This is a genomic window from Petrotoga sp. 9PW.55.5.1 (assembly GCF_003265365.1).
Classification (GTDB): domain Bacteria; phylum Thermotogota; class Thermotogae; order Petrotogales; family Petrotogaceae; genus Petrotoga.
On record NZ_AUPM01000010.1, the window covers coordinates 1 to 57,671 of the forward strand.

Genomic DNA, 57,671 nt, shown 5'->3' on the forward strand with positions numbered 1-57,671 from the left:
TGAAAGTATAGTCTTATTAAAAAACAAAGATAACGTACTACCAATAAAAAAAGAAGGAACCATAGCGGTAATAGGAGGATTTGCGAAAAATCCAAGATACCAAGGTGGAGGAAGTTCGCACGTTAACCCAACAAAATTAGACAACGCATTAGAAGAAATAAAAAAGATAGTACAAGGAAAAGCAAAGATTTTATACGAAGAAGGGTATAACACAGACAACGATGAAATAAACAACGAACTAATAGAAAAAGCAAAAAAAGCTGCAAAAGAATCAGAAATAGCAGTAATATTTGCAGGATTACCAGAAAGATACGAATCAGAAGGATACGACAGAGAACACATGAAAATGCCAGAAAACCACAACAAACTAATAGAAGAAGTAAGCAAAGTACAACCAAATACTATAGTAGTACTAAGCAACGGATCACCGGTAGAAATGCCCTGGGTAGACAAAGTAAAAGGGATAATAGAAAGTTACTTAGGGGGGCAAGCAGGTGGTGGAGCAGTAGCAGACGTACTATTTGGAGAAATAAACCCAAGTGGGAAACTAGCAGAAACATTTCCCAAAAAATTAAATCATAACCCATCACACCTCAACTTTCCAGGAGAAGGAAACAAAGTAGAATACAAAGAAGGGGTATTCGTAGGATACAGATACTACGACAAAAAAGAAATAGAACCACTATTCCCGTTTGGTTACGGATTAAGTTATACAAACTTTGAATACTCAGATATAACCATTGACAAAAAAGAAATAACAGATCAAGAAACAATAAAAGTAAAAGTGAAAGTAAAAAATACGGGGAAAGTAAAAGGCAAAGAAATAGTTCAGTTATACATAAAAGATGTAGAAAGCACATTAAACAGACCAGAAAAAGAGTTAAAAGGATTTGAAAAAATAGAATTAGAACCAAACGAAGAAAAGATAGTAACGTTCACTTTAGACAAAAGGGCATTTGCATATTACAATCCAGAAATAAAAGACTGGCATGTAGAAAGTGGAGAGTTTGAAATACTAATAGGGAAATCATCAAAAGAGATAGTATTGAAAGAAAAAGTAAAAGTAAACTCAACGGTTAAAATAAAAAAGAAATTTCACAGAAACTCAACGGTTGGAGATTTAATGGAAGATCCAGTAGGTGTTCAAATAATGAATGAACTTATTCAAAAACTAAGTAAAGTTGGAGGAATGTTCTCAGAAGATGACCACAAAAGTAATGACATGGTACTAGCAATGATGAAATATATGCCTTTAAGAGGTCTAATTAACTTTGGAAAAGGCGAGTTCACAGAAGAGATGTTGAAAGAGATTCTAGAAAAGGTAAATGAAGAAAGATAAAACTAATAATCATGGCATGAGGCGCTCTTTAGAGCGACTTGTGCCATATTTAATTTGCAAAAAATTGGAGGTTTACTTATAAATATATTAATTCAAATTTATCAGACTAAAATGAGGGGTGATTAAGTAAACGAAGAAGCAAAAGAGTTGAGTGAAATATCAACAGAGTTAAAAGGATTAGTTGAGAGTTTTAAGATTTGATTGTTAAAATAAAAAATAAATGAAATTTCAAAAACAAAAAACATAAAAAACCAGTGAGGAATAATAAATTGCAAATATCTTTAAATGGAAAATGGCAAGTATATGACAATGAAAAAGAGTTTGAATTTGAAGGAAATGTACCAGGAACAGTTCAAGGCGACCTTGTGGATTTGAAACTTATGCCTCACCCTTATATAGGGAAAAATGAAGGACTTTTTAAAAGGCTTGAATGGAAAGATTGGGTCTATGAAAAAAGTTTTAATATCGATGATATAGATCAAGGAAAAAGATATGATCTGGTTTTAGAGGGTGTAGACACACTAGCAAATATATATATAAATGATCAGTATGTAGGAAAAACAGAAGATATGTTCATTGAATACAGATTTAATGTAAAAAAATATCTAAAAGTTGGAGAAAATTCTATAAAAGTAGAAATACTATCACCTATCGACTTTCCAAAAAGATTGGAAAAAAATTATGGGAAACTTCATGCTGGTGAAGAAACAGCAAGAGTGTATATAAGAAAAGCGCAGTATTCATACGGTTGGGATTGGGGAGCAAGAATAGCTACAAGTGGAATATATAGAAATATATATATAGATAGTTATAAAGACGGGAGAATATTTGGCTCTACTGCATATTTAGAAGATTTAAATGGGAAAGTTACTTTTACTGGTTATGCTGATATCGATACTGATAAGCTAGAAGATTATCATGTTGAAGTAAGTTTAAATGATTCGTTGACTTTTTCTTTACCAGTTTTTAGAAGTAATGAAGGATTTAAATTTAAGGAAACAAAAACTATAGAAGATATTAAGCTATGGTATCCTCATGATTTAGGAGAAAGCTATCTTTACAAAGTCGGATTCAAACTTAAGAGAAATAACGAAGAAATTTATTCAGAAGAGAAGAAAATAGGATTTAGAATAGTAAGGGTTATAAGAGAAAATGATGGAGAAGGAGAAAGTTTTATATTTGAAATAAACGGAAAAAAGATCTTTGCTAAGGGAGCTAATTGGATACCTGCTGAAAATATTTTAAGTTGGCTTAAAGGCAGCGATTATGAAAAACTAATACAAATGGCGAAAGATGCCAATATGAATATGCTACGAGTTTGGGGTGGGGGACTCTACGAAGATCCTACTTTTTATAATATATGTAATGAAGTCGGTATTTTAGTTTGGCAAGATTTTATGTTTGCGTGTGCGGAATATCCTGACCATATTGAATGGTTTAGGAAATTAGCTAATGAAGAAGTAAAACAGAATGTAATAAAATTGAGACATCATCCAAGTATAGTACTTTGGTGTGGTAATAATGAAAATAACTGGGGCTTTGAAGAATGGGATTATAAGATAAAAGTTGATGGAAAAAATTTAGGTAATAGATTGTATTTAGAAGATTTCCCAAAAATATGTAGCGATGAAGATCCTTCAAGATTATATTGGCCATCAAGTCCGTATGGAGGAATTAAGGCAAACTCTAATCAAGCAGGAGATAGACATGTTTGGGAAATATGGTCCGGTTGGCAAGATTTTAAACATTACCCAAAAGATACATCTAAATTTGTGAGTGAATTTGGATTTCAAGCTGCACCAGATCCTCAAACTATAGATTATTTTGCATTAGCCAAAGAAATGGATATATTTTCTAAGGTCATGTTAAATCACAACAAACAGGTAGAAGGACCTGAAAGACTTTTAAAATTCATAAATAATCATTATGGTTTAGTTAATAACTTTGACTCTATAATATATCTCACCCAGTTAAATCAAGCTGAAGCTATTAAAACTGGTGTTGAGCATTGGAGAAGTAGAAAATACAAAACAGCTGGAACTCTTTATTGGCAAATTAACGATTCTTGGCCTGTTTTTAGTTGGGCTTCGATAGATTATTTTAAAAGACCAAAAGGGCTATATTTCTACACCAAGAGGTTTTATAACCCCGTATTACCTATCGCAAAAATCAAAGATGATAAAATTGTTGTTTCAATAATTAACGATGGAAATTCCTTGAAAGCTGATTTAGAATTTCAACTTTGGTCTCTTGATGGAAATTTAATAGACAAGAAGAGTTATGCAGAACTGTATATTTCTGAAGATACAGTAATTACTATTGACAATATATGTGCAAAAGATTTCGAGATAAATAATACAATCGCCTTTCTAAGGATAAAACAAAATGGAAAAACTATAATTGAAAACCACGAACTGTTTGCAGATCTTAGAATAAATAGATTAAATGATCCTGAAATATTCTACAAAAAAGATGGAGACAGTCTAATACTTGAATGTAAAAAACCAGCTCTAGGAGTTAATATTAGAGTTGATGGAGAAAATTTTACGGAAGACAACTTTTTTGCACTTTTTCCAAATAATTCAAGAATTTTGAAAAACGTTGTGGGAGAAATAAGTATAAAAAGCGCATATGATTTTATTTGAGGAGATGAATGACATGAATTTTAATTTTGATCATTTGGCAATTACCGTTTCAGATCTAGAAAGATCTATAAAATTTTACAGAGATATTCTTGGTTTTAAAGTTTTAGGGAAATTAGTTCAGGATAATGGTAATTTCATCATAGTTTATATAGATATGGGAGACAAAGTTTTAGAATTATTCTATTTTACAGAAAAAGGGGAAAATACTTTTTCTTTAAAAGAAAAAGATATTGGAATAAAACATTTTGCTTTTAAAGTAGAAAGTGTAGATAAGACTTTTAATTATTTAAAAGAAAAAGGGATAGAATTCACTATGGAACCTACGAATGCAGAAGGCGGGGTTAGAATTGCTTTCTTCAAAGATCCTGATGATATTTTAATAGAAATAATTGAAGGAAAGCTAACTTTGGAAAATTATTAACGTTGTTTGAGGGGAGAGATATGACAACTATTAGAGATATTGCAAAGGCTTCTGGTTTTTCTATTGCAACAGTTTCACGAGTTCTTAACGGAAGTGATAAAGTTACAGAAGAAACAAGGAACAAAATTTTAAGAGTAATAAAAGAAATGGAATATAGAAGAAGCGAGAGTATAAAAGGAAGTTTATTTAGAGCAGTTGGAGTATTAGTTCCAGATTTAAAAGCTGATTATTATGGAATGATAGCCGAAGGAATCGAAGAAGCCTTGTTACGAAACAATTATGAAATGTTTCTTTCGACTTACAGGCATTCCTTAAACAAGGAAAAGCAGGCTTTAGAGGAATTTTTTGCAAGAAAAGTTGATGGAGTTATCTTATGTACTACTTATGATGATGAAGAATGTTTAGAAAAGTTTCTAGAAGCCGGAATACCTATAGTCGCTATAGATAGAGAAAATTCTGATCTAAAAATTGATATTGTTACAATAGATAATTACTCTGCTTCTTTTGAAGTTGTAAAATATCTTTATAAAATGGGTCATAGAAAAATTCTATATGTTCAAGGGCTCATGGAAGTATATTCGGCAAGAGAAAGAAAAAAAGCTTTTGAAGATTTTTCAATAAAAAATAAAGATCTAGAAGTCACATTCGTTTCTGCAGGGTTTGATCCTGAAGAAGGGTATAATGCTGTGAAGAAACATCTTGATACTTATGGGAAAACTTTTACTGCTATTGCCTTTTCTAATGACTGGGTCGCTTTAAGTGGAATCAAGGCTATGAAAGAAAAAGGAATAGATTATCCCAACGATGTTTCCATTATTGGTTTTGATGATGCAACTTTCGCCAAATATCTTCATCCATCTTTGACTACTGTTAGGCAACCAACTTATGAAATGGGTTTGAATGCAGCAAAATTATTGATAGAAAAGCTAGAAAGGAAAAGGGAAAGTAGGGTAAAAAGGCGGATGATTCTTCCAACAGAGTTAATAATAAGAGATTCCGTGAAAGATATTAATCCAGTTTTTTAGAAATACTTCAAAATCTTTTCTAAAAATATCTAAAGCTTCTGTTATAATATTTATTAAAAAAAAGAAAAAAATGAGGTGATTTCTATAAAAGTCTATATTTCTTTCGACTTTGAAGGACTGGGGGGTATAACTCAATGGAGTGATGTCACCAAAAAAGATAAAGAATACAAACAAGATTATGCCATCAGGCAATTAAGAGCACTTTTGGAACCATTAAAAAATCATGAAGTAACTTTATCTGATTCACATGCTGAAGGCGATAACATCCCTTGGACATTAACTGATGATTTTTCTAATATAAAATTGATTAGTGGTGGAATTAGAAAGTATTATATGATGAATGGGATAGATGAATCTTTTGATAGAGCAATATTTTTTGGATATCATTCCGGTGTAGGGGAAAGGTATTCTACGATGGATCATACTTATTCAAGTTCTTCTATTCATAATATTTGGATCAATAATATTGAAATGAATGAAACTTTGATAAATGCCGCATATGCAGGAATATTTGATGTTCCTTTAACCTTAGTTGTAGGAGATGACAAGTTAAAAAAACAGATAAAGCCTTATTTTAAAAATCTTTATTATGTTGAAACTAAAAGATCTTTAGGTAAATATTCTGCAGAACATAAACCTATGAAACTTTTATTAGAAGAAATAAAAAACACAACTGAAAATATGCTGAGTAAAGGGAAAGAGCAATTTGATGTTTTTAAATTTAATTCTCCTGTTGAGATGAAAATAGAGTTTTCCGATACTTCAAAAGCAGACATGGTCGAATCTATGCCGTTAGTTGAAAGACTAGACGGAAGAAGAGTAAGAATTACAAATACTGATTACAAAGTAATCTTTGAAGCTCTTTTAGCAATGACTTATATTTGTGAATCCTAAAAGTAACAAAAGAAGAGGTGATTAAATAATGACTGAAAAAGCGATTTTTGCTGCTGGTTGTTTTTGGGGTGTGGAACATTTGTTTAAAAAGGTTGAAGGAGTGATAAGTGTAACAAGCGGTTACACTGGAGGGACTGTAGAAAATCCGAGCTATGAACAAGTTTGCAGCGGAAATACTGGTCATGCAGAAGCGGTTCTGGTAGTTTATGATCCAAATAAGGTTAATTATGAAACATTGGTAAGATATTTTTTTGAAATACATGATTTCACACAAGAAAACGGTCAAGGGCCAGATATTGGGGAACAGTATAGAAGTGAAATATTTTATCTTGATGAAGAACAAAAAAGGATTGCTGATAAAGTAAAGAAAGAGCTTTTGGATAGGAATTTGAAGGTAGTTACAAAAATAACAAAAGCAACAGAGTTTTATAATGCAGAAGATTATCATCAACATTACTATGAAAAGACAGGTAAAAAACCTTACTGCCATTTTAGAAGGAAAATTTTTAAAGATGATTACGTAAAAATTCTGTTTTAATGATTATTAATTATGATATAATTATCTGCGTTAGTTATTGTCTAAAAAATAAAGTTTAGTTTTTTTCAAGTAGAGATTATCGTGTTAATCTGGAGGATTTTTAATGAAAGTTTTTCTAAGCGATTTACATATTGGCCTTGGTAATGAAGCAGACGATTTTATTTATGATGAACAAATGATTAAGTTGCTGGATGAATTAGAAGAAGAAAGATCAGAACTTTTTATAGTTGGCGATTTTTTAGAATTAACAAATTTAGTAAATGATGGTCAGTTAATGGATACCGCTAATGAGTATGCTGATAGTTTTGATCTTTCTCTTATAGATGAAATTTTTAGAAGTCATAAAAAACTTTTAGAGAGATTCCAAAACTTCTCAAAGAAAAATAAAATGTATTACATAGTGGGAAACCACGATTACTATATACTTTTAAATAGTAAATTAAAAGAAAAAATAAAAGAATATTTTCATAATTGTGAAATTTTACCCTATTATTATGATCCTAAGATTAAGTTATTTGCTATACATGGCAATCAGTTTGATATCGTCAATAGATTGAGCAAAGACGAGGAAGGAAATCTTCTTCCTCCCTTTTCAGATTATATGAATAAGTATATGAATTTTTACTTTGGTAAGGTAGCAAGCGAAATCTTACCCTCTGAACTCTTTTCTGATTATCAAAATATTTATCCCCAGTTGGATGTTTTTAAGTGGCTTGAAAATATTAAAGAGAAATATGGAATAAAATATAATTTAAAAAACAATTGGATAGAGAATTTCACTAAATTAATTAAGACACCTCAGGTGAAAAAATGGCTGAAGTCTAACTTTCCTGGTGTAAATGTGCTTTCTAATATATTTGTCAACAATATTGGAGGTTTAAAGTTAGGCGAAGGCATAGTAAGAGTGGGGATGTTTTTTAGAAGCGTTCGTAATTCTAACTCTTTATTAATGAAGTCAGAAAAACTTTTAAATGAAGAATTTTATATTCCTGAAAGGTATCTCTTGGGTTACACCGATCATGATCTTTCTTTTGCTGAAGGCGAAATAAAAACAATAATAATGGGACACAATCATAGAGCCTCTTTTAACATTATATCAAACAATGGATCAAAAAAATATTATGTAAACACTGGTACATGGAAGTTTATGGTAAATAGAAATTATGGAATCGACAACAATGAGTTTATTAAAAAGAAATTAATTTCCTATCTATTAGTAAATGATTCAAAAATAGAACCTACTTATAAATTAGTGAGGGAAGAAGCGGTGTAGTTCCGCTTTAAAATTGTTTATTAAATTTTACTGAAATGAGAAAAAGAAAAAAAGTTTTTAAAATATAATATAAAAAGTGCTTTTTTGATTTTATTAAGAAATTTATATTTAATAGCAAAATTAAATTAGTTTAGGAGGGGAAAAAATGGCAAAAAAATATGTTTATGTATGGAACAAGAATAGAGTAGAAGGTAACTCTAAAATGAAAAACTTATTGGGTGGAAAAGGCGCCAACTTAGCTGAAATGGCTTCGCTTGGTTTACCAGTTCCTCCAGGTTTTACTATTTCTACGGAAGTATGTAAGTATTATTGGGAACATGACAAAAACTTTCCTGAAGATCTTAAACCAGCAGTAGAAGAAGCAATTAAAGAATTAGAAAATGTGTCAGGAAAGAAATTTGGTGACAAAAATAACCCTTTACTAGTTTCTGTTAGATCTGGGGCTGCAATATCTATGCCTGGTATGATGGATACCATATTAAACTTAGGTCTTAATGATGTATCTGTTGAAGGTATGGCAAAGTTAACTAACAATGAAAGATTTGCGTGGGATTCCTACAGGAGATTCATTCAGATGTTTGGGGACGTTGCACTTGGTATTCCGCACGAAAAATTCGAAGAAGCCTTAGCTGAAGTAAAGAGCGAAAAAGGTGTAAAGCAAGATATAGAATTAGATGCTGATGACTTCAAAAAGGTTGTAGAGTTATATAAAAAATTATATAAAGAAGAGGGGAAAGAATTCCCCCAAGATCCCATGGAACAATTATGGATTTCTATAGAAGCCGTTTTTGGTAGCTGGAATAATCCTAGAGCTATAAAATATAGGCAAATTAATGAAATGGACAAAGAAGGTTTGCTTGGTACTGCTGTAAACGTAGTTGCAATGGTATTTGGAAATATGGGAGAAGACAGTGGAACAGGTGTTGCTTTCACACGTGACCCAAATACTGGAGAAAAGAAATTCTACGGAGAATTTCTTACCAACGCACAAGGTGAAGACGTTGTTGCAGGTATAAGAACTCCAAAAAGTTTAGATGAGTTGAGAAATATCAACCCTAAGGTATATAACCAATTGTTGGAATTGATGGATAAATTAGAAAAACACTTTAGGGACATGCAAGATGTTGAATTCACCGTAGAAAGAGGCCAGTTGTTCTTATTACAGACAAGGAGCGGGAAAAGAACAGCGGCGGCGGCCGTAAAGATAGCGGTAGATATGGAAAAAGAAGGATTAATTGATAAAAAAGAAGCTGTAATGAGAGTTAAACCAAGCGATATAGAAAAATTGTTACATCCTTTATTTGATGCAGAAGAATTGAAGAAAGCTCAATACATTGGAAAGGGGTTACCGGCTTCTCCTGGCGCGGCAACAGGGAAAATAGTTTTTAGTGCCGATGATGCAGAAAGTGAAGCAAAAAATGGTGAAAAAGTAATATTAGCAAGGCCAGAAACCTCGCCAGAAGATGTTGGTGGTATGAACGTTGCTGAAGGTATATTGACATCCCGTGGCGGAATGACTTCTCATGCCGCAGTTGTAGCTAGAGGTATGGGGAAAACCGCTGTTGTAGGAGCAGAAGATATCGTTATTGACCTGAAAAATAAAGTAATAAGATCCAATGGAGTTGAATTAAAAGAAGGAGATTGGATCTCCATTGACGGTAATGAAGGTAAAGTTTATGCTGGAAAGGTTAAGACAGTAAGACCTGAAGGATTAGCTGGAGATATTTCTACGCTGCTTGAATATGCTGACGAAGTGTCAGATTTAGGTGTGAGAGCAAATGCAGATATTCCAAGAGATGCGAAGGTAGCAAGAGAATTTGGAGCACAAGGTATAGGGTTATGTAGAACAGAACATATGTTCTTTGGTCCTGAAAGAATAACCAAGATGAGAAGAATGATTGTTTCTAAAACTGAAGAGCAACGAAGAGCCGCGTTAGAAGAATTATTGCCTTTCCAAAGATCGGATTTCAAAGGATTATTTGAAGAAATGGAAGGCTTCTCTGTTACGATAAGGCTTTTAGATCCACCACTTCACGAATTTGTTCCTGAAACTGATGAACAAATTAAAGAGGTTGTAAAAACATTAGGTGTAAGTGAAGATGAGCTGAGGCAAACCGTTAAAGATTTAGAAGAGTTCAACCCAATGATGGGTCATAGAGGTGTTAGGTTAGCTATTACCTATCCTGAAATTGCTGAAATGCAGACAAAAGCGATAATTTTAGCAGCTATTGATATGATTAAAGAAGGTAAAAAAGTTAAACCAGAAATTATGATTCCGTTGGTTGGAAATGTAAAAGAACTCACAATACTTAAAGATTCAATAAAAGAAATAGCTGATGAATTAATAAAAGAAAATGGAGTAGATTTAGAATACAAAATTGGTACAATGATAGAAGTTCCTAGAGCATGTGTTGTAGCAGATCAAATAGGTGCTGAAGCAGATTTCTTTAGTTTTGGTACAAATGATCTTACTCAGCTTGGTTTAGGTTTCTCAAGAGATGATTATGGGAAATTTGTAGGTGATTATATAGAAAAAGGAGTTTATGAAAAGGATCCATTCCAACAAATAGATAGAGAAGGGGTAGGAAGGTTAATAAAGCTCGCCCTTGATGGAGGGAGATCAGTTAATCCACAATTAAAAGTTGGGATTTGTGGAGAACATGGAGGAGATCCTTACTCCATAGAGTTTGCTCATTTAGTTGGATTAGATTATGTCAGCTGTTCTCCATATAGAGTTCCTGTTGCACGGTTAGCTGCTGCTCAGGCTGCAGTAACGTACAAAAGAGGAAAAAGTGTAAATTATTAGATATATCCACAAATTATAAGGGGATTTTACATCCCCTTTTTCTTTTTGAAATTTACCAAAAATTTGGTAAAATTGTGACTAAATAGTTGTTATCTTTATTTCCGGGGTGATAAAATTTGAAAATAATTGATTTTATATGTCAATCTGAAAAACCTATTTTATCATTTGAAATCATTCCTCCTCAGGTTGGTGAGAGCATTGATTCAATATTTAAAGCAATTGACAATTTGATTGAATTTTCACCGAAATTTATTAATGTAACAAAACATGCGGATGAGATCGAATATTTGGAAGAAAACGATAAAATAGTGAAAATAATCAAAAAGAAAAGGCCTGGCACAGTTGGAATAAGTGCATCTATAAAACATAGGTATAATATAGAAGTTGTACCCCATCTAATATGTACAGGAATTAACAAATATCAATTAGAGGAAATATTGGTCGATCTAAATTATCTGAAGATAGATAATGTCCTTGTATTAAGAGGAGATAAAAAGAAATACACATGGAGAGAAGACGGAGAATACGATCATGCTTATCAATTGGTAAAACAGATATCAGACATGAATAAGGGTATATATACAACTCCAACAAAAGAACATAATCCTACTAATTTTTGCATTGGAGTTGCAGGATATCCTGAAAAACATTTTGAATCACCAAACTTTGAAAAAGACCTTGAATATTTAAAATTAAAAGTTGATATGGGCGCAGAGTTTATTATAACTCAAATGTTTTTTGATGTAGAATATTATTTAAATTTTGTTCAAAAGGTAAGAAATTTTGGAATAGAAGTACCAATAATTCCAGGCATAAAACCAGTAGCTAGTAAGAAATCGTTGTATAATATTCCACAAAATTTTCATGTAAATATACCGAAAAACATGGTTGAAGATTTTGATAATGCAGTTACTGCTCAAGACGAATTCAGTGTAGGGGTTAAACATACCGTCGATTTAATAGCAAAATTATTAGAATTAGGGGTACCAGGAATACATCTTTTTACAATGGGGAAAGGGAAGATAATTAAAGCAGTTTTAAAAGAATTCAGGGAAGTATTTTAGTAATAAACAGATAAAATAAAAACTGGTAATTAGCCAGTTTTTATTTTGCTTTCATGAATTTAATTTTTGAGGAGGCAAAAGGATAGAAGTTATGGCACGCCCGGAGGGACTTGAACCCCCAGCCTGCGGTTTTGGAGACCGCCGCTCTACCAATTGAGCTACAGGCGTATCGCTATGTAATTATAGCACAAAAAAATAAATACTTCAAGAGTATTTTTCTTTAAATTAAAGTGAATTGATTTGTTAACATTGTTTTGGTATGCTTATTAATAAAGAAAAACAACCTATCGGTTGAAAAAAAGATAAGTATTTTTATATTATAAAAATATTAACATAATAGTAACCTTAAATTATAGCAGAACTTTTACTTTTTTCATACTTTTTACCAAATATCTTTTTTTTTATAGTATACTAAGAAAGGATTTGTTTTGGCATTAAAAATAAAAAGAAAATTCCTAATAATTCACCACTTATGAGGTGATCAATGGTGTTTGACAGTTTACAAAAAAAACTCTCGGGAGTTTTTAAGAGTTTATCAGGAAAAGGGAAATTAACCGAAAAGAATATAAAAGATGCTATGAGAGAAGTAAAGCTTTCTCTTTTAGAAGCTGATGTTCATTATAAAGTGGTAAAAGAATTGATAGATAAAGTTAAAGAAGAAGCTCTGGGAGAAAAAGTATTGGAAAGTTTAACTCCCGATCAAGAGTTTATAAGAATAGTTAGAGACGATCTGATTGAATTAATGGGTGGAAAAGAGAATAACAAAATTACGGTATCTCGAAACCCAGGTTTTATAATGTTAACGGGGTTACAAGGAAGTGGAAAAACAACAACAGCCGCTAAATTAGCTAATTTCTACAAAAAGAAAGGCAAGAATCCATTACTTGTTGCAGCAGATACTTACCGTCCTGCAGCGATAGATCAATTAATTCAATTAGGAGAAGATATTGGAATACCTGTTTTTACAGGCGATAAGTATAATGCTGTTAAAATTGTTGAAGAAAGCAAAAAATACGCTGAAAAACTTTTACACGATATAGTTATTGTCGATACGGCTGGAAGATTGCATATAGATGAAAAGATGATGGAAGAGCTTGAAAAGATAAAGGAAATAATAAGTCCTGATGAAATACTGATGGTAGTAGATTCTATGGTAGGGCAAGATGCTGTTAACTCTGCTAAAGATTTCAATGATAGACTAGATTTATCAGGATTCATCGTAACAAAATTAGATGGTGACTCCCGTGGCGGTGTGATTATTTCTATAAGGTATATAACAGGGAAACCTGTGAAAATGGTGGGAATTGGAGAAAAGATAGAAGATTTAGAAGAGTTTTTTCCTGATAGATACGTGGGAAGAATATTAGGAATGGGGGATGTGCTCTCCTTTATCGAAAAGGTTGAAAAAGATATAGATAAAAAGAAAGCAGAAGAAGATGCAGAGAGGTTTTTGGAGGGAAAATTTGATTTAATGGATTTTTTAGAGCAAATTAGACAAATAAAAAAAATGGGTCCTTTAAGTAATTTATTAGAGATGGTACCCGGTGTTCCCAAAGGTCAAGTTGATGTTAGCAAAGGAGAAAATGAATTAAGAAAGTTTGAGGCCATAATCAATTCTATGACTTTAAAAGAGAGAAAAAGTCCACGTATTCTCACATATTCTAGGAAACAGAGAATAGCGAAAGGAAGTGGAACAACACTTCAAGATATCAATAGGTTATTAAAATCATACGATCAGCTAAAAAAAACAATGAAACAAATGAGGAAATTTAAAGGGAAAAAATTGATGAAAAATCTACCTTTTTAAAGCAAATATTATTTTTTAAAATAAATGTGGAGGTGTATCAATGGTAAAAATTAGATTGAACAGGATGGGTAGGAGACATCAACCATTTTATCGTATAGTTATAGTTGATTCTAGGAATAAAAGAAGTGGAAAGTATATAGAGTCCATTGGATATTATGACCCCTTAAACGAATCAAATCAATACAAAGTTGACGAAGATAAAGCTTTAGATTGGCTTTTAAAAGGTGCTCAGCCAACAGATACAGCAAGAAGAATCTTAAGGAAGATGGGGGTTATGAAAAGGTTTGATGAGATTAAATATAAATCAACAAAAGAAAAGAAATTGAATAAAACCGAAGTATCCCTAGAAAATGAAGGAGAAACCGTTGAATGAAGCACTTAATATCAGAAATAATAAACAAAATAGTTAAGCATCCAGAAGATGTAAAAATAAATGAGATTGAAGAAGAGGGTACTATAATTTTTGAAATATTCGTTAATCCAGAAGATGTTGGGCAAATAATAGGAAAAGATGGAAGAACAATAAAATCTATAAACATACTATTAAACGCAGCAAAAAAAGATTCCGAAAGGAAATTTATTTTAAGAGTAATTAGGTGAGTAATTTGAATAGTTTAAAAAATCTTTTGGACAACAAGATATCTGTGGGTAAGATCGTAAACAGTCACGGTGTGAAAGGCGAAGTCAAGATATTACCTTTCACTAATTTAAAATCCTTAATTAGAGAATTAGATCATGTTATATTATTTAATCCCTCTAATAAAAGCTTCTTCTTTAGTAAAGTTTTGAAAGTAAAGGATTTAAATAGATTTTATGTGTTAGCTCTACAAGGTGTCACAAATATTGATGAAGCAAAAAAGATGATGGGATACGAAATTTACACAGATATGAAAAATCTTCCATATCTTGAAGAAGATGAATATTATTGGTTTGAAATTTTAGAGTCAAAAGTTTATTATGAAGATGGAGAATATATAGGACAAGTTCAAGAAATCATAGAAACTGGAGCAAATGATGTTATTTCAGTTGTCAAAGAAGAACCAAACGGAGAAACAAAAGAAACACTAATACCTATGACGGATTATTACATAGTTGATTTGAAAAAAAATGAAAAGACGATCATAACAAAAAAGATGGATTGGTACAATGAAGGAAAAGAAGATGCCGATTGAAATAAAAGTTCTTTCCATTTTTCCAGATATGTTTGATATTATAAAAAAATATGGGGTTATAAAAAGAGCTTTAGATAAAAATCTGGTAAATATAGACTTAGTAAACATAAGAGATTATACAAGAGACAAACATAAAGTAACGGATAAGCCCGGTTATGGTGGAAATAACGGCATGGTTATGTTAGCTGAACCCTTTTATAGATTTTATGATGAGTATCTTTCTTTGAAAGGCCATAAACCTTATGTAGTATTACCTTCCCCTCAAGGAAGTATTTTTAATAACGATATAGCTTTCGAGTTATCGCAAAAAGAAGAATTGATATTTTTTTGTGGAAGATATGAAGGAATAGATGAAAGAGTCAAAAATATTATAGATATAGAGATTTCAATTGGTGATTATGTTCTAACTGGTGGAGAAATTCCCACAATGGTTATGATTGACTCCCTACTTAGGTTCATTCCAGGAGTTGTTGGAAAAAAAGAAAGTGTTGAGAATGATTCTTTTTTTAATGGACTTTTAGATCATTCACATTATACTAAACCCGCAGATTTCAAAGGTATGAAGGTTCCAGACGTTCTTTTAAGTGGGGATCACGGAAAAATTGAATCTTATAGGAAAAAAGATAGTTTGCTTAAAACGATAATAAAGAGGCCAGATCTTTTTATAAAAAAAGAGCTTGATTTCGAAGAAAAAGAATTATTAGTAGAAATTATTAAAGAAATGATCAACAAAAACACAAAATACTTTGAGAGGTCTTGAAATGCTTGATAAAGTTTATGTGGCCCTGATACATTATCCTATACTCAAAAAAGACGGGACAATAGTATCAACAGCTGTTACAAATTTTGATGTTCATGATATATCAAGAAGTTGTAAAACATACAATATTAAAAAATATTTCTTAGTAAGTAATTTGCCTGCACAAAGAAAAATAGTTGAAAGAGTTATTGATTATTGGGTCTATGGCCATGGCGGAGAATTTAACCCAAACAGAAAGCAAGCGCTAGAAATATTTGAAATGGAGCATTATTTGGAAGACGTTATTGAAAGAATAGAAGAAATCGAAGGAGAAAAACCTAAAATAGTCTTTACATCAGCTAAGGCAAGAAAAAATGTTGTTACTCATGAAAAGTTAAAAGATATTATCAGAACATGTAAAGATCCAATCTTAATACTATTTGGTACTGGATGGGGAATGCCGGAAGAGATTAGAGAAATATCTGATTATGATTTGGAACCAATCAAAGCAAATTCAGAATTTAACCACCTTTCTGTTAGAGCTGCTGTAGCTATAACATTAGATAGATTGATAGGTGAAAATTAAAAATTAAATAAATTGATTTTGGGAGGTTTTTAAAATGGATAAATTGATAAATGCTGTAGAAACAAATTATAAAAAAGAAGAAATTCCTGAAATTAGGCCAGGAGATACGGTCAGGGTTAATGTAAGAGTTGTAGAAGGTGAAGGAGAAAGGAAAAGAGAAAGAATTCAACCATTTGAAGGAATTGTTTTAAAAATAAGAGGGTCCGGATTAGGTAAATCATTTACCGTTAGAAAAATAGGGGCAGATAGGGTAGGAGTGGAAAGAATATTTCCATTTCATTCACCATCAATCAGCAGTGTAGAAGTTTTGAGGAAAGGTAAAGCAAGAAGAGCAAAATTATACTATTTAAGAGATGTAAAAGGTAAGATAAGGATTAAAGAGAGAAAGGATTGAGCCTTTTGAAAGAGGCTACTAAGAAAAAGATAAGAGATGAAACTTTGGATTGGATATATGCAATTATATATGCTGTAATTTTTGGAACCATCATCAGATTATTTGTATTTGAAACGATGATGGTTCCTACACCATCTATGGTACCCACCATTCAAGTTTATGATAGATTGTTCGTTGAAAAGGTTACTTACGAATTTTCAGAACCACAAAGAGGTTCTATCGTTGTTTTTTGGACACCTTTTGTAGATATACGCGCCCAACAACAATTAAGAGCTTTCGACAGATTTATGGATTTCTTTGCACCGTCTGAATTTGATGGACATGTAAAATATGTAAAAAGGTTAGTTGGTAAACCTGGTGATACAATAAGGTTAGTGCCTGTTGAAGATGTATTTTGGCAAGATCTAAAAAGTGGAAATATTTCTGATTTTCCTGAATGGTTAGAATTCATTATCGAATATTATGAAACAGTAGATTACATTCCTTCACAAATAAAAAATAAGGTTTCAAGATTAGAGATAAATGGGGAAATATTTCCTGGGTTTGAAAATATATACTACTTGCGAGATGCTATCTTTGAGGACCCAAAATTTTATGATTACATAGCCTATCCAGAAAGATATAGCTACGAGATAGTAACCTCCGATCTTTTTTTTATGTACAAAGATAACTTCACAGGTAGATTAATTCCAGCTAAACCGACTATTGAATGGTATAAACAGATGCGAGACACCCTTTTATTTACAGATTTTTATGAAAACGAACTATCTAGATTGAACTTAAATTCTTTAATATACAAAGATGAAGACGGACTTGTGAATATAAAAGTTCCTGAAGGTTATTATTTCTTCATGGGAGATAATACATTAGAAAGTCAAGATAGTAGATTTTTTGGTTTTGTGCCAATAGAAAATGTTATAGGAACAACGTTTTTGAGAATATATCCATTCGACAGATTTGGAAAGATATAAAAAACAAACCGCCATAAAGGCGGTTTTTTAAATAATATGGCGGAGACGGTGGGACTCGAACCCACACGGGGTGTAACCCCATCGGTTTTCAAGACCGACGCCTTAGCCAATTAGGCTACGTCTCCAATTATAAAATTATTTAAGCTGAATAATCCATAAGAATTCTATCATAAAAGGGGTACTTTGTCAATGAATAGTTCTGAAGATAAGGTAAAAAAATTGACTAAATATGTTAGCTTATTAGTAAATTATCCTGTAAATTTAACTGCTTACAAAGATGAAAAAGAAGCTTTTGATAACCTTGTATTGGATAGTTTGACTCCATTAGAAAAGGAAGACATTTTAGATGGAGTAAAGAGCGTTGCTGATATTGGAACTGGAGGAGGAATCCCCGGTTTAGTTTGGGCTATATATTTTCCGGAAAAAGAGTTTTATCTTGTTGATAGTATATATAAAAAAGTAGATGCTCTTCAATTTTTTATTAATAAACTGGATTTAAAAAATGTTCATGTTTTTTGTGAAAGAGCAGAAAATTTTGCAAAAAACTACAGAGAGTATTTTGATTTTGCTACCTGCAAAGCGTTAGCAAGAAGTGATATTGCACTTGAGTATTTAGCCCCTTTGGTGAAGGTTGGAGGGTATATTTCTCTTTTTAAAGGTCCTTTTTATTTTAAAGATGAATTATTATACACAAAAAATGTTTTGAATAAATTGAAGATAATAGAATATAAGAACATAGAATACGAAACCGGTAAGGAAAAGAAAAAGAGATATTTCATTTTGTTTAAAAAAACTGATTACACTCCTAAAAACTTTCCAAGACAAACAGGTATTCCTAAAAAACATCCATTAGGTGAAATACTATGATAAGACTAGTTGTTGATGATGCACGTGAAGGTTCTTTAAATATGGCGATAGATTTAGCTGTTGCAGAACTATCAAACGTAAAAAAAGTTCCAACTCTTCGGATTTATGAGTGGAGTAAACCAACCTTATCGTTGGGTAGAAACCAGAAAACTAAAAATCTTAATTGGAGTTTTATAGAAAAAAAAGGTATTGATGTCGTTAGGAGGCCTTCGGGAGGAAGAGGAGTTCTACATAACAAAGAGATAACTTACTCTTTTTCAATATCTAAATCTAGTAATTTATTACCTAACTCACTTATGGATAGTTACATGAAAATCTCAAGAGCTCTTATAGAATCATTTCTTCAATTGGGAATAGAATCTCATATGGAACCTTCTAAGAGTAAAGGTTTAACAAAAGACTTTTGTTATGATGCTTCTTCTTTTTATGAAGTGAAAGTAAACGGGAAAAAACTTATTGGTAGCGCCCAATATAGAAACCCATATTTTATTCTTCAACATGGCTCAATCCCTATAAAATTTGATTATGAATCCTATATAAATTCCTTTAACTATGCTAATTCCGAAAAAATAAAAAGCCATTTGTTAAATTCAACTATTGATATAGAAAATATCTTAAAAAGGCCTTTATCAAAAAAAGAATTAGCTGACGCTTTTAAAATAGGTTTTGAAAAAGTTTTTAATGATGATTTATTTATAGATTCAATAGATCGCTTAGAGTTAGAATATGCCCAGAAAATTAAAGATAGATTCATCGTTGTGGAGGGAAACTACTGATAATCTGATCCACCAAAGGAGTTAAACTTTTTTGAGTTAACATATTTGCATATTCCACATTTATCCATTCCTTGAACCATTTTTCAGTGTTTGATTCAGGAATTAATTTATTTTCTTTAAAAAGTTCGCTATCTTGAGCAGAATTAAGTATCTTTGCAAATATATCAGATACAAAGGCTTCAGTTGCATCTCTAACATCCATTTTATTAACATTCATTGAATTCACATTGAAGGCAGGACCTATAGGATTTGATGACATCGATGACATTTCTACATCACCACCAATTCGGCATATAAATAAGGCTGTGCACTTTGAATAATGGCAATAATATCTTGAGGAGTCGCTCCAGCTGCTTTTAATGCGGTAATAAGATTGGCTACAGTGGCGGGTTTTCCGCTTATCTTACCTTTTTCTACACTCACACTAAAATTACCGTAACTAACAGTAAAATCAGCTATCTCTACATTACCTCCAAGTACTATGGTCCCTGTTCTTTCATTTATAACTATCTTAGCTTTTGCATCTGGTGTAACTTCAACTTCTTCTACCAAAGCTAGAAAAGAAATAACGTCGTCTTGAAAATATTCTGGAATTTCAATCCTAACAGAAGAAGGATCCTGAGCCTTTGCAATCTTCAACGAAAAACTAGAATTTATAGCGTTAGCAACTCTTGCGGAAGTTGTTATATCAGGTTGTTTTAAGTTAATTGTTACAGTATTTTCGTTTACTATTCTTGCAGGAATTTCTCTTTCTATTATGGCTCCACCTGGAATAGTTCCAACAGCTTTGTATCTATCTTGTAAGCTTGAAGAAGACCTTGTGTTAGTTCCTCCTGTTAAAACGGGCCCTTGAGCAACTGCATACACCTTATTATCAGCACCATACAAAGGAGTTTGTATTAATACACCGTTTTCTAGAGAATCAGAATCTCCTATTGCTGCAACAGTAACATCTAGTCTCATTCCTTCCTTATAAAAAGGAGGAATATCAGCGAAAACCATTACTAAAGCAGTATTTTCTGTTTCTACAAACGATGTTAGGTTTATATTAAAATTAACAAGCATATTATTCAACATCTCTGAAGGAACCTCTCCAGAATCCCCTGTTCCATCTAATCCAGTTACCAAACCTATTCCAAACAGTTGGTTATCTCTGGCGCCTCTAAAGTCAGATATGTCTTTTATTCTAACTGCTGAAAAGGAAAAAACATTTAATAATAAAAATATAGAAAGTACTAAAAAAATAGTAATTTTTTTCATATCAAACACCTCTAAAAGAATATATTAGCAATTCCTGATAATATTGAGGAAATCCACGATGGTTCGCTTGGATCCTGTTGAAATACTATATCTCCATCATACCAGATCTTAGCATTTGCAAGATCAGAAGAATAAATGGTTCCGTCCTTCGAAATATATTTTGGGTTAATGTATCCTTCTACAATCATAGTATTTCTATTTTTCCCAACTTTAATCTCTTTTTCACCTCTTACTTTTAGCAAACCATTTAAGTCTTTTTCTTGTATTACTGCTGATACGAAAAGCTGAACCTGAGCAGATGAAGAAGCGGATTTTTGGTTATTTTCAACATTGATTTGTGTTGGATTGCTAGCCCCTAAGGGTAAGAAATTTGATAAGTCCACCCCCCCTATATTATTTACAACGGAATTAACACTGTCAACTGTTGCGCCCTTATAATCAGGCATACTTTCGTTTAGTGAAAGAGATGGATTTTCAGAAACTACTATTGTTATAATATCTCCAATATCAAAAGATTGATTATAATTATATATTGAATAAGCTTTATCATCTTCCTTATTCCATAATGATTCTGAAAAGGTTATAGAAAAAGTCAATATAAGAATCAAGAGTAATGAAAAATACTTTAAAAATATTGGTCTATTCATTTTGCCAACCTCCTAAATCAACTAAAAGAATAGGTCCCTGCATTAATTTTCCAGATACGATATTACCATTGTCTAAATTTCTAGCACTAACAAATTCTCCAAAGTTAGCATTTGACATGACTCTAGATAAAGTAGACACTTGAACCCCATTAAAATCAACCACTACTGTTACAATATCTCCGGCTTTAATATCAGGTAATTTCCTTAAATATATAGAATTCACAATTTCACCTTTTTCAACATTCTTTGTTAATTCGTAATTACCGGATTTTATTAATTCTAAATTTGCAGGTTGATAATTAACTTCTAAAATATTCTTTGTTGCTACTTCAGTTAATTCTGTACTTAAAATAGTGCCTCTAGGAATATCTTTATTGTAAACCAGAACATTTTCATATTTTGATACATCTGCAATTACTGATATATATCTGGTTCTATTTTCTAGATCCACAACTTTAAGTGTTAAGTACACCCTAGCGCCGTTTCTATAAATTCGTTGAATTTCACATGATTTAACAGTTGTAGGAGCATTACTTAAGTCGATATTATTTATTATCAAACTATCATCAAAACCTTTTATAACTTCTTTAACAAAATCTACTAGTTTGATTGTTTCGGTATCTAACTGCGGATTTTCTTTTTCGTGTATTATTGTAACTATATCACCTTCAAATATTAATTCAAAATCTTTGTAATAGCTACTCAGTAAACCATTTAAAGTTTTTGATAATTCTTCTTGCGAATAAACAATTTTATTGTTCGGAATATAAGAAATAGTTCTATCGAAAACAATTTCTGGAAAAATATCTTTTAAAGTAAAGTTTCTATCTTCACTATAAATTACTGAAGGTACTTCAAACACAATATTTGAAAAAGCGAAAAAACTAAATATCAAAAAAAACACAATGTTAAAAATCCATTTTAATCGGTTCAAGATATCAACTCCCATTTAATAAACTACTTGTATAAATATGGAAGGGAGATTATTTATTATCTTTTGATATTTGATACTGTTCTTAACATTTCATCAGCTGTAGTAATTGTCTTCGAGTTAATATCGTACGCTCTTTGGGCAACTATCATATCTACCATTTCTTTAACTACATCCACATTAGATTTTTCTAAGTATCCCTGTTGTAAAGCACCGTACCCATCTTGCCCGGGTATCCCCTCTGTGGGATTTCCTGAGGAAGGAGTTTCGGAATATAGATTATTTCCAATAGGTTTCAACCCTGCTGGATTTAAAAATCTAACGGTAGTTAAATTTCCAACATTTTGAATGTTTCCATCCCCTAACGAGACGCTAACGATACCATCAGGTGAAACGTTAATTCCCACCGCATTTTGAGGAATTACTATGTTTGGAATTACTAACAAACCATCACTTGTTGTAAGCCTTCCGTTGGCATCCATCTTGAAAGAGCCATCCCTAGTATAAGCTAAGCTGCCATCTTGCATTTGAACTTGGAAAAATCCATCCCCCATTATTGCTAAATCTGTGGAGTTATCAGTAGGCTCTATATTTCCAAGTGTGAAAATTCTTGTTGTTGCAGACAATCTTGTACCATGCCCAACATATAAACCAGTAGGCAAAGTAGAACCTTGAGCTGTAGGTGTTCCGGCTTCTCTAACGGAAGAGTATAATAGATCTTGAAATTCTGCCCTTTGTTTTTTATAGCCTGTAGTATCAACGTTGGCAAGGTTATTAGAAATGATATCTAATTTTCTTTGCTCAGCATTCATTCCTGTTGCTGCATTGTATAAAGATACTAACATTTTTTCGCCTCCATTCTTTAGTTAAAGATTAAACATATTTTAGAAATTAGAAGTTACTTCAATAAGTTTTGCATTTAATGAGTCACCTGTTGCTACAGCACGTTGTAATATATCGAACTTTCTATTTGCCTCTATCATTCTTAGCATCTCATTTAACGCATTCACATTAGAGTTTTCCAAATACCCTTGTTTTAATTCAAATGGTGTTGTAGATTCGATTTCTTGACCTGTAAAATAAGTATAGCCATATTTTGTGAAGTTTTCTAAATCAACTATATTCAAGCTTACATCCGTTCCTGAGATATTACCTTGATTATCCACAAAAAAATCCTCAGGATTAACTAAAATAGGATTATCTTGATTATCTAAAACATAATCTCCTTCTTTTGTAACGAGATAACCTTCTTGATTTACAGAGAAATCACCATTTCTTGTATAAAAGAAATTGCCGTTTCTTTCAACTTTAAAAAAACCAGTACCTTCAATAGCAAAGTCAAGTTTTTCGTTAGTTTCAACCAAAGAACCTTGCGTGGTATCTGGAATAACTTCGTCTAATACAACGGAGCTATATATGTTTCCGATAGAAGTTCCTCTATCTTTTTCATCTTGGTAAGATCTTATTTCTTTTTCATAGACACTTTTGAATAAATTATAATCTTTCTTGTAACCAACCGTATTTAGATTGGCTAAATTGTTTGATATAGAATCTAATTCTGCGAAAGAGTTGAGCATTCCAGCTGTAGCACCGTATATTCCCCGCATCGTTCTTCCTCCCAAAAATTTCGAATTCGAATTAGTTTACTTGTACTTTGTTTAATAATTCTACATCTTCTAACAAAATTCCTGTACCTCTTGCACAAGTTAGGTGAGGGTCCTCTGGAATATACGTTCTGACACCTGTTTGTTCTGAAATTAATTTTGCTAATCCTCTTAATCTTGCCCCACCACCGACTACAATAAGCCCATTATTCATTATGTCAGCCGCTAATTCAGGTGGTGTCTTTTCTAAAATATTTTTTATTTTATTTATTATTTCATTTAAAATAGGTTTGAGTGCATAATAAATATCATCGGAAGTTAATTTTAAAGTAGAAGGCAAACCAGTTTTTATGTTCTGGCCTTTAACTTCCATCTCTAAATTCTCTTCATGAGAATGAGCTTTACCAATATCGATTTTCAATCTTTCAGAAGTGGTTTCACCGATTAAAAATTTGTATCTTCTTTTCACATACTTCATAATTTCTTCGTCCATAGCTTCTCCAGCTATCTTTATGGTTTCACTAATAACGCAACCACCCAGACTTAGTACCGCTAAATCGGTTGTTCCACCACCAATATCTATAACCATATGGCCATCAGGTTCAGTTATATTTATTTCACTTCCAATAGCTGCAGCTAATGGCTCACTTATTAGAAACACTTTAGAGGCACCGATTCTACTTCCCGCTTCTTTGACAGCTCTTCTTTCCACGTCCGTTGTTAATGCAGGAATGCCTATAATAAGCCTTGGTTTATACATACTGAATCCTCCAGATTTTGCTTTTTGTATAAAAAATCTTAAAACTTCTTCTATTATTTTTGGATCGGTTATTACACCATCCTGAACGGGTCTAACAATTTGTATTTGAGCTGGGGTTTTCCCCACCATGTTCTTCGCTTCGTGACCAATAGCTAAAATAGATTTCTTATCTTTATCAATAGCTACCACAGAAGGTTCTTCAAGAATTATGCCTTTACCTTGTTGATAAACCACAAAAGTAGCTGTTCCTAAATCTATACCCAGATCAGACTTAGCCATAATTTACCTCCTAAATTCTTTTAATTTTTAATTTCCATTTTTATATGAGTTAATTCGAACTTATAAATTTACATAAAAAATGTGCCTGGTGGGAATTGAACCCACATCTTTGGATCCGGAGTCCAACGCTTTATCCGTTAGGCTACAGGCACATTGATTTACAATAAGTAATGCTCTTTGGTAAATTATCTTTGTTTTCTTTTGATATAATTAAAAGATCGTAATGTTCTTTTAAATCAGATATTAAAGTAGTACTTTTTAGCCCTTTTTTATAGTAATACCAAAATGTCCAAGGGTCATTGGTGAAGATATCCACATTATGAATGTTCACATCTACTGATATTCTATATAATAAGATATTATCGTATTTTTTTATATCTGACGAAATTTCTTTTATTTCTTTTGCTATTAATTCCAACCCAATTTTGGGGTTTTGGATATAGCTAGATAATATTAACACGCTGCTACTCTGGTCTTTTGTCTTTTTTACTTTTTTATAATTTACTTTTCCTTTAAATTGACTATATAAAGTAGAAGTGGTTAATCTTTCGTCTACAAAAAAAATTTTACATCCAAAGATATTTTTTATCTTAATCGCTGTATCGATAGTTAAAAATGTTTGATTTGAATATCTACCGGACATAGATATGGGTAATCCAAATATTATTCTATCTTGTTCATTGATTTCTGAAGATTTTAAGTATTCTATCAACTTATCTGATTTAACTGTAGCTTTTGGTAAAACAATTTTTATGTCTTCGGTATAGAAAGCAATGCCACAATTGCTCGTTCCATAATCAATTGCCAAGGTTTTCACTTTTTTAGGAGTTCCCATATTATATCGTTCTCCAATTCTACTATTGTATATTCTACACCATTGTTATCTAAAACTTCCTGGGCTTTCTCCATGTCTTTGTTAGAAATACAAACGATGGGAGCACATGCTTTCAAAACACTTTTAGGGGATGGAAATATTTTGCAAAAAACCCTTTGTTCTTTTAATATCTCTTTGATTTCCAAAACACTCGAGTTTTTGTTGAGAATTACAGTATTCAGTTCAAATGTTGTTCTTAAATCATTTTGCACTTTATACCCCTCTTGCTCCAACTTCTGAGAAATTTCCTTTTAATAGGTCTATTAATTCTCGTGTATCTAAATTTTCATAGAATTTTATTATGTGTTTTAATATCCAATTGTCCAAAATATTTTCTTCGAAATTAGCACTTTCTCTGAGTTTTTTTAAACTGAATGTATCTATTATCTGAAGATCATCTTTGTATTTTTTAACTAATTGAGCATCTTCTAACACGTTTAAAACAGTTTGAGAAAAATCATCATCCCCTTCAAAAAGGCTATCATAGATTTCTTTAGTATTATAATGTCCTTCCTGTATAAAATCATATGTATTTTTTAAAATTTTAAAAGAGGGATATTTTTTTGAATATTCGTATAATAATTTAACTCTAAAACGATTATTATAGGCTAATATTATCGTTACTTTTTGATTCTTTTTCATCCAAGTAGAAACCAAATCTAAAAATTCTATGTCTGTTTTAGGTACATCTGTTATGATTAATGTAGGAGGAAACTTTTTAACTTCAAAAGCTATTCCGTTATTAGAGAAAGATGTTATGTAGAAATTGGCATTTTCGTTTTTAAACTTATCCCTAGCAATTAACTTTTCTCGATAGCTCATAGAATGATTGAAGAATTTTATTTCATGTTCAGATACGTTTAATTTTAGATCGAGGAGTTTTGCAAGCGATTTTTGTCTTTCAGAATTATCAAGAACCAGAACTTTGCTATTTTTATCGTTTGAGTAATCATTCAAAAGTTTTAAAATATTGTTGTTTTCTCGTATTACTTCAAATGCATTATTTTTTGAAAATGATGTAAGAATTTTATAACCTGAAGCTCTTAAATATTCTTTTAGATTTTCATTGTAAATAGTACCAAAGATACCCACATGATTTCTTTGCAGTATATATCTTCTGAATTTTTGATAATAACTTATTTTTTTTATTACAGGATGAAAAAGAGAATAAAAAGGTTCATCTATAATAATTTCAGCGTTAAAAGAATCGAAAATTTTTAAATTCTTTGCAAATTTAGGTACAGTAACAAAAACAACTTTATGGTCGTTGATAGCATTTTGATCTAATATATAGTTGTTATCAAAATACAAAAATTCTTCGGGAAAATAAGCGCTAATTATTTTATAAATATGTTCTAACAAGCTATTAGTAGCTGAAACAACAACAACTTTTTCTTTGTTTTTTAAGCAGATAAATATTTTACTGAGAATAGTATCGTTTTTTATTTTACTGGGCAGAAACATAGCTACTTTATTTTTAGTCAAGTTTTCGTTCAAGACATTTATATTTGTCACTCTGCTCAATTCATTTTTTAAAATTCCATCAACAAAGTATTTTTGTTGAATATCTTCTGATTGAAAGCTTTTTTCAATTTTCAAATCTTGAACATAAAATTTGATATAACTATTTTTCAAATTATAAGAGTTTTCTATTCTAAAAGTTCCAGCAAGATCCAAAGGAAATCCTCTTTTTTTATCTGGAATTAATTCCTTTAAGTAGTGTCCTAAATCGTATCCTAAAACGTCTATCATTAAAGAATCTTTATTTAGAGTTCCTGAAAAATTTTGGAATCCATTACTGAAAAACTTAAGGTTTTCAAGTTTACCGTTTCTAATCAAAAAAACTGGTTCTGTATTTCCATGGCCAAAAGGTTCTAACTTTTCTATATCGTCAAACATCCCATCCCAGATCTTGTCTATTTCCATATCGATGTCTAATGTAAAAGATAGTTTTTTATCACCGTATATATCTTTGTAGACTTTGTTAATAGATTCTCTCAATTTATCTATGTTTTTAGAAAAAAGTGAAAATCCTGCTGCAAATTTATGCCCACCGAATTCTTCAAAAATGTTATTTTCATTAACTTTTAAAAAGAGATCCATTAAATCTATACCTTGAGGACTTCTTCCAGAACCCTTACAGTACTCACCATTTTTTGAAATCATCAAAACAGGTTTATTAAATTGAGCTGAAAGTTTTGAAGCAACGATTCCAAGAACTCCCAAATGCCAATTTTCTCCACCTAATACTAAAACGGGATTCGTTTTGTATGTTGGGTATAAATCCAGCAAACTCATCGCATAGAGATATATTTCTTTCTCTGTACTTTGTCTTCTTGAATTTAATTTTAGCAGTTCAGAAACAGCCTTTTTTAATCTTTCATCATCTTCTTCAGTCAATAATTTAAAGGCAGCATAAGCATCAGCCATTCTTCCGGCGGCATTAATTTTAGGAGCGATTTTGAAAGTAATTGTGCGGGAATTTATTTCTGATTCTACTATCTTTAATTCATCTAATAGGTATTTTATGCCTTTTGAAGGATTTGATTTTAACTTTTCGATTCCTAATTTTACAAAATATCGATTTTCTGATAATATAGGTACAATATCAGCGATTGTTCCTAAAGCAACAAGGTCTATATATTCATATGGATCTAAAGTATTATCGAAGTTCTTGAACAAAGCTTGAAGGAGCTTGAAAGTAACTCCCACACCCGCTAAATCTTTGAAAGGATAGTTGTCATCTTTTCTTTTTGGGTTTAGTATAGCATCAGCTTTAGGAAGGGTATCTTGTGGAAGGTGATGATCAGTAACAATAACTTTCATTCCTAATTTTTTTGCATAATCTATCTCTTTTAATGAGGTTATACCACAATCTACTGTGATTATATTTTGAAATCCCTTATTTTTTAGTTCATGCAAAGCATTTTCATTTAAACTGTAGCCTTCCTCTATTCTGGAAGGAATGTAAACAGTTACCTCGAACCCTAAATTTCTTAAACCTAAATACAATACAGAAGAAGAAGTTACCCCGTCAACATCATAATCACCAAATATGGCGACCTTTTCTTTTTTTTCTTTTACCTCTTTAAGAATATCCAATGCTTTATCCATATCTTTCATAATCAATGGGTCAAAATTTTCTGACTCCGGACGGTTTAAAAAAATATCAGCTTCTTCTGGATCTGTTATATTTCTAGAAACTAATAACTTTGATAGGAAACCAGAGATTCCCAACGTTTTTTCAAGATTTTTTGCGAGCAGATTCTTTTTTTTTATAATAAACATCTCTCTGGTCCCAAAAAACCTTCCAGTTATTCTCCATATTAAATTTCTCCCTTCTCTTATTTTTTTCTTTATATATATTATACATTAATAGCTCTAAAATAATAAATAATTAAACAAAACATGTATGTGAACATTCACAAAGATAATAAAATAATGTATAATATTCGGGAATGAACGAATCAAGTAAAAGGAGATATTTTTTCATGAAGAAAATTTTCATTATTTTATTAATTTTTTTGTTTCCTATTTTAGCTTGGACACTTACTCTTGAAGAAATAGAAAATTTATCAAAAAATACTGCTACCTTAAATTTATCTTGGGAGTATTTTCTAGAATATTTAATTGAAAATCCATCTGATGAAAGAATTTCTGAAGTTGGTGCACTAATATCTGCTAAAATTAATTTGTACAACAAATATAATCTTTTTAAGTTCGCTAATTATATCGTCAGTGAAGATATTAAAAACTTTTGTATAAATTTAGGGGTACTTAATACGTCTTTCAAAATCCCTCAAGAAGACACACAGAAAATTCTTTTCATATTTCCACAGATTCCACATATTATAGAAGAAATATTTTTAATAGGCGCCTTTAATGAACCTTCGTATAAGTATTTATATAAACTAGATGATTTGCAAAACTATATAAAAGTAAATTCTTTTGAAGTATTTATCAAATCGATAATTGAAAAATCTTTATCTTCTCCAGTTTTTTTTGATGAAGATATAGAAAAGTTTATTGAGACATTTATTCCGAAAAACAATTATGGTTTATTTGAACAGTTTATTTTGAGCAGTACTTATTTAGTTGAAGAAGATAAATATTTAGGAGCTTATAAATTACTTACTTTTTTAAAAAAACACAATGCCATAAATCAATCTCTGATAACGTTCACTCAGTTGGAAGAATATTTTCTTATAAAACAAAGGTTGAGTTCATTAACTGAAGGAGTTTTTTTTGTTGAAAAACAACAATTGTCATCTTTTATACTTGAAATTTATGAAATCGCTTTTGATCTAAATAAGTTATCTATAGAAAAAAATCTTTTGTATAATCTATTTTATCCATTATTAAAAACCCTGAACTCCAAATTAGAAAACTTACAGGAAAAAGTTCCCATCTATATTGAAGATATTAACCAAGATATAGATAGCCTAGCCTTTTCTTTCAATGAACAAATAAATGGTGAATTATTAAAATTGCAAATGAATATTAATAGAATAGAAAATTTACCGATGAAAACAGAAGATAAAGATAATAACAAAGATATAGAAGCTACCCCTGTGGAAAAAGAAAGTAATTTTTATTATATATTTGTACCAATTTTCGCGGGAGTGTTGTTTATTTTTCTGTTTTTTGAAATCTTTCCCACCTATTCAAAAATAAACTTTCTCTGTAATATCAAAATGGGAAACTATGCCGTACATTTGTCTGAAAAACTGGTAATGAAAAATCCTGATGATTATAGAAGTTATCTTATTTTAGCCAAATCTTACGAAGTTAAAGGAAAATATGAAGCCTCTATTAATGCATATAAGACGGCTATGAAAATTAAAGAAAAAAAAGAGGGAAGTGAATAAGATTTCTTTTTTAGTAATATCAACAACTTTAAAAGAAACTTTAGTAATACTAAAAGACAAAAAAAATAAAATTTATAAAAAAACTTTAACGGGGAAAAAATCAGGAAATTATCTCTCTGTTGCTGTGAAAGAAGTTATGGAAAAGGCTAAATTAAGTATAAAAAGTATAGAAGATTTTGGAGTTGATATTGGGCCTGGTTCATTCACAGGAATAAGGGTTGCTATCTCTACGCTTCAAGGTCTTTTAATAAATGATCCAGATAAGGAAGTTTACTCTTTTTTTTCATCTGATATTTTGTATTTTTCTGCTATAAAAAACAGTGTCCTAAAAGAGAAAAAAGTGAGTGTATTGAAAAAAGCGAGAGAGAATGCTGCTTATGTAACCCTATACGAAAAAGGGGAAATGATTTTCGGACCAGAAATGGTATTTGATAACTCTTTAAATAAAATAATTGGAGATAGCGTTTTAATAAACGAAGAGGCAGGTTATTTTAAACAAAGATGTAATTTAAAAAATGAAATAGAAATTATAAATATTGATGAAAAAGTTGTTTTTGAGGTTGTAAAAAAAAGCAAAAAAGTAAAAATCAAAGATCTAAAGCCTCTTTACCTGCAAAAACCAATAGCTGTTGAAAATTATGAAAAAAATAAAAACAAGATTTAATTTTTGTGAACCTTATCAAGTAAAAGATGCAAGGAAAAGCCAACAAAAAAATTCAGACTATAAAAAAGATTTATTGGCGAGCGGTATTTAAAATTCAAAAAGTATATTAAAACTGAAATAACTACTCCCGTTATAATTGAATGCCACATCCCTCTATGTTTAGTAAGCTTATTAAATATGAAACCCAAAATCATTCCGATTAAAATTCCTACTACTATTATTAAAAAGGATGATATGTTAGAAGATAAATTAAACTGTTCTATAAATATTTGTTTGTAATCAAAAATATAATAAACTGAACCAATTACTAAAAATAGTCTAAAAAATTTGTTGATAAAAGCATTGTGGTGGTCAACATCAGGGAAATCACTTCCTAAAACAAAAAGAAGGAAAGATGCAAAAATTTCACTAGGAACATAATAAATATCATAAAAAAAATAACTGTAAATTAGGTTAAAGATTAAAAAGAAGAGAGGAAAGGCTATAATACCGCTAATGATATGTGTTTTAAAGTTTGGCATTGTCTATATCACTCATCTGTTCCTTTTCTTCAAAAGTTAAAACCTCTAAGGGATGATTTTTTGTCCAAACTTCTATTATGCCTCCATTTTTTATGTCTTTATATAAAAGCACTTTTGGATCATAAATACCTATAGTTTGAGAAAGAGATTTAAAAAAAGGCCTTTTGTAGTTTTTTAATTGATTATGAGTTTTTGGAGAAATTTTGTCAATTATTAAGGAATTAGCGCCTCCTTTAAACAGAAAATCGAAGTAATCAGATATTTCTGAAATATCTATACTTTTAATCTCCCCATGAGCAAGATTTAGAGTTCCGCTGGTTACGAACTCTCCTAAAAAATTAAACAGAGGTACGCCTTCCAATGTGTAATATTTTGAAAGTCTTTTTAAAGCATCAGGAGAAACAAGTATAATCTTACCTGTGTAAGAAACTTTGTCCCCGTTTTTTAACTTTCTTATCGTTTCCAGAGAAACAGGATAATTTATATTAATAAAGATATTAAAAACCTCCTTCAAAATTCAATTTGAGAATAAAAAATTAGATCTTTATGATAACCTTGTAATTATTTCATATGTTAAAGTTTTCAATGAAACAACAAAATCGACATTTTCTATAGTGACTCTATGATCCTCATTTATTGCAACGGGAGCAAAATTCAGTATACCCTTTACCCCTGCATCTATAAGTATTTTTGCGACCTCTTGAGCAACGTTTGAGGGTACTGTTAGGATAGCTATCTCAAAATTTATATCAATATCTTTTCTTTTTAACTCTCTAATATGTTTTATCGTAACTCCTGGTAATAAGGAAGAATTAATTTTTCTTTTATCAATATCGTATGCTGCTACTATTCTGAATTTATTCTTTTCTAATTCAGGGTAATGAGAAATCGCTGTTCCTAAATTCCCGACTCCAACGATAGCAACATTCCAAAATCTTTCTGTTCCAAGAATTCTCTGGATTCTAAAAAATAATTGCTCTACATCGTACCCTACTCCTCTTTTCCCAAACTCACCAAAGTACGATAGGTCTTTTCTGACTTGTGAGGCTTTAATATTAAGACCTTCCGCTATCTCCTTAGAAGAAGTTTTTTTAACTCCCTCATCTAACAAACTTTCCAAAAAACGGTTATACATAGCTATTCTTTTAATTGTAGGTTTTGGGATTTTATTTGATTTCATTTTTTAAAGAAAGATTCACTAAAAAAATAGTGAAATCTTTCTCCACCTCCTGTTCTTAGTTTTTGATTACAATATTTATTATTTTTCTTGGCACATAAATTACTTTTGCTATTTTATTTCCAGAAGTGTATTTTCGAATTTTATCGTCACTTAACGCGATTTTTTCTATTTCATCTTTATTCATGTTTATGTCTATTGTTATTTGGGATCTCAACTTTCCGTTGACCTGAACAGCCAATGTAATTTCTTCTGCTTTCAAGGCATTTTTGTCAATTTCTGGCCAATCAGATTCAACTATTAAACTTTCTTTACCCAATATCTTCCATAATTCTTCACTTATATGAGGAGCAATAGGTGAAAGCATCAATAAGAAATTTTCAGAAAATTCTCTTAAAAGGTTTTTATTCCATTTTGTTTCAGGCATATTGTTTAGATAATCACTGAAATCGTTCAATAGTTCCATGAGCGAACTTACAGCTGTATTAAACTGGAAGTTTCCTTCAATATCGTTGGTTATTTTTGCTATTGTTTGGTGTAGCTTTCTCCTTAAATCTTTCTCTTGTTTTTCTTCTAAATTATAATCATTAACCAATTCATAAGAAGAAATTTTATCTATAATTCTCATATAATTATTCCAAACTTTATTTAAGAATCTATAAGCTCCCTCTATACCAGAATCGTTCCATTCTGCATCCCGTTCAGGTGGTGCCATAAACAAAATATAAGTTCTTAAAGAATCAGTTCCATATTTTTTGATCATTTCGTCAGGAGAAACTACGTTACCCTTTGATTTAGACATCTTTGCGCCATTTCTGTAAATCATGCCTTGTGTAAATAAGTTTTTGAAAGGTTCGTCAAAATCAATTTCTCCCAAGTCTTTTAAGACTTTTGTTATAAACCTTGAATACAAAAGATGAAGAATCGCGTGTTCTACTCCACCAATGTATTGATCAACTGGCAACCATCTGTTTACATCTTTTTTTTCAAATGGTTTTTCTTCCAATTTTGCATTTATATATCTCAAATAATACCAAGAACTATCGACAAAGGTGTCCATTGTGTCTACTTCCCTTGTGGCTTTAGCTCCGCATTTTGGACAATTAACTTCTTTAAAATAAGGATGGTCTATTAGAGGACTTTTCCCGGTAGGTTCAAATTTTACATCCCTTGGTAATTTTACAGGAAGGTCTTCTTCTGGGACTGGAACAGTCCCACAATTTTCACAATAGATTATGGGAATCGGTGCTCCCCAATATCTTTGTCTAGAAATTAACCAATCTCTTAATTTATACTGAGTAACAACTTTTCCAATATTGTTTATTTCTAACCATGAGGATATTTTCTCTATTGCCTCTTTATTATCCAATCCAGTAAATTCGCCAGAATTGACAAGTTTTCCTTCTCCTGTGTAAGCTTCTTTTAGTGTTTCTTCAGTTGAAGTATCTTCTGAAGAATTTATAACAACCCTTATGGGAAGGTTATACTTAACAGCAAATTCATAATCACGCTGATCATGGGCAGGGACCGCCATTATTGCACCAGTACCGTATTCATATAATATATAATTCGCAACGTATATAGGTATTTTTTCATTATTTACTGGATTTATTGCATAATTTCCTGTAAACACACCTTCTTTTTCAGTACCTTCAGCAGCTCTTTTAAAACGATCTTGTAAACTAACTTTTCTTAAAAACTCTTCAACTTTTTCATGGTTTTCTGGGGTGGTTAATTCTTCTACCAATGGGGATTCTGGCGCAAGAGCCATAAATGTTACTCCCCATAATGTATCAGGTCTAGTAGTAAAAACTTTTAAAGTTTTATCATTACCATCGATTTTAAATTCAACTTCAGCTCCTGTACTTTTACCTATCCAATTTTTTTGCATAGTTTTAACATTTTCAGGCCAGCCAGTTAGTTTTTCGATATCGTTTAATAATTTTTCTGCATAATCAGTTATTTTTAAGTACCATTGTTCTAAATGTCGAATTTCAACCGTTGTTCCACATCTTTCGCATTTACCGTTAACAACTTGCTCGTTGGCAAGAACTGTCATACAATTTGGGCACCAGTTCACTGGTGCTTTCTTTTTGTAAGCTAACCCATTTTTATATAATTGTATAAACAACCATTGAGTCCATTTATAATAATCTTCTTTGCATGTAATTACTTCTCTATCCCAATCATAACTTATTCCTAATCGCTTAATCTGTTCTCTAATAATATTAATATTTTGCATGGTCCAATCCTCAGGATGAATGTTGCCTTTTTCTATTGCGGCGTTTTCTGCAGGAAGTCCAAATGCATCAAAACCAAACGGATGCATAACGTTGAACCCTCTCATCCTTTTGTATCTGGCTAAAACATCTCCTATAACATAATTTTTCACATGTCCAACATGTAATGTTCCTGAAGGATATGGAAACATCACCAAATCGTAGAATTTTCTTTCATAATTATCAATTGAAGCTTTAAATACATCTTTTTCTTCCCAAATTTTCTGCCACTTTTTTTCGATATCTTGAGGATTATAATTAGTTGTCACTTTTTGTCATTCCTCCATTGTCTTATATTTTCTTTTGTTAATTATAACACAAACTTTTATTTTCCACTGACTGTTGGAATATATAGGTTTAAATCAATCATAATATTAGAAATTTCTTTATTGGGATGCTTAATAAGTCTATACTGTCCGGGTTCTTTTATAAGAAAAAAGACATTTTCTGGAACCCCGCTTTTAAAAGAAGAATTAAAAGGAACTATATAGGTATATTGAGTTTCAATTGATGGTTCTTTAAAGAAATAGAATTTATAAGGGTTTAGACCTGGTTTTAAATTTCCTTGAAAAACATATCTTCCTTCTGAATTTCTAAAGGCAACCCAAACATCAGAAGATCCTATAATGTATATTTGCATATAACCAGTATCTGAAGGATTATCTAGATTAGTTATAATTAAATCTAAATCTTTCAAATGTTTTTCTAAAAAGTTATTTGAAACAATAAATTTTTCTACTAGTCCATTTGGTTCAAAATATTCACTCATAACTGAAACTTCTTTTTCTATACCAGTCATCCTATCTTCAATTTTAGAATTTAATCTATTGAATTGACTTTGCATATTATTTCTATGTTCAATAATCTTTATCTCGGTAGCTATGGACAAGGCAATAGCCACTAAACTGATTACTAAAACGGTAACTTTAAATTTCATATCTGCCTCCAAATATATCTAGTATCTTTTCATACTCTTCTGTTTTTTTCTCAAGTACTTTTTTTATTTTTTGAATAGTATTGTCAACTTTCTTTGTTGTTGTTTTTAGTTGTTTACTTATTTCTTTGTAAGTATAACCTTTTAACCATAATTCTACAATCTCTGTTTCATGTTTTTCAAGTTCTTCAAGGCTTTTAGAGATAAAGTATTCTTTAAGATAATCTCTTTTATCTGGGTTAACACTTTGTATATAATAATCTGCGTTTTCTGTAAAATTTTCATCAGTACTTTCCATACTCAAAGCTTCTGTAAGCACCTTATGTTTATTACGATTCAAATAAGTTATAAAAGATTTCACTTCTGATGAGATATTCATATATGCAAAACTAGAGAACTTTGTATTGGCATCCTTCTTGAAATTATATACCGCTTGAATTAAACCAACCAAACCTATTTGTAAAAAATCTTCGAATTCTAACCAAGTACCATAATATTTTGACACTATAGACTTCACCATAGGTTCAAATTTTTCTAATATTATGCCAAGGGCTTGGTTATCTCCTATTTGTGAAAGTTCGATAAGTCTATTTAAATTCAAGGCTCTAAGCTTGTAGATATGCCTACTCATATAATTCCTCACATTTTGGATGTAAGTTGTTTCATTTTGAACAAAGTAATATTTTTCGCAATGAGATTACTTTCTATTATACTATAAAGTTGTTATAAACAAAAAAGGGCGCAATGCGCCCTTTTTGTTATTTTCAAAAACAACTAAAATCCTAAAGCAATGCTTGTTTTAAACGATAAGCTCCTCATATCAAAAATCTGGGTGAGTTCTTTATCTGTAAAAGAAAATTCACTTCTACTTTCAAAAATTCTTGAATTTATTCCAAAACCCAAACTCAAGTTCCAAAAATCATAATAATTTTCAATACCTAAAGAAAGTGAAAGTAGATTCAATAAAGAAGTTTTGGCTTTAAGGCCCCAATTAAAGGTTTGCCCTTCAAAATAGTATTCGCCATATGGAATAACATCAAGAACCAATACAGGGATTCTCACAAAGCCAGTAACACCTAACGGATATGAGTACTCTTGTGAAACACTTTGAGATTCAGTTGTTGGAGAACTTTCTTCAGAATCATCTCCAAATAAAGTAATTGTTTCATTATAAGTAATCTCGTTTGTAACGTTTGCAGGCTTAATTCCTATATTCTTAACAGCAACCCCAAAAGTTGGATCTTTAGGCTCTCCAAAGGTAACTCCTATGTCTATGGCCTGACCACCATTAGAAAAAAGTTTGTCAGTAAAAGAATTAAAAGAGAGACTTTCAAGCTCTTCATCATTAAAAGAAGAATAAAGTTCGAGTTTTGCATTCAATTCAGCGGTCAAAATTCCATCTTCAGTGGAAAACTTATACTCAATATTTGTATCCTTCGAATATAATATAGGCATGAAAAAGTTGTAAGTTAGACCAACTGAAAAACTGTCGAAATTATATGAACCATATAGACCTGCTTTAATGGAAGAATCTAAGTCAAATGCGATTGAACCTTCATCAGTTTGATAAATCTCGTTCCCTTCAGCTATGAGTTTTACTAAATCATTGGGAAAGATCAAATCACTTTTTAGATCTACATTAACTACAGCACCAAGGCCGAAACCAAAGATATTTGCAACGAAATGACCGTCGATATTATCTTTTGTATAAAATGTAAGATCAGCTCCATTTAGGGATGTGTATAACTCATTAAAATCAAAAGTAATCTTGGTTGCTGTAAGCCAGGAAAACATATCTGAAGTACTGTATGCATTTTGATATATTAGTAAATCTGGAGATACTACTAATTCAAAAAAACTTCTATTGCCTGTTGATTCTAACAAAGCCGGATTAAGTGAGCTTTCAAACGATCTTAAAGCTTCTGAAAATATAATCATGCTAAATGTAGAAATAATTAATAATAATATTATTATCTTTTTCAACTTCATCCCCTCCTCATTCTGCCGTTAAAGATATTGGAATAGTTATATCAGTAACTAAATCTATCCAAAGTGAAACTTCCAAACTACCTTCTGTGTTTAATGCGTAAGTACCATCGGGTAACCTTATAGAGAATAACAGATTGTATGGGATTTTATTTTTTATATCGTTTATAAAACCTGTTAGATCAAGCACTTCCCCTTCTTTTTGTCCCGTTGAAATAGTTTTTACAACAGGGTCACCTAATGGATTTTCTTCATCCACATCCCATCCTTGTACACTCAACTTTAGAGATAATCCCGTATTATTTTTATAATCCATGTAAAGTTTAAGAGATTCAATTCCATCAAATATATCGCTAAGGATATCATCTTCACTATCTTGACTTCTACCAAAAATATCTTCGTTTCCAATATCGTCTTCGTTGGAGTATAGTTCAACTTCCTGGCTTATAGTGAATTTGAAAGGAAGAGTAAATAATAGGTTTATAGTTGTATCGTCACCAGCTACGAATCCTTCGTTAAAAGTTATATCCATATCACTAATTACGATAACTTCTTGAGAATTAAATAGATCAGCAATATCGGTTGGATCTTCAGAATCAGAGGATAAATGGACTGGCACTGGGTTATCTTTAGCAGTTAACGTAGCCTCAATTGTAACATTTGTTGCATTTCTAGTCTCTAGTTTGACTAAGAGAGATTCTAGTTCAATATCGTCAAAGATGCCTAAACCCCCTTCAGGAAATGAAGCTATTGTTGCGGGGTCTGACGGAACTATTAGCGTTAGAGTTGTTGAATCACTACTTGCAGATATCCAAGCGGAAATATCATTAAAATCACTCACAGGCAACTTTCCTAAAATTTCCTCACCATTAAAAACCTGCATATCCACCTCGTAGGCTAAATTGTCGGAATCGGAAGTGGTCTTTTTTACCGTTGCATTTTCGAAAATACTTTTTAAATTATCCTCAATCTCTTTAAAATCAAACAGGTCTTCCATTGCTATACTTTCCTCATAAAGAATCGGTATCTGAAGTTTTGGCGAAGTTTTTATTTCTACTTCTTGAAGAGCACATGATGTTACTAAGAGCATAGAAGCAGCGATCAAAGTAAATACCAAATAAAACCTTTTCATTTTTTTCACCCCCAAAAATTTTTCTTACTTAATTATATATTTATAATATATATAATACTATGATTATACAACAAAAAAACTAAAAAAAATCTAAATCGTGTTTTTTTTAAAAGTGAGGAAATTGCAAAATAATTTAATTTTTTTGACTATCTTTCTTAATAATGTTTAGGTATAATGTAAGTACCCATCCCCCCGAAACATCATTATTGATATTTCGGCCCATCCAATGAGGACGCTTATGCGTCCTCATTGTTTTTAGCGTTTACAGTCTTTCAACCTCTTCAATTTTCAACTTTTTTATATCCCCAGCTTTGGGTACTAGATCTATACTCCATGGACCAAACTTTACTCTTTTTAGTTCCAAAACTTTATAACCTAAAGCTTTTACCATCAATTTTATCTGTCTTTTTTTGCCTTCGTTTATACTTATTTGGAGTATAGATTTATCGCCTTGCTTTTTTATTATTCTTACTTTAGATTTCAACGTTTTATAACCTGTTTCTAAAGTTATTCCGTTTTCTAACTTACTGATTTCTTTTTGTGTAGGTACAGCATTTATTAGAACCTCATAGACTTTTGTTACCTTATTTTCAGGCCTTAATAGGTAGTTTGCAATCTCACCATCGTTAGTTAGAAGAATAACACCACTTGCATCATAATCAAGACGTCCAACGTAAAAGACTTTTTCTTCTATCTTTCCTTTTATTAAATCGTATATCGTTTTTCTTCCAAAATCATCTTTAAAAGTGCATAATACCCATTTTGGTTTGTTTAGTAGGTAGTATACTTTGTTTTCAGATATCTTTTTTAATAGTGAAAAACTGTATTTTTTATTTTCAAATTCTATGGAATCATCTGTTTTTAATTGATACCAAGGTTCTTTGACTATTTTTTCATTTACTTTTACACCCTTATTTAATATATACTCAGAGGCCCCTCTTCTACTTAGCGATATTAACTGAAGCGCTTTTTGTAACGTCATTTTTCTTCATTGCCTCCAATTTTTTTAAAGTTTCATCGGGTAAAAGTTCATAAAACTTTTCACTTAGTTTGTAGTATGTATGATTGTCTTTTTTTATTTTTTTTACCAAGTCATAATCCAGTAATTTTTTTAGTTGATGATAACTATTTTTACCCCTCGTTTTTTCAATTTCAATGGCTCTACTATCTCCATTCATAAACAAAATTGCAAGAACTTCAAATTGAGTTTCTGTAAGCTCTAATTTTCTTATATTTGGAAATATCATTGATTTTATTTCGGGTTTTATCTCAAACCGGTACTTATTCCCAATTTTGACAAGTTCTACTCCATGTTGATCCCCTATATAATGATAAACAATTTCATTCATATAATCTCTTAGATCGTCGCTTTTAATATTTAACCTTTTGGATATTTCTTTAAAACTTATCCCATTTGGCTTAGAAAAAATAAGCGCTTCTATCATTCTTATTTCAACATCTATCTTATCTTTTTTATCTATATTCATTGGGATCACTTCCAAGATGTTTATTAGATGATTTAATGAAGTATCCATTGCTATAATCAAAAAAACCTCGGTTAACAAGAATTAAAGAAGCTAAAAACATTACCAAAAAGTTCAATTTGTTGTGTTTTGAGTATTCAAATAAATCAAATGAATTAAAATGCTCTTTTTTTTCTAAAAATTCTATAGCATCTTCTATACGATAAGCTTCTTTGATTATTTCTAATTTTTTTTGTTTTGATATATAATCATCAAAAAATTTTACTAATTGGTATTTAACGTCTTCTTTTTCCATTGATGCCTTATTTTTAACTTTAATAGGTTTCTTTTTTTCTTTTCCAAAATTGTTCTTTATTACTTCTTGTGCCTTTTTTATGATATCGTAATTTTCAATAGTTGTGTATATATATTCCCTGTGTTTTTTAAATTCTTTGTCTTTATGTGAGTTAGGTAAAATTTCTTTTGATTTTAAAAAAGTTAGATATGAAGCTAATTCTAAAAATTCTCCGATTGAATTTAAATCCTGAAAGTTATTGTTAACGTAATCAACAAAAATATCAGAAATATAACTTACTGATATCTTTCTAACTGGTATCTTCTTTTCTTTTACTAATTCAACAAGCTTATTAAAAGGTCCTGAAAACACATCCAGTTTTACATCTAACTCTTCAAATGAGATCTTTTCACTCCCTTAACTACCATTTTAAATGCATTGCTTCTCTTACTTCTTTCATAGTTTGTTCAGCCACTTTTCTTGCTTTCTCATTACCTTCTAAAGCTATATTTTTAGCGTCTTGAAGGGTTGTATTTGCGAGTTTATCCCAAACAGGTTCTAACCTTTTTTTCATGTTTTTTATCAACAACTTTTTACAGTCTATACATCCTATACCTGCGGTTGTGCATCCTTTTGTTACCCAATCTTTTTCTTCTTGGGAAGGTGTAAAGGCTTTATGATAATCCCATACAGGGCATTTTTCAGGATTTCCGGAGTCTGTTCTTCTTTTTCTAGCAGGGTCAGTCATCATGGGTAATATTTTTTCTTTTAGCTCTTTTTCATTCGTTTCAATATTTATTATATTTCCATAACTTTTGGACATCTTTCTTCCATCTGTTCCAGGAAGTTTGGGAACTTTTGATATTATAGGCTGAGATTCAGGAAATATCTCTTTGTAGGTCATGTTGAATTTTCTTGCTATGTCTCTTGTGAATTCAAGATGATAAATTTGATCTTCTCCAACAGGGACCCTGTCACCTTTATATATTAATATATCAGCTGCTTGCAAAACTGGATAACCTAAAAAGCCTAAATTTGTAAGATCTTTGTTTGAAATATTATTAATCTGTTCTTTGTATGTTGGGATTCTTTCCAATCGGGAAACAGAAGATATCATGCCAAAAAGGAGATAAAGTTCAGCATGTTCTTTTATTGCCGATTGTATAAATAAAACACTTTTTTCAGGGTCTAGACCAACTGCTATATAATGCCTTATAATATCAAGTGTTGATGTTTCTATAATCTCTGGTGTATCATAATGAGAAGTTAGTGCGTGCCAATCGGCTACAAAGAAGAAGTTTTCATTCGATTTATTTTGTATTTCAACCCAATTTTCTAAAGTCACGAAATTTCCAATATGTAATTTTCCCGTTGCCCTCATTCCACTTACTACAGTCATCTATTTACCTCCGATAAATAAAGATATTCATTAAATTATATCATAATTTATTTCTAAGGTGCCTTGAAATTGTAAATCGGGATAATTCTTTCTTTTATTTCAACTGTTTCTCTTATACTTTCTTCTATTTCATTTAAGGGTTTATAAACCATGGGAGCTTCGTCTATTGTTTTTATGCTAACGGAGGTAGTATAAATACCTTCCATAGACTTTTTGTATTCTTCAAGGTTTAGGTTTTTCTTTGCTTGTCTTCTACTCATAACTCTTCCCGCACCGTGAGGTGCAGAGTAATTCCAATCTGGATTGCCTTTTCCGATACATATTAAACTTCCATCTCTCATATTAATAGGTATAATTAGTTTTTCACCTTGTTGTGCTGAAACAGCTCCTTTTCTGAGAATCATATTTTCAATGTCAATATAGTTATGAATTGTTGTAAACCTTTCTGAAATCGTTAAATTCATCTTTTCAATTATTTGATCTGCGATTGCTTTTCTGTTTAACATGGCATACTCTTGGGTAATCTTCATGTCATGAAGGTAATTATGAAAAGCTTCTTTTTCCAAATAACATAACTGTTTGGGGATATTGCTTTCTACAATGGGTTTAACTTTATTTTTCTTTCTTTTTTTCTTTTTTGAAAGAGATTGGCCTGTTAATAATGAATAAGCTAAATTTTGATAATATTCAGCGACCTGTTTCCCTAAAAATCTGCTGCCTGAATGTATTAATAGATAAAGATTACTAGAAGAATCTTTATCTACCTCAATAAAGTGGTTCCCTCCACCTAAAGTACCGATACTCAAGATGGCCCTTTCCAAATCAATAAAATCTCTACATTTTAACTCTAATATTTTACTCTTTTCTATATAAGGGTGAGGTGTTTTTCTTATATTAAATCCAGAAGGGATGTCTCTATTTATTAGTTTGTCTAATTTTTCAACGTTCAAATTTTTTTCATGGACTTTCACTACCTCCACTCCACAGCCGATATCCACACCAACTAAGTTAGGAACAACCTTATCTGTTATAGTCATAGTTGTTCCTATGACACAACCTACCCCCGTATGTGCATCGGGCATTATCCTTATTTTACTTTTCTTAACAAACTCTTGATTACACAACTCTTTTATTTGTTTTATTGCCTCTTCTTCTAACTCTTTAGCAAAAACTTTCGCTTCATTGAACTGTCCTTTTATTATAAACATAATTTAACATCCTCTAAAAGCTTTCTTTGTACTTAAATAATACCACATATTTAAAATATTTTAGGATAAAAAGGCATTTTTAAAGAATTAATAAATGTAATAAAATCGAGAATGAACTTTTTCTAATTACAGTTTTTTAAAAAAAAGACGATAATAAAGTGATAAATCTAAAAGGATGTGAGAGTTATGGCTTTTAATCCTTACATTGGTACGTTTCAATTAACAGGAGCTGTTTCTGGGATGGATACCGGGGCAATGGTAGAAAAACTTATGGAGATAGAACAGCAACCATTACTTAGAGCTCAAGAGAAATTTGACACACTTCAATATAAGCAAAAACTATGGATGGAAGTTGATAACAAATTAGAAGACTTCTATGATTCTTTAATTAACTTTAAACTAAAAGGAAATTTAATTCCAAAAAGTGCTTTTTCTTCTGATGAAACAGTTTTAACTGCTTCTGCTAGGGCTGACGCGATAGATACAACATTTTATTTAAAAGTTAATTCCCTTGCTTCACAAACAGTTTTACTTGGGGAAGGTATAGATTCTGATATTACAAAAAAATCGTCTATAGGAGAAGTTATTTCTGCAACAGGTGATTCTACATTTACAATACACAAGGGATCAGATTCTGTTGAAATTACAGTTTCAGATGGGGAAACAATACAAGATCTCATAAATAAAATAAACGAATCCAGTATCGGTGTTGAAGCAAGATTTGATGATAAAAACGGTAAATTCTTTTTAATAAATAAAGAAAATGGAGATATAAATATTAGCGTAAGTGCTGAAGCAGATTCCCATGGAGAACTTTTGTTGACCTCTTTGAACTTAAATGGCACCCCTAATTTAACTCTAGGAAGTTATGCAGAAGTAGAGTTGTCTTTCAATGGTTCTACCTCTGTTACAACCTATAGCAATTTGACGGAAAATTCTTTGGATATATTTGATACTACTGTTAATTTAGAATCCACATCAAGTAACTTTGTGAAAGTTTCTGTAGAACAGGATATAGATAAGAGTGTAGAAGTTATTAAAGAGTTTGTGGATAAATACAATGAAACAATAAATTATATATACGATTTATTACGTGAAGATAAAGTTACCGGTAAAGCAGAAGATGAGATGACAGAAGAAGATCATATGAAGGGAATGTTGAAGGGTGATAGGAACTTAGAAAACATTTTCTATAAGTTAAGGAATATGGTGTACTCTTCTACTGATATTTCTGATTCACAGTATAATTCCTTGTTTCAAATAGGCATTTCATCCGGTGATTTTGGAGCAGGTTATGAAAAAACAATGAAAGGTTTACTGAGTGTTGATGAGGATAAACTTAGAGAAGCTTTATCCAACGATGCGGAAAGTGTATGGAAATTGTTTGCAACTAACGATAAAGATAATAATAAGTTTGGATATGCACAATCTATTCAAAATTATTTATTTGATGTTACGAAATTCAATGGATATATTGATCAAGTTTCTGGAACAAATGGAACTATTGGAAATGAAATGAGGCGAATTGCTAAAGAGATGACATCGCTGCTTGAAAGACTTCAGAGGAAAGAAGCACGGTATTATGCACAATTCTCAGCTATGGAACAAGCTATGCAACAATTAAATATGCAAGGGATGTTTATACAAAACGCCTTTTCAAATAATTCTTAAAAAAATCCCCCGCTTTTTTATCGGGGGATTTCAAATTGGTTTTATCCTGCTGATTTCTTTTGTTCAGCTTCAGTTACTTCTTCAGGTTTTGCTATTTCGTAATTGAGATTAGAGTATAACTTTAACCCAGTTCCTGCAGGAATAGGTTGTCCTACAATTACATTTTCTTTTAATCCTTTTAATCTGTCTACTTTTCCTTCTATAGATGCTTCTGTTAGTATTTGTACAGTTTGCTGGAAGGAAGCAGCTGATAACCAACCCTCTTTTTCCAAAGAAGCTTTAGTTATTCTTAATAATCTTCTTTCATATTTTATGGTATCCTTAGGATTAATAAGATATTTTTTAGAAGTTCCTACAATGTGTGATTTTCCATCTTCAGTTTGTAATTCTTTGTAATCTTCATATATTTCAATTTCTTTTATGTTTGTTTCTATGATTTCGTTCAGTATTTCTTCGTTTAAATCTGTTCCTGGTTCATATATCTTATCTTCCTCTTCCTCATCTTCTACAGGGATTATTACTCTTTTTGAAAGTTTTTTCCCCAAAACCGTTTCTCGATTTTCAGATACCTTAGAATTTTCTTTTAATATTTGTTCATTTATTTTTTGAACCTTATTAAAACTTACCAGATCTCCCGGCATGAAATCGGTGTCTCCGCCGTCTAGGATTTCTATTTTGTTTATCATTTGTCTTATTATTATTTCGAAATGTTTGTCGTGAATGTCGACACCTTGTTCGGCGTATATCTTTTTAATTTCACTTAATAAGTGATTAGATAAGGCATTGACACCTAATTCTTTTAAGATTTTTCTGGGTTTTATATTTCCTGTTGTTAGTCTTTGACCAGGTAATACTTTATCTCCTACTTCAACTACAGCTTTTGTTCTATAATCAGATTCATAACTTTCTAATTCTCCGTCTTTATTTTCAATGATGATCTTTAATCTTCTACCTCTTTTGTTTTCTGTGTCTCTTTCAATAGCTTTGACTATTCCTTTTGTTTTCGAAAATTCTCCTTCTGGCCCTTTTGTTTTCTTTCTGGCTTCAAATAGTTCTTCGGCTCTTGGTAAACCCTGTGTTATATCTGAGGCAGTAGCAATACCTCCGGTGTGGAAGGTTCTCATGGTAAGTTGTGTGCCAGGTTCACCAATAGATTGTGCAGCGATTATTCCAACAGATTCTCCTATATCAACCATTTTATAATTTGATAAGTCCATTCCATAACATTTTGCACAGATACCGTCATCTGCTTCACAAGTTAATGGAGATCTTATAAATATTGCAGGTCTGACTTTTACTGTTTTGATACCGTGTTTTTCTAATAATTTTGCTGTTTTTAAATCAATTCTTTCTTGGTATTTTAATAGAGTAGTAATTTTATTATCTACTTCTATTTTTAGATCTTCTCCTGCATATACAAAGTCTACAGAGCCGTATTCTTTAACTTTTAATGTTTCTTTTCCATGCAGGAATATCTCTTCAATAACATCGTCTGTTACTTCTTCGCCTTTTCTTAGAATAAAGTTTCCTTCTACTTCTATATCTTCCATTGATTCTAAGAAAGAACCTTTAGGAACATCATCAAGTTTTATGATTTTTTCTGTAGATATTTCAATGTCTTTAACATAATTAGCTAGAAATAATGAGTCTTTTTCTTTTAATACTTCTCCGCGTTCATATTTTTTATTTGTTTCAGGGTTAAAGATTACATCACCAGTTTCAGGGTCGAATATGTCTTTTGCTAAAACTCTACCGAAAAGGAAATCAGACAAATTTTCAATCTTTGAATCATCAGACCAAAGTTCTCTAGCTTCAATCCCTCTTTCTGTTCCACAATCATCTTCGGTTATTGTTATGCTTTGAGCAACATCAACCAGTCTTCTTGTGAGATATCCAGCTGTTGATGTTCTTAAAGCAGTATCTGCTGAACCTTTTCTTGAACCATGAGTCGATGTAAAGAACTCTAATTCGGATAACCCATTTTTGAAGTTAGATGTAATAGGTACCTCGATTATCTTTCCTGAAGGATCGGCCATCAATCCTCTCATACCTGCCAACTGTTTAAGCTGATCAATATTTCCTCTTGCACCTGATTCGATCATCATCCAAATAGGATTGAAGGTGTATTTTCTATATGTTTTGGCCGTTTCTACAGTAACTTTTGCAGTGGAATTTTCCCAAATTTTAATTACCTCTTTATACCTTTCATTATCAGTTAGATACCCTTCCTCAAATAATGATTCTATTTCAAGGACTTCATTTCTTGCTTCCTCTATAAGCTCTTCCCTTTTTGGAGATATCAATACATCTCTTATGGAAATAGTTAAACCTGATAATGTGGAATAATGAAAACCGAAATCCTTTATACTATCTAAAAGATCGGCTGTTTTGTCAATTCCATGTTTCTCAAAAGTGTTGAATATTAAATCTTTCAATCCTTTTTTATCCATTTTTTTAGAGTAATTTCTTAAATCTTCCGGGACTTCTGTGTTGAAAATTATTTTTCCAATAGTTGTTTTAATCAATTTGCCATTGTTATATCTAAACGCTATTGGTTCATGAAGAGATAATATTGATTTTTTAAGTGTTATTAAGTTATCCTGTAGGTATACATCGGAATCTATTATTTTAAGATATTCGTATGCATATGTTGCTTCTAAATCGTCTGAAAATATGAAACTTACATTTCCTTTTTTACCAATTTCTGAAACTTTCTCAGGAATTTTAGCATTGTTAAACTTTTCGTCTTCGTGCATTGTTAGATAATACGAACCGGCTATTATGTCTTTTCCAGGCATGGATAAAGGTTTACCGTTTGCTGGAGATATTATGTTGTAACGAGATAGCATTAGAAATTTAGATTCTGCTTGAGCAACACTAGAAAGCGGAATATGTATAGCCATTTGGTCTCCGTCAAAATCAGCGTTAAAAGGCGGACAAACCAATGGATGTAATCTTATAGCGTTTCCTTCAATTAATTTAGGTATAAAAGCTTGAATAGATACTCTGTGTAAGGTTGGAGCTCTGTTTAATAACACAGGGTGACCCTTTATAACTTCTTCTAATACCTCCCATGCTTCCGGCATTTCTTTTTCAATTATAGTTTTTTTAAATTTTCTAGCACTTTTACTTGCAACGTTAGAATCTTTTAATAATTCTGCTAGAACAAACGGTTTAAAAAGTTCTAAGGCCATTTTTTTTGGTAATCCACATTCATGTATTTTTAAATCAGGACCAACAGCTATAACAGCTCTTCCAGAATAATCAACCCTTTTACCCAATAGATTTCTTCTAAATCTGCCTTTTTTACCTTTTAGTAGATCAGTTAAAGATCTTAAAGGTCTTCTGTTTCTATCAGTCATGGGTTTTCCAACACGTCCATTATAGAAGAGGGAGTCTACAGCTTGCTGCAAAATTCTTTTTTCATTTCTTACTATTATTTCAGGAGCGTCCATCTCTAATAATTTTTTTAATCTGTTATTTCTATTAATTACTTTTCTATATAAATCGTTTAAGTCAGTAGCTGCGAATCTACCACCTTCTATTTGAATTAAAGGTCTTAGATCGGGTGGAATTACAGGAATAATATTAGTAATCAGCCATTCTGGTCTATTACCTGATTTTATGAAATCTTTGATCAATTTTAACCTTCGTAGTATTTTAACGCTTTTTTGACTTTTCCTGTCCATTTTTTCTAATTCGGCTTCCAATCTTGCTTTTAATACTTCGAGATCGATTTTTCTTAACAGTTTCTGAATGGATTCTGCCCCATAACCGCTTTCAAATTGTTCGTATCTATTGATTTGATATATTTGTTCACTTCCGTCTTCTTTTCTTGCTATTAAATCTTTAACACCAAATTCTTGAAGTTGTTCTAATATTTCTTGAGTTATTTTGATTCCTTTTTCAAATTTCTTACCGGGAAACACGATTTCTGAAACTAGTTCCTTATCTATTACTTCTTCTCTTTCTTCTTTAATCTTGGAGTTCAATATTTTCATAACTTCTTCGTAAGCTCTTGCTTCATCTTCTAGCAATATATCGCCAATTTTCTTGCCTATTCTTTTGGAAAATCTTTTGTCTATATCAGTTATCACAACTATTGGTGTATCTCTTTCAATATCTCTTTCAACTTCTATTGAGCCGGGGTAATATTCTAGAAAGAGGGAATACTCCTTTTGTGTCAGATAATCTTCTTCAAATAAAAACCTATCTGCTAGAGGAGTTCCTTTTTCTACTTCTTGCCCATCTTCCACCATTATGGAAGCCCCTTCAAACATGGGATATTTTCTTTCTATTCCCGTTTCATCTCTGATTATTATCCATGTAAGCTCTCTTTCCGTTTCAGTCATTTCCTCTTTTATTTCTACCATTCCATCAATATCAGCTATAGGCATTCCTTTCACAGCAACTATTTTTACTGCTGGTTCTACTCTTAAATCTAAATATTCCGAATATATTTCAAACTCCCTCTGATATAGAACCTCTCCTGGGAGATATCCTAAATTTTCGTTTTCTGAGCCGCTAAGAGTTAGATATGCTCTTTCTATAACTCTTTTTGAACCATAGTATATGATATTTTCAAGATCTTTGACGCCGATATTTAATATAATAGATAAGACAGACGGAGAAGATTTCAAATACCAAATATGAGAAACAGGTGTAGCTAATTCTATGTGACCTATTTTTCTTCTTCTGGCCTCTTTAGATTCAACTTTTACTCCACATCTCTCACATACTGTTCCTTCATATTTCTTGCCTTTGTATTTACCACAAGCACATTCGTAATCTTTAATTGGTCCAAAGGTTTTTTCACAAAACAGACCATCTTTTTCAGGTTTTCCTGTTCTGTGGTTAAGTGTTTCAGGCTTTTTAACTTCTCCGCTTGATTGTTCCAAAATACTCTGGGGGGATGCTATCCCAATTCTTATCTTAGCAATCTTCCTTTGAAAAGAAGAAATATTTGCCAACTCAAATCCCTCCTTGAGGGTATATTTTTATTTAAATTGAATCTAATGCAGTGTTGCTTTAAAGTCTATCTACGTCTAATTCATTTCCATCCTCATCAAATAATTTGATTTCAAGCATTAAACCTTGAAGTTCTTTGGTTAATACCTTGAAACTTTCGGGAATACCGGGTTCAGGTAGATTTTCTCCCTTTAATATTGCTTTGTAAACATCATTTCTTCCTTTTATGTCATCGGATTTATATGTAAGCATTTCATTGAGAGTGTGAGCAGCTCCATGAGCCTCAAGAGCCCATACTTCCATTTCTCCGAATCTTTGTCCACCAAAATGGGCTTTACCACCTAATGGTTGTTGATGAATTAAAGAGTATGGGCCTGTAGATCTTGCATGAATCTTATCTTTAGCTATATGAGATAATTTCAACATGTACATAGAGCCTACTGCAACAGGAAAATCGAAAGGTTCTCCTGTTCTTCCATCTCTTAAAACAATTTTACCTGTAGGTTGTTCAGGATTGTCACCCAAGTATAAATTCTTTTCTCTTCTTACTTTACACAATTCTTCCATTATTTCTTGTTCTGTTGCCCCATCAAATATAGGAGTTGCATAATAATCATTTGTTAACATTGATAGCCACCCCAAGTGTAGTTCTAGAATCTGCCCAATATTCATTCTTGATGGGACTCCCAAGGGAGAAAGAAGCATTTGAAGGGGTGTTCCATCCGGTAAAAAAGGCATATCCTCTTTATTCAATATCGTTGAAATAACCCCTTTGTTCCCGTGTCTTCCGGCTAATTTATCTCCAACTTCTAAGGTTTTCTTTGTTGCGATAAAGACTTTAACGTATTTATTAACCCCGATTTCTAAAGAGGGGATATCTTTACGATCAAAAACTTGAACATCTATAACTCTTCCTTCTATACCGTGTGGAACAGTTAACGAGGTGTCTTTTACATCTCTACCTTTATCTCCAAAAACAGATTTAATAAGTTTTTCTTCAGGAGTAGTATCGGATTCGCCTCTTGGTGTAACTTTTCCAACAAGGATATCACCAGAAGATACATAAGAACCAACTTTAACTATTCCTTCTTCATCTAGATTTCTTAACAAGTCTTTTTTTACATTTGGTATATCAGAGGTTATTTCTTCAGGTCCTAGTTGTGTATCCATAGCTTTGGTTTCATATACTTCAATATGAATAGATGTAAAGGTGTCATTTTCAAGTAGTTCCTGACTAACAACCATTGAATCTTCAAAGTTATACCCTTCCCACGGAAGAAATCCTACAAATATGTTTTTTCCTAAAGCTAATTCTCCCATATCCATCGAAGGACCATCAGCTATTGGTTCACCTTTTTCAATTTTATCTCCTACATTTACAATAGGAGTTTGATTTATACACATATCCTGGTTTGAACGTACGTATTTCAATAAAGTATATTCATCTTTTATAGGTTCTTCATTAGAATCTTTAACAACATTATTCTCTTCATCAAGTCTTGTTATAATAATTTTTCTACCATCTACGTAATCAACTATTCCTCGATTTTTTGCGATTATCAGATAACCTGAATCTCTCGCAGCCAACCATTCTACGCCGGTCCCAACAAAAGGTGCTTCGGGCTTTAAAAGTGGAACAGCTTGTCTTTGCATATTAGATCCCATTAATGCTCTGTTCGCATCGTCATGTTCTAAGAACGGAATCAGAGATGCTGAAACAGAAGCAATCTGTTTTGGTGTCACAGAAATATATTCAATTTCATCTCTATGGTATAAACTAACTTTTCCAAGGTACCTTGCTTCTATATATTCTTCTGAGAAGATTCCATCTTCACCAATTTCAGCCGAGGCAGGTGCAATTTTATATAGTTCTTCTTCTTCAGCAGTTAAATATACAATTTTTTCATAATCAATCTTACCTTGCCGAACTCGATAATAGGGAGTTTTCAAAAATCCGTATTCATCAACCTTTGCTAATATAGCCATAGAGGTAATTAATCCAATATTCGCACCTTCGGGAGTTTCTATAGGACACATTCTTCCATAATGGGAATGATGAACATCCCTTACTTCAAATTTAGCATGCTCCCTTTTTAATCCACCAGGACCTATAGCAGATAAACGTCTTTTGTGAGTTAGTTCAGCAAGTGGGTTAACTTGATCTAAAAATTGAGATAATTGGCTAGAGGCAAAAAATTGGTGAAAAGATGTCATCAATGCTCTTGAATTGATTAAAGATTGTGGGCTTATTTTATTGATTGACTGGATACCAGTTAATTTTTCCGGAGCATGTTGAATCATTTTAGAAAAAGCTCTTTCAAATTCTATTTGCAATAATTCACCAACAGATCTAACTCTTTTATTACCCAAATGGTCCCTAGTATCAAGCCCTTCTGTGTTTTCTTCTAATTGAAGCAAATATCTTGCTGATAATATAATATCCATCTTATCTAGAGATAAAGAATTTATTGGGTATCTTATTTTTTCTTCACTATTTTGAGGGATCTCCTTTTTTTCAACTTCTTTTAAATAATCTATATAGGCTTTTCTTAATTTTGTTTGAATCTTTTGCCTACCAATTAACGAAAAGTCAAATTTTTCAGGGTTAAAATACATATTATCTATTTCTTCTTTTGCCTTTTGAGCTTTAGGAATTTCTGAAGGTCTGAGCTTAGAAAATATCTCTTTATATGCTTCTAAAGAAGTCAAAGGACCTTCTTTTTCATATCTTTTTTTCATTCTTTCCATTGTTACTTCTGCGATTCTGTTTGCAACAGTAACGCTTTTAATATCGTATTTTTTTAGAAGCTCTAAGACTTCTTTCAATTTCATTCCGGATATAGTTTTTTGAGGAGGATCCATTTTTTCTAATTCTTGGAACGTTAGATTTGAAAGAACAGTACAATTTAAATAATTAGACAGTTCAACTTCGTCTTCTAAATCTATTTCCTGTGGGAACAAACGTAATATATCCAAATCATTTTCGTATCCTAAAGCTTTTAAAAATAAAAAGAAGTTGAATTTTCTTTTTCTATCAATTCTAACTTGAATAATCTCTTTGCCAGGATTTGGATTGAACAGTATCTCTAGCCATGCCCCTTTTACAGGGAGAAAATGAGCTATAAACATTTCTTTAGCAGTGTCCGTTTCTTCTTCTTTTATAAAGTAAATACCAGGAGATCTGACTAGTTGGTTTACTATAACTCTCTCTGCTCCATTTACGATAAAAATTCCTCTATCAGTCATATGAGGTATGTTGCATAAGAAAATATCATCTTTTTCAATCATTTCACCTGTGGATGTATCGGTTATTCTGACTTTTAAGTAAGCTTTACCTGAGTATGTTAAACCTTTATCCCTACATTCGCTCTCACTATTTGTGGGTTCTTCGTATTTTACCTCGAAAAAATCTATTAGAAATTCTTTGTTCTTTTTGCCACTAATTTTTATGGGGACTTTTATTGGCATGTAACTCTTAATAGTGTTGATAATTTTGTTGGACAAAAAATCTTGGAAAGAATCTTTTTGAATTTTAACTAAATCTTCATAGATTTCAGTTTTTTCAGGAACTTTTCCAAAAAAATTTCTTTTTCTTTTTCCTACTTCCTGGGTAAGAATATTCAAAAGAACCACCTCTATATATGTCTAAAAATAATTGATTCAAAAAATATGCAAAAAATCGCATTAGACAAAAGTCCAATGCGAATTATATTATATCTTTTTTTTTTGAATAAAAGGTTAAAGGATTACGTCAACTTAATTTCGAGTTTAATTATTTTAGTTCTACTTCTGCACCTGCTTCTTCTAATTTTTTCTTAATTTCTTCAGCTTCCTCTTTAGGAGCGCTTTCTTTAATAATTGCTTCGGGAGTACCAGCTTTTTCAACTAAATCTTTTGCTTCTTTAAGACCTAAGCTTGTTATTTCTCTGACAACCTTAATTACACCAATTTTCTTGTCTCCAAAACTCTTTAAAATAACGTCAAAATCAGTTTTCTCCTCTTCCTGAGCAGCTGCCTGTCCTGGTACAGCTCCTGGAACAGCAGCCATGACTGGCGCTGATGCTGAAACTCCGAATTCATCCTCTAATGCCTTAACTAATTCCGCTAATTCTCCTACCGTCATATTTTTGATTTCATTTATAAGCTCTTCTTTTGTCATCTGCCAAACACCTCCGAATTTATTAATTTTCTTTTATTTCTTTAATTGCGTTAAATACATAAACTAATTTTCTCAAGTTATCTGATAATGCATTTACTAATCCATAAATAGGATTGTTAAGGGACCTGACAATTGTTGCATAAAGTTCCTGTTTTGAAGGAAGTTTTGAATATTCTACGGCTTTTTCAGCATCAAAGATCCGTCCTTCTAAAACCCCACCTTTGATAAAAGGTTTATTGTTGTGCGCATCAGAAAATTTCTTTACTGCTTTTAAAACTTCTATGGGGTCAGAACTTTTTGCGTATATAACTCCCGTACTACCTTCAAAAAAATTCTCAAAATCTTCCAAGTTTTTTTCAGACATTTTAACAGCAGTTTTTAGGAGAGAGGTTCTGTAAACTGAAAATACAACATCTTCTCCAAACTCTTTAAACAACACCATTCTAAAATCATTACTTTCAGCTACAGACATACCTGTAAAATCTATTAGCATAATAATAGGTGATGTTTCAAGGGCATCGATGAACTTATCGATAAGAGATTTTTTACGTTCTTTGGTTAACAAAAATAGCACCTCCTTATATAAAAAAAACCGCATGAGGTAGCGGTTTAAAGAAACATAATAATTTCTTTCTAATCCACACCTCGGTAGGCGAGAATAAATCTCTTTAACAGCATGACCTACTTTCTTAGGCACGATATTACTATTAATTTTTTAGGAACCGATATTATCTATGCTACATTCGTTGAAGTTAGAGAACCGATGTCTATTGTTAACCCAGGTCCCATGGTTGGAGCGATTACAGCCTTTCTTAAAAATTTACCTTTGGAATTTTCCGGCTTCATTCTTACAAGCTGCTCTACAGCAGCAATTAGATTTTCTTTCAGATCTTCTTTACTAAACGATACTTTACCTAAGGGTATATGAACATTTCCTGTTCTATCATTCCTTACTTCTACTTTCCCGGCTTTAAACTCAACTACAGCTTGAGCAACATCTTCAGTAACGGTACCGGATTTGGGTGAAGGCATAAGCCTCTTGGGCCAAGAACTTTTCCTAATTTCGCAATCTTTCTCATAATATCAGGAGTTGCGATAGCCACATCGAAATCCGTCCAGTTTTCATTTCCAATCTTGTCAACTAGATCATCAGAGCCAACAAAATCAGCACCGGCGTCTTTGGCTTGTTGAGCTTTTTCGCCTTCAGCAAACACCAAAACTTTAACGTTTTTTCCGGTTCCTTTTGGCAACGATATGGTTCCTCTTACGTTTTGATCACCTTTTTTTGCATCGATTCCTAAGAGTATGTGTAATTCAACTGTTCCATCGAACTTTGTGTAAGAAATCTTTTTGACTGTATCGAGAGCCTCTTCAATATCGTAGACTTTCTGTTTATCTACAAGTTTTGTAGCTTCTTTGTATTTTTTACCACGTTTAGGCATTATTTTCTCCTCCCTTTTTAATCCTTTATTTCTATTCCCATATTTCTAGCAGTTCCCGCAATAATCTTTGCAGCAGCATCTAAATCTTTAGCGTTAAGATCTTTCATTTTTAATTCAGCTATTTCACGAAGTTGTTTTTTTGTAACTTTTCCAACAACTTCTTTTCCAGGTTCTTTTGCGCCAGATTTAACACCTGCAGCTTTTTTAATCAAAAAGGATGCGGGAGGAGTTTTTACAATAAAAGTGAATGACCTATCTTCAAAAACAGAAATTTCAACAGGTAGCAAAGTACCTGCTTGATCAGCGGTCGTTGCGTTAAATTTTTTACAAAACTCCATTAAATTAACTCCATATTGGCCTAATGCAGGTCCAACAGGAGGAGCAGGTGTAGCTTTTCCTGCTTCTAATTGTAATTTTACAATTCTTAAAAGTTTTTTTGCCATTCTTTACAACCTCCTAGTGGTTAATGGGATATATCCCTCCCACATGCTTTCAATCAATTATTTTTTCTATTTCGCCCAAAGATAACGTGACCGTAGTTTCTCTACCAAACATAGTTACTACAACTTGAACTTCTTGCTTTTCTAAATCCAAATGTTTTATTTTACCAGTGAAGTATTCAAAAGGTCCATTAATTATCTTTACATGTTCTCCAATTTCAAAATCAGTTCTGACTTCTTTTATTTGACGTTTTTCGTAACTTTCTTCCCCTATTAGTCTTAAGATTGCTCTAACTTCATTTTTGCTTAGTTTTACAGGCTTACCACCTATATTCAATACGGTAGATACGTAGGGGGCATTTTTTATTAATTTCTCTGTTTCTTTAATATACATCATTTCAACAAATATATAACCAGGAAATAAATTTTTCCTTTTAGTTTTTATTATTTTTATCTCTTTATGAAAAGGAGTTTCTCGAATATCTACTCTTCCAGAAAATTTGGATTTATATTCTTTTGATTCGCTAAGTTTTTCACCAGCACTAATATCATTTCCTAATTTGAAAGTTTCATTTATAAAAGTTTCCCTTGGAACAACATAAATGTCATTTTCATTATTATTGTTTTTTATTAAAATTCTTTTTACTTTCTCTACAGAAACTATTTCCCCGTCTACATCACTTTTATACTCAAAGTTTTTAGTAAAAGGAGTATCGGTATGTACTTTTTTTCCGGTTCTTAAGCCTGATAACAATCCAGAACTTTCAGGGATTAAAAAAGTTTTAGAAAATTTTTTCCCTTCAGTTTCTACTATAATTCTTCTAAAATTTTTCGATTCAATTACTTTACCAGCGTTTTTGACAAAAATTTCCGGCTCTTTTGCTAGTAAATCTCCTTTTTTGACATCTTTTCCTTTTCTAACATATACTTTTGCTTCTTTGCTAACATAAATCTTTTGAACTCTTTTATTACTATAATTCAATTCTTCAACTTCGGGTATAATTATCTTTCCAAAATACTTATTCTCACCAACATTTTTGGCCCTTTCTTCAAGGGTTTCCTTGACTTTATTTTCCATTCCCGAATAAACCTGAAGTATATACCATTCTTTGCGCATTTTTTAGTTTTCACCACAGCTTATATAACAAATTTTGTTTTATATAACTAACTACCAAATTACTGGGATGGTGCACCAGCACCTCTTAAGAATACAGGATATACCAACAAGGAGAAAAATTGCAAAAGGCCAAAATCAACCGCAAAGAGATAAACAGCAAAAATTGCGATTACTATTAAAACAACTAGGGTGGAATTAAGTAATTCTTTTCTTGTTGGCCAATTTACTTTTTTAGCTTCTTGCCATACGGAAGTTAAAAAAACCCAAAATTTAGAC

Annotated in this window: 52 protein-coding genes, 3 tRNA genes, 1 pseudogene and 1 other annotated feature (1 of these 57 running past the window's edge); of the genes and pseudogenes, 22 read left to right on the forward strand and 34 right to left on the reverse strand. The window is 31.5% G+C overall.

Features of this window, described 5'->3' with window-relative positions; translation table 11 throughout:
* The 9 genes from PW5551_RS01320 to PW5551_RS01360 all read left to right on the forward strand — a co-directional run.
* A partial coding sequence (locus PW5551_RS01320; protein WP_199562143.1) for a glycoside hydrolase family 3 C-terminal domain-containing protein occupies positions 1–1,339 on the forward strand: 1,339 nt, incomplete at its 5' end.
* 269 nt (positions 1,340–1,608) lie between these two features.
* Positions 1,609–3,984 carry a glycoside hydrolase family 2 protein gene (locus tag PW5551_RS01325; protein ID WP_113073792.1) on the forward strand — a complete coding sequence of 792 codons (2,376 nt, stop codon included), beginning with the start codon at positions 1,609–1,611 and terminating at the stop codon, positions 3,982–3,984.
* Positions 3,985–3,997: 13 nt separating this feature from the next.
* Positions 3,998–4,405, forward strand: coding sequence for a VOC family protein (locus PW5551_RS01330; protein WP_158526106.1), 408 nt, complete (start codon positions 3,998–4,000; stop codon positions 4,403–4,405).
* 20 nt (positions 4,406–4,425) lie between these two features.
* On the forward strand, positions 4,426–5,430 hold the full coding sequence (locus PW5551_RS01335; RefSeq protein WP_113073796.1) for a LacI family DNA-binding transcriptional regulator: 1,005 nt from the start codon (positions 4,426–4,428) through the stop codon (positions 5,428–5,430).
* A gap of 75 nt (positions 5,431–5,505) precedes the next feature.
* Entirely contained in the window at positions 5,506–6,324 is an 819-nt protein-coding gene (locus tag PW5551_RS01340) for a M55 family metallopeptidase (RefSeq protein WP_199562145.1), read from the forward strand.
* A gap of 28 nt (positions 6,325–6,352) precedes the next feature.
* Positions 6,353–6,862, forward strand: a complete 510-nt coding sequence (gene msrA / locus PW5551_RS01345) for a peptide-methionine (S)-S-oxide reductase MsrA (protein ID WP_113073798.1) — start codon at positions 6,353–6,355, stop codon at positions 6,860–6,862.
* Between the two features lie 103 nt (positions 6,863–6,965).
* Positions 6,966–8,135, forward strand: a complete 1,170-nt coding sequence (locus PW5551_RS01350) for a metallophosphoesterase (protein ID WP_113073800.1) — start codon at positions 6,966–6,968, stop codon at positions 8,133–8,135.
* 145 nt (positions 8,136–8,280) lie between these two features.
* The gene (ppdK, locus tag PW5551_RS01355) at positions 8,281–10,941 is read left to right on the forward strand and encodes a pyruvate, phosphate dikinase (RefSeq protein WP_113073802.1); all 2,661 of its coding nucleotides are present in this window, start codon (positions 8,281–8,283) and stop codon (positions 10,939–10,941) included.
* A 116-nt stretch (positions 10,942–11,057) separates the two neighbouring features.
* The gene (locus PW5551_RS01360; RefSeq protein WP_113073804.1) at positions 11,058–12,005 is read left to right on the forward strand and encodes a methylenetetrahydrofolate reductase; all 948 of its coding nucleotides are present in this window, start codon (positions 11,058–11,060) and stop codon (positions 12,003–12,005) included.
* Between the two features lie 92 nt (positions 12,006–12,097).
* On the opposite strand, the gene PW5551_RS01365 is transcribed toward PW5551_RS01360, so the two are convergent.
* Positions 12,098–12,173: transfer RNA gene (locus PW5551_RS01365), tRNA-Trp, on the reverse strand.
* A 319-nt stretch (positions 12,174–12,492) separates the two neighbouring features.
* Here PW5551_RS01365 and ffh point away from each other — a divergent pair.
* From ffh to lepB, 8 genes are read left to right on the forward strand one after another with little or no spacing between them, the layout of a single operon-like run.
* Positions 12,493–13,812 carry a signal recognition particle protein gene (gene ffh, locus PW5551_RS01370; protein ID WP_113074058.1) on the forward strand — a complete coding sequence of 440 codons (1,320 nt, stop codon included), beginning with the start codon at positions 12,493–12,495 and terminating at the stop codon, positions 13,810–13,812.
* A gap of 40 nt (positions 13,813–13,852) precedes the next feature.
* A complete protein-coding gene (gene rpsP, locus PW5551_RS01375) occupies positions 13,853–14,185 on the forward strand; it encodes a 30S ribosomal protein S16 (RefSeq protein ID WP_113073805.1) in 333 nt (110 codons plus the stop codon).
* Entirely contained in the window at positions 14,182–14,412 is a 231-nt protein-coding gene (locus PW5551_RS01380; protein WP_113073807.1) for a KH domain-containing protein, read from the forward strand. The genes rpsP and PW5551_RS01380 overlap by 4 nt, the downstream gene beginning before the upstream one ends.
* A gap of 5 nt (positions 14,413–14,417) precedes the next feature.
* A complete protein-coding gene (gene rimM, locus PW5551_RS01385; RefSeq protein ID WP_233488393.1) occupies positions 14,418–14,984 on the forward strand; it encodes a ribosome maturation factor RimM in 567 nt (188 codons plus the stop codon).
* A complete protein-coding gene (gene trmD / locus PW5551_RS01390) occupies positions 14,980–15,744 on the forward strand; it encodes a tRNA (guanosine(37)-N1)-methyltransferase TrmD (RefSeq protein ID WP_370445889.1) in 765 nt (254 codons plus the stop codon). Before rimM ends, trmD begins: the two co-directional genes overlap by 5 nt.
* Position 15,745: 1 nt before the next feature.
* Positions 15,746–16,309: an RNA methyltransferase gene (locus PW5551_RS01395; protein ID WP_113073813.1), complete on the forward strand. Its 564-nt coding sequence runs from the start codon at positions 15,746–15,748 to the stop codon at positions 16,307–16,309.
* A 34-nt stretch (positions 16,310–16,343) separates the two neighbouring features.
* Positions 16,344–16,703, forward strand: a complete 360-nt coding sequence (rplS, locus tag PW5551_RS01400; protein WP_113073815.1) for a 50S ribosomal protein L19 — start codon at positions 16,344–16,346, stop codon at positions 16,701–16,703.
* Between the two features lie 5 nt (positions 16,704–16,708).
* Complete coding sequence (gene lepB, locus PW5551_RS10725; RefSeq protein WP_113074060.1) at positions 16,709–17,674, forward strand: signal peptidase I; 966 nt, start codon at positions 16,709–16,711, stop codon at positions 17,672–17,674.
* Between the two features lie 37 nt (positions 17,675–17,711).
* Here the strand turns inward: lepB and PW5551_RS01410 are convergent.
* Positions 17,712–17,799, reverse strand: a tRNA-Ser gene (locus PW5551_RS01410).
* Between the two features lie 64 nt (positions 17,800–17,863).
* Here PW5551_RS01410 and rsmG point away from each other — a divergent pair.
* Together rsmG and PW5551_RS01420 are read left to right on the forward strand one after the other, a co-directional pair.
* Complete coding sequence (rsmG, locus tag PW5551_RS01415; protein ID WP_113073817.1) at positions 17,864–18,541, forward strand: 16S rRNA (guanine(527)-N(7))-methyltransferase RsmG; 678 nt, start codon at positions 17,864–17,866, stop codon at positions 18,539–18,541.
* Complete coding sequence (locus PW5551_RS01420; protein ID WP_113073819.1) at positions 18,538–19,317, forward strand: biotin/lipoate A/B protein ligase family protein; 780 nt, start codon at positions 18,538–18,540, stop codon at positions 19,315–19,317. Before rsmG ends, PW5551_RS01420 begins: the two co-directional genes overlap by 4 nt.
* Here PW5551_RS01420 and PW5551_RS01425 read toward each other — a convergent pair.
* From PW5551_RS01425 to recJ, 11 genes are all read right to left on the reverse strand, one after another.
* Entirely contained in the window at positions 19,292–19,585 is a 294-nt protein-coding gene (locus PW5551_RS01425; RefSeq protein WP_113073821.1) for a hypothetical protein, read from the reverse strand. The two genes, PW5551_RS01420 and PW5551_RS01425, sit on opposite strands and share 26 nt — an antisense overlap.
* Before the next feature lie 2 nt (positions 19,586–19,587).
* Positions 19,588–20,577 carry a flagellar basal body P-ring protein FlgI gene (locus PW5551_RS01430; protein WP_113073823.1) on the reverse strand — a complete coding sequence of 330 codons (990 nt, stop codon included), beginning with the start codon at positions 20,575–20,577 and terminating at the stop codon, positions 19,588–19,590.
* A gap of 11 nt (positions 20,578–20,588) precedes the next feature.
* Positions 20,589–21,224, reverse strand: a complete 636-nt coding sequence (locus PW5551_RS01435) for a flagellar basal body L-ring protein FlgH (protein ID WP_113073825.1) — start codon at positions 21,222–21,224, stop codon at positions 20,589–20,591.
* Positions 21,217–22,158, reverse strand: coding sequence for a flagellar basal body P-ring formation chaperone FlgA (flgA, locus tag PW5551_RS01440; RefSeq protein ID WP_158526107.1), 942 nt, complete (start codon positions 22,156–22,158; stop codon positions 21,217–21,219). The genes PW5551_RS01435 and flgA overlap by 8 nt, the downstream gene beginning before the upstream one ends.
* Positions 22,159–22,214: 56 nt before the next feature.
* Positions 22,215–23,000 (reverse strand): flagellar basal-body rod protein FlgG, encoded by a 786-nt coding sequence (flgG, locus tag PW5551_RS01445; RefSeq protein ID WP_113073829.1) that lies wholly within the window; start codon positions 22,998–23,000, stop codon positions 22,215–22,217.
* Positions 23,001–23,039: 39 nt separating this feature from the next.
* Positions 23,040–23,762 (reverse strand): flagellar hook-basal body protein, encoded by a 723-nt coding sequence (locus PW5551_RS01450; RefSeq protein WP_113073831.1) that lies wholly within the window; start codon positions 23,760–23,762, stop codon positions 23,040–23,042.
* A 31-nt stretch (positions 23,763–23,793) separates the two neighbouring features.
* Positions 23,794–24,798: a rod shape-determining protein gene (locus PW5551_RS01455; protein ID WP_113073834.1), complete on the reverse strand. Its 1,005-nt coding sequence runs from the start codon at positions 24,796–24,798 to the stop codon at positions 23,794–23,796.
* Positions 24,799–24,878: 80 nt separating this feature from the next.
* Positions 24,879–24,950, reverse strand: a tRNA-Arg gene (locus PW5551_RS01460).
* Positions 24,941–25,633, reverse strand: a complete 693-nt coding sequence (ruvX, locus tag PW5551_RS01465; RefSeq protein ID WP_113073838.1) for a Holliday junction resolvase RuvX — start codon at positions 25,631–25,633, stop codon at positions 24,941–24,943. Before ruvX ends, PW5551_RS01460 begins: the two co-directional genes overlap by 10 nt.
* The gene (locus PW5551_RS01470; protein WP_113073840.1) at positions 25,612–25,884 is read right to left on the reverse strand and encodes a putative Se/S carrier-like protein; all 273 of its coding nucleotides are present in this window, start codon (positions 25,882–25,884) and stop codon (positions 25,612–25,614) included. The genes ruvX and PW5551_RS01470 overlap by 22 nt, the downstream gene beginning before the upstream one ends.
* A gap of 1 nt (position 25,885) precedes the next feature.
* Positions 25,886–28,960, reverse strand: coding sequence for a single-stranded-DNA-specific exonuclease RecJ (recJ, locus tag PW5551_RS01475; protein WP_113073844.1), 3,075 nt, complete (start codon positions 28,958–28,960; stop codon positions 25,886–25,888).
* A 203-nt stretch (positions 28,961–29,163) separates the two neighbouring features.
* On the opposite strand from recJ, the gene PW5551_RS01480 reads away from it, so the two are divergent.
* Positions 29,164–30,540 (forward strand): hypothetical protein, encoded by a 1,377-nt coding sequence (locus tag PW5551_RS01480; RefSeq protein WP_113073846.1) that lies wholly within the window; start codon positions 29,164–29,166, stop codon positions 30,538–30,540.
* Positions 30,533–31,204 (forward strand): tRNA (adenosine(37)-N6)-threonylcarbamoyltransferase complex dimerization subunit type 1 TsaB, encoded by a 672-nt coding sequence (gene tsaB, locus PW5551_RS01485; RefSeq protein WP_113073847.1) that lies wholly within the window; start codon positions 30,533–30,535, stop codon positions 31,202–31,204. The genes PW5551_RS01480 and tsaB overlap by 8 nt, the downstream gene beginning before the upstream one ends.
* Here the strand turns inward: tsaB and PW5551_RS01490 are convergent.
* The 13 genes from PW5551_RS01490 to PW5551_RS01550 form a co-directional block, all read right to left on the reverse strand.
* On the reverse strand, positions 31,201–31,725 hold the full coding sequence (locus PW5551_RS01490; RefSeq protein WP_113073849.1) for a metal-dependent hydrolase: 525 nt from the start codon (positions 31,723–31,725) through the stop codon (positions 31,201–31,203). The genes tsaB and PW5551_RS01490 overlap by 4 nt on opposite strands.
* A complete protein-coding gene (locus PW5551_RS01495; RefSeq protein ID WP_113073851.1) occupies positions 31,712–32,239 on the reverse strand; it encodes a hypothetical protein in 528 nt (175 codons plus the stop codon). Before PW5551_RS01495 ends, PW5551_RS01490 begins: the two co-directional genes overlap by 14 nt.
* 30 nt (positions 32,240–32,269) lie before the next feature.
* Positions 32,270–32,905 (reverse strand): redox-sensing transcriptional repressor Rex, encoded by a 636-nt coding sequence (locus tag PW5551_RS01500; protein WP_113073853.1) that lies wholly within the window; start codon positions 32,903–32,905, stop codon positions 32,270–32,272.
* A 55-nt stretch (positions 32,906–32,960) separates the two neighbouring features.
* A complete protein-coding gene (leuS, locus tag PW5551_RS01505) occupies positions 32,961–35,450 on the reverse strand; it encodes a leucine--tRNA ligase (RefSeq protein ID WP_113073855.1) in 2,490 nt (829 codons plus the stop codon).
* Between the two features lie 56 nt (positions 35,451–35,506).
* Entirely contained in the window at positions 35,507–36,118 is a 612-nt protein-coding gene (locus PW5551_RS01510; protein ID WP_113073857.1) for a hypothetical protein, read from the reverse strand.
* A complete protein-coding gene (locus PW5551_RS01515) occupies positions 36,108–36,746 on the reverse strand; it encodes a sigma-70 family RNA polymerase sigma factor (protein WP_113073858.1) in 639 nt (212 codons plus the stop codon). Before PW5551_RS01515 ends, PW5551_RS01510 begins: the two co-directional genes overlap by 11 nt.
* A 143-nt stretch (positions 36,747–36,889) precedes the next feature.
* Positions 36,890–38,098, reverse strand: a complete 1,209-nt coding sequence (locus PW5551_RS01520) for a DUF5723 family protein (protein WP_113073861.1) — start codon at positions 38,096–38,098, stop codon at positions 36,890–36,892.
* Between the two features lie 13 nt (positions 38,099–38,111).
* Positions 38,112–39,233, reverse strand: coding sequence for a hypothetical protein (locus PW5551_RS01525; RefSeq protein WP_113073863.1), 1,122 nt, complete (start codon positions 39,231–39,233; stop codon positions 38,112–38,114).
* Positions 39,234–39,495: 262 nt separating this feature from the next.
* The gene (locus PW5551_RS01530) at positions 39,496–40,215 is read right to left on the reverse strand and encodes a pseudouridine synthase (protein WP_113073865.1); all 720 of its coding nucleotides are present in this window, start codon (positions 40,213–40,215) and stop codon (positions 39,496–39,498) included.
* Complete coding sequence (locus PW5551_RS01535) at positions 40,175–40,720, reverse strand: SMC-Scp complex subunit ScpB (protein ID WP_158526108.1); 546 nt, start codon at positions 40,718–40,720, stop codon at positions 40,175–40,177. Before PW5551_RS01535 ends, PW5551_RS01530 begins: the two co-directional genes overlap by 41 nt.
* Positions 40,707–41,363, reverse strand: a complete 657-nt coding sequence (locus PW5551_RS01540) for a segregation/condensation protein A (RefSeq protein WP_158526109.1) — start codon at positions 41,361–41,363, stop codon at positions 40,707–40,709. The genes PW5551_RS01535 and PW5551_RS01540 overlap by 14 nt, the downstream gene beginning before the upstream one ends.
* A gap of 49 nt (positions 41,364–41,412) precedes the next feature.
* Positions 41,413–42,390: a tryptophan--tRNA ligase gene (trpS, locus tag PW5551_RS01545; protein ID WP_113073871.1), complete on the reverse strand. Its 978-nt coding sequence runs from the start codon at positions 42,388–42,390 to the stop codon at positions 41,413–41,415.
* A 53-nt stretch (positions 42,391–42,443) separates the two neighbouring features.
* Entirely contained in the window at positions 42,444–43,598 is a 1,155-nt protein-coding gene (locus tag PW5551_RS01550) for an RtcB family protein (RefSeq protein ID WP_113073873.1), read from the reverse strand.
* 186 nt (positions 43,599–43,784) lie between these two features.
* On the opposite strand from PW5551_RS01550, the gene fliD reads away from it, so the two are divergent.
* The gene (gene fliD / locus PW5551_RS01555) at positions 43,785–45,269 is read left to right on the forward strand and encodes a flagellar filament capping protein FliD (protein WP_113073874.1); all 1,485 of its coding nucleotides are present in this window, start codon (positions 43,785–43,787) and stop codon (positions 45,267–45,269) included.
* Positions 45,270–45,310: 41 nt separating this feature from the next.
* Here fliD and PW5551_RS01560 read toward each other — a convergent pair whose 3' ends face one another.
* The 8 genes and pseudogenes from PW5551_RS01560 to secE form a co-directional block, all read right to left on the reverse strand.
* A complete protein-coding gene (locus PW5551_RS01560) occupies positions 45,311–50,239 on the reverse strand; it encodes a DNA-directed RNA polymerase subunit beta' (protein ID WP_113073876.1) in 4,929 nt (1,642 codons plus the stop codon).
* A 58-nt stretch (positions 50,240–50,297) separates the two neighbouring features.
* A complete protein-coding gene (locus tag PW5551_RS01565; RefSeq protein ID WP_113074062.1) occupies positions 50,298–53,855 on the reverse strand; it encodes a DNA-directed RNA polymerase subunit beta in 3,558 nt (1,185 codons plus the stop codon).
* 154 nt (positions 53,856–54,009) lie between these two features.
* Positions 54,010–54,396: a 50S ribosomal protein L7/L12 gene (rplL, locus tag PW5551_RS01570; RefSeq protein ID WP_113073878.1), complete on the reverse strand. Its 387-nt coding sequence runs from the start codon at positions 54,394–54,396 to the stop codon at positions 54,010–54,012.
* 22 nt (positions 54,397–54,418) lie between these two features.
* Positions 54,419–54,961, reverse strand: coding sequence for a 50S ribosomal protein L10 (gene rplJ, locus PW5551_RS01575; RefSeq protein WP_113073880.1), 543 nt, complete (start codon positions 54,959–54,961; stop codon positions 54,419–54,421).
* 11 nt (positions 54,962–54,972) lie between these two features.
* Positions 54,973–55,108: a sequence feature (ribosomal protein L10 leader region), on the reverse strand.
* 20 nt (positions 55,109–55,128) lie between these two features.
* A pseudogene (gene rplA / locus PW5551_RS01580) lies at positions 55,129–55,772 on the reverse strand (50S ribosomal protein L1).
* 83 nt (positions 55,773–55,855) lie between these two features.
* On the reverse strand, positions 55,856–56,281 hold the full coding sequence (gene rplK / locus PW5551_RS01585; RefSeq protein ID WP_113073882.1) for a 50S ribosomal protein L11: 426 nt from the start codon (positions 56,279–56,281) through the stop codon (positions 55,856–55,858).
* 49 nt (positions 56,282–56,330) lie between these two features.
* A complete protein-coding gene (locus PW5551_RS01590) occupies positions 56,331–57,395 on the reverse strand; it encodes a transcription termination/antitermination NusG family protein (RefSeq protein ID WP_113073885.1) in 1,065 nt (354 codons plus the stop codon).
* A gap of 59 nt (positions 57,396–57,454) precedes the next feature.
* Positions 57,455–57,671 carry the 3' portion of a preprotein translocase subunit SecE gene (gene secE / locus PW5551_RS01595; RefSeq protein ID WP_113073887.1) on the reverse strand. The gene runs 2 nt beyond the window's last position, so the window shows 217 of its 219 coding nt (coding positions 3–219); only part of the start codon is in view: it crosses the right edge, with 1 base visible at position 57,671; it ends in the stop codon at positions 57,455–57,457.

What these genes read in the sequence shown, in the direction of transcription:
- PW5551_RS01450 (WP_113073831.1), bottom strand. Translation starts at nt 23,762, where the DNA reads ATGCGGGGAATATACGGTGCTACAGCTGGAATGCTCAACTCTTTCGCA.
- PW5551_RS01525 (WP_113073863.1), bottom strand. Translation starts at nt 39,233, where the DNA reads ATGAAAAGGTTTTATTTGGTATTTACTTTGATCGCTGCTTCTATGCTC.
- PW5551_RS01335 (WP_113073796.1), top strand. Translation starts at nt 4,426, where the DNA reads ATGACAACTATTAGAGATATTGCAAAGGCTTCTGGTTTTTCTATTGCA.
- PW5551_RS01350 (WP_113073800.1), top strand. Translation starts at nt 6,966, where the DNA reads ATGAAAGTTTTTCTAAGCGATTTACATATTGGCCTTGGTAATGAAGCA.
- flgG (WP_113073829.1), bottom strand. Translation starts at nt 23,000, where the DNA reads ATGTTAGTATCTTTATACAATGCAGCAACAGGAATGAATGCTGAGCAA.
- PW5551_RS01455 (WP_113073834.1), bottom strand. Translation starts at nt 24,798, where the DNA reads ATGGCTAAGTCTGATCTGGGTATAGATTTAGGAACAGCTACTTTTGTG.
- PW5551_RS01330 (WP_158526106.1), top strand. Translation starts at nt 3,998, where the DNA reads ATGAATTTTAATTTTGATCATTTGGCAATTACCGTTTCAGATCTAGAA.
- PW5551_RS01510 (WP_113073857.1), bottom strand. Translation starts at nt 36,118, where the DNA reads ATGAAATTTAAAGTTACCGTTTTAGTAATCAGTTTAGTGGCTATTGCC.
- ruvX (WP_113073838.1), bottom strand. Translation starts at nt 25,633, where the DNA reads ATGGGAACTCCTAAAAAAGTGAAAACCTTGGCAATTGATTATGGAACG.
- msrA (WP_113073798.1), top strand. Translation starts at nt 6,353, where the DNA reads ATGACTGAAAAAGCGATTTTTGCTGCTGGTTGTTTTTGGGGTGTGGAA.
- rplL (WP_113073878.1), bottom strand. Translation starts at nt 54,396, where the DNA reads ATGACAAAAGAAGAGCTTATAAATGAAATCAAAAATATGACGGTAGGA.
- PW5551_RS01435 (WP_113073825.1), bottom strand. Translation starts at nt 21,224, where the DNA reads ATGAATAGACCAATATTTTTAAAGTATTTTTCATTACTCTTGATTCTT.
- PW5551_RS01530 (WP_113073865.1), bottom strand. Translation starts at nt 40,215, where the DNA reads ATGACGTTACAAAAAGCGCTTCAGTTAATATCGCTAAGTAGAAGAGGG.
- recJ (WP_113073844.1), bottom strand. Translation starts at nt 28,960, where the DNA reads ATGTTTATTATAAAAAAAAAGAATCTGCTCGCAAAAAATCTTGAAAAA.
- PW5551_RS01590 (WP_113073885.1), bottom strand. Translation starts at nt 57,395, where the DNA reads ATGCGCAAAGAATGGTATATACTTCAGGTTTATTCGGGAATGGAAAAT.
- PW5551_RS01380 (WP_113073807.1), top strand. Translation starts at nt 14,182, where the DNA reads ATGAAGCACTTAATATCAGAAATAATAAACAAAATAGTTAAGCATCCA.
- PW5551_RS01490 (WP_113073849.1), bottom strand. Translation starts at nt 31,725, where the DNA reads ATGCCAAACTTTAAAACACATATCATTAGCGGTATTATAGCCTTTCCT.
- rplS (WP_113073815.1), top strand. Translation starts at nt 16,344, where the DNA reads ATGGATAAATTGATAAATGCTGTAGAAACAAATTATAAAAAAGAAGAA.
- PW5551_RS01535 (WP_158526108.1), bottom strand. Translation starts at nt 40,720, where the DNA reads ATGAATATAGATAAAAAAGATAAGATAGATGTTGAAATAAGAATGATA.
- fliD (WP_113073874.1), top strand. Translation starts at nt 43,785, where the DNA reads ATGGCTTTTAATCCTTACATTGGTACGTTTCAATTAACAGGAGCTGTT.
- trpS (WP_113073871.1), bottom strand. Translation starts at nt 42,390, where the DNA reads ATGACTGTAGTAAGTGGAATGAGGGCAACGGGAAAATTACATATTGGA.
- rsmG (WP_113073817.1), top strand. Translation starts at nt 17,864, where the DNA reads ATGAATAGTTCTGAAGATAAGGTAAAAAAATTGACTAAATATGTTAGC.
- PW5551_RS01550 (WP_113073873.1), bottom strand. Translation starts at nt 43,598, where the DNA reads ATGTTTATAATAAAAGGACAGTTCAATGAAGCGAAAGTTTTTGCTAAA.
- PW5551_RS01425 (WP_113073821.1), bottom strand. Translation starts at nt 19,585, where the DNA reads ATGTCATCGATGTCATCAAATCCTATAGGTCCTGCCTTCAATGTGAAT.
- PW5551_RS01420 (WP_113073819.1), top strand. Translation starts at nt 18,538, where the DNA reads ATGATAAGACTAGTTGTTGATGATGCACGTGAAGGTTCTTTAAATATG.
- ppdK (WP_113073802.1), top strand. Translation starts at nt 8,281, where the DNA reads ATGGCAAAAAAATATGTTTATGTATGGAACAAGAATAGAGTAGAAGGT.
- rpsP (WP_113073805.1), top strand. Translation starts at nt 13,853, where the DNA reads ATGGTAAAAATTAGATTGAACAGGATGGGTAGGAGACATCAACCATTT.
- PW5551_RS01500 (WP_113073853.1), bottom strand. Translation starts at nt 32,905, where the DNA reads ATGAAATCAAATAAAATCCCAAAACCTACAATTAAAAGAATAGCTATG.
- PW5551_RS01430 (WP_113073823.1), bottom strand. Translation starts at nt 20,577, where the DNA reads ATGAAAAAAATTACTATTTTTTTAGTACTTTCTATATTTTTATTATTA.
- PW5551_RS01395 (WP_113073813.1), top strand. Translation starts at nt 15,746, where the DNA reads ATGCTTGATAAAGTTTATGTGGCCCTGATACATTATCCTATACTCAAA.
- PW5551_RS01515 (WP_113073858.1), bottom strand. Translation starts at nt 36,746, where the DNA reads ATGAGTAGGCATATCTACAAGCTTAGAGCCTTGAATTTAAATAGACTT.
- rplK (WP_113073882.1), bottom strand. Translation starts at nt 56,281, where the DNA reads ATGGCAAAAAAACTTTTAAGAATTGTAAAATTACAATTAGAAGCAGGA.
- PW5551_RS01480 (WP_113073846.1), top strand. Translation starts at nt 29,164, where the DNA reads ATGAAGAAAATTTTCATTATTTTATTAATTTTTTTGTTTCCTATTTTA.